Raw genomic sequence first — 57,671 nt, 5'->3', positions numbered from 1 at the left:
GTAAACTACATTAAGGTTCACCTTTTTTTTATCCATAGATTCGGCAATGGTTTCAAAGAGATAAAATAAAGTGTCTTTCGCAATTGTAACCACTTCTTCTTCATTAGTATCTGTGGTGAACGTTTTTGTGTCATTACTTTTTTTACAAGAAAAAACAATCCATATAAATACCGTTAAAAAAATAAATTTATGAGACATAAAACTGTAGTAGTGTTGATAGTTGTTTGCAAAAATAAGAAATACATTGAATAATTGTTGGTGTTCTAAAAACGATAAAACGTGTTTTTTATCGAGTATTGATGATTTAATTGAAACTATTTTTCATCTTTCAAAGCTGAAGATTCTAAATTCATTTGATATTTAATATTGATGTATTTAAAAAGTGGAGCGATGAATAAAGAATTAGATATTACAGAAATGAGATTAATCATTAGAAATTTAATCACATTTATAGTGGTTGAGGGAAAAGAATATGTAAGTGATCATCGTAAAAGAGAATATGTTACAGGATATGTACATCTATTAATTAAAGTAATGAATCTTATCGAAGAAGAAGAAGAATTTTCGCTTGTTGAAGACATTGCTAGTGATATTTCAACGTATTTGAAATAAAGAAGCATTTGTTGGATGCCTTTATGTTGTACGAAAGCTCATTTTATGCGTTATAATTTGGGCTTTCTTTTTTATGTCATAATAACTTTTATATCTTAAGCGTTTAAAATTCAAAACCCCTGGAACTGTGAATGAACAAGAATATATCGATAGGCTAAAGACCGAGAACAAAATTCTTCAGGATAAACTTGATAAAATTGACGACAAGAGAAAGAAAAAGAGAAAATTCAAATGGTGGTTATTAAAGAAATCTAGTGTACCCATTTTGGGATCAAGATTAAAACGAAGTATAAATGATGCAATACATGAGTATAAAGAGTACAAAACAGTGTCTGTAGATACGGTTTCTGATGTCTCATCTAGCATCATATGGAGAATTACTAGAATAGGGTTATTTGCATTTTTTTTCGCAGTTCTTCCTTCTACTATATTGGTTATACAAACACTTTTATTAAAAAATCAAAATGAGTTGGTACATAATCAAACCGATTTGGTTGAGTCTCAACGAAGATCATCTTTGGTGTTTGTAATGGATAATGTATTGAGCGATTTGAATGAAGAATTGAAGTATAAAGGTGTAAACTCTAAAAACAATATTAGTAATACCTTACAGGCAAGAATTGTAAGCTTATCGTTGGCAATGCAACCTTACAAATATAAAGAAGGGGAAAAGCTTATCGATAAGAAAATAAGTCCGGAGAGAGGTCAACTGCTCTACAGTCTTATAAAAAGTGATTTGGGACAACAATCGTTAAGTGATATATTTTACGCTGGTGATTTTGAATATAGTAGCTTGCGGGAAGTATCTCTTGGTAGGGGAGTATACCTAAAATATGCAAAATTGAATCATTCTAATCTTTATAAAGCCAATATGCCTGCTGCTAATCTTGCAAGTAGCGAATTGAAAGAAGTTGATATGAGTTATATAAATCTTTCTGATGCTAATTTGAGTAGGGCAAGACTTATTGAAGCTAATGTTAAAAATGCCGAAATGGCCGGAATTGATCTAACCAATGCAAATTTATCTGGTGCAGATTTTACAGGAGCAGACCTTTCTGAAGCTAAGTTATGGGGGGCAAAAATTGTTGATGCCAATTTTACTGATACCGTTCTAGATAATGTCATCGTTGATCGCCAAGATTGGATAGATTATATAAATGATACTTTGGATCTAAAAGGAGCTTCAGATATTAAAGACAAATACAGAGTGAAAAAGCAGGGAAAACAACAATTCGTTTTGGTTCCTAAAAAAGGGTAGTCTTAGTTTTTTCTAGGAAAAAGAAGTGTATGTACTTTTCCAACGAGCCAATTTCCGGCAGGGAAGTATAATGCAAAAAATAAAGCCATCCCCAAACTAAAGTTTTGCGGATTAAATAATTGGTCCAAAATATTGTTTGGGTACGCATATGAGGTTTTTAACCAATACCCTAAAAACTCTAATATTCCCATTGCAACCAAGCCATAGGCATACTGATCAAAAAAATGATATTTCTTCAGTATAATAGAAATAGGAACCATATATAAGATATAGCATGTAATGACTTGCCACCAATATGTAAATTTGGCAATTTCAACTTCTGCTCCAAAAACATTCATACCAAACCCCCATATAAAATAAATAATTATGTAGGTTATAATTAGAGTTTTTGGTGTTTGTTTAAGAGTAGTTAACCAGTCTGTCAATATGTTTTTCATTTGTAAAAATCTATAGTTACCAGCATCCTGAAAAAAGGTTTTTTTTCAATTTTAAACCGAGTAGCTTTACTGTTTTCTATGATGCTTTTAAGTTCTTTAATAGAAAATGCACGTTTAATCGCGATTAAGCCATCACTTTTTGCCATTTGTGAAATGGGAAGTAAAAATCGAATTGTTTTAAACAAAAAATAGGATGTTTTACTTCTATAAAGCTCACTAAAAATAATGTGTTTTATTTTGGTGGAGGATGTTTTTTTTAGAAAATTAATAAGTTGCTGATCATCAAAATGATATATAAAATGACTGCTTATCAGAATATCACATTCAGGCAATAAAAAGTCTTTCGCTAGTATATTTGCAACCATAAAATTTACTGGGGTATTTACTGAGGTATTTGATTGGGCAAATGAAATACTTTCTTTATTTCCATCTATACCGGTAAAGGTGGCTTTTATATTATGTCTTTCCAATGATTTTGAGAGGTGTTGGATGCAATCGCCCCCACCACAACCTAAATCTACAATATGCCAGTTTGTAGCTTGAGAATTCTTTTTACAATACCAAATAAGTGTTTTAGCAAGATATCGATGATTACCAAACCACCTGTTAATTAACTTAAGGCTGGACAGGGTTTCGGTTAATCTTTGACCCGACAGAGAAAGATCATCTAGTTGTTCCTGTTGAAGTAATCTGCGACTGGAATTCAAATTAGGTATATTTGTTAATCGATTGCTAGTAGCTTTAGTCTTTCGAATATTAATAACTTTACAAAAAGAAATTGTATGTCAAATATAGATGAAATAATTAGACAAAGAAGGTCTGTTTTTCCTCCTCAATACAATGATAAGCCAATAGCTAAAGAATTTATCATTAAATTGTTAGAAAATGCAAATTGGGCGCCTACACATAGATTAACAGAACCCTGGAGATTTAAGGTGCTACAAGGTAATGCAAAAGATAAATTGGGAAAGTTTTTATCTGATACCTATACAGATATTACTACTGATGAAGCGTTTTCTCCTTTCAAACACAAAAAAATAATAAATAACTGCAAATCGGCTCAGGTGATTATTGCCATTTGCATACAACGAGATCTAAAACAAAGAGTTCCTGAGTGGGAAGAAATTGCCTCAACGGCTATGGCTGTTCAGAACATGTGGCTTACTTGTGCGGCAAATGATGTTGGGTGTTATTGGAGCAGTCCAAAGTTAATTGAATATATGGGTGATTTTTTTGATTTTGAAGAAGGGGAGAGGTGCTTAGGCTTTTTCTATATGGGCTATTATGATAAAGAAGAAGACTTAGACTCGAAAAGAGGAGCAGCGATGGAAAAAGTAAAGTGGCTAGAATAAAATATAAAAGCCATCTCTGTTAAGAGATGGCTTTTGTCCTAATATCAATCTCAATTAGTTATCTTTCTTGAGAGCGTCCTTAACGGCATCAGATGCCTTTTCAGTACCCTCTTTTACTGCGTCTGTAGCAGCATCTGTAGCAGCATCTACTGCTTCACCAGCAGCGTCTTTTGCAGCGTCTACTGCTTCACCAGCAGCATCTTTTGCAGCGTCTACTGCTTCACCAGCAGCATCTTTTGCAGCCTCAGCAGCTTCACCAGCAGCGTCTTTTGCAGCTTCAGCAGCCTCGCCAGCGGCATCAACAACTTCAGTTGCAGCGTCTTTTGCAGCTTCTTCGGCTTCTTTAGCAGTTTCTCTACACGATGTTACTGATACAGCTAACATTAGAGCCATAGCTCCTAGAAAAATTTTTTTCATAATAAATAGATATAGTTAATTGGTTACTTAACGTCAAATGTAACACTTTATTTTGTTAGATAAAAAACATGCCTTGAGATGTGTAAAGTAGATACCAATGATTTTGTTACTCTCTAATGTTTTTTTCAGTTAAATATTTCCAATATCTCTTAGGGAGATGTTGTACATGTAATTTGGTGTTTTTTCGGGACTTTATGTTCACGCTGTTATAGTAAGTACTCCATAGTTTTTGAAAATCTACCTCCTGTTTTTTGTAGATGTTTTGAATTTGATTGGGTAGGATTTTTGCTGGCTCTTCCAAAGTTATTATTTCTACAGAGGTGAGATCATAGAAGATACCATATTTTCTGTTCGTATCATAGATGAGCCATTTCTGATCGGCATATCTATCTTTAAAATGTTTAACGATTAAAGGCAAAACATTAAAGTCTGGTGAAACCGTTGAGGTATAAATGTCATCTTTTGTCAATTGAAACCTTACAAAAGCTTCCACTCTATGTTTTTCTCGATCTACCATTTTAGCAACCTGTGTAATTTTGAGGATATCCTTATTTCCAAAATCAATATGTTGATTTATAGGATTACTAAAGATTGTTCTCATATAGCTAAAAAGAGTGTTTTCAACACCTTTTATTTCGCTTAGAAAAGCTTTGAAAAAACCTCTTTGTTCGTTGGGTTTAGTCCTAGACTTAAACCCTTCCCAAACTCTATTTGCCTTTTGACGGTTGGTAATAATGGTTTCGTTGATGGTAAACAACTGGTTGTTGGTTTGATATTCTTTTCTAATAATAGGAGAAGTAATTTTTTGATCATAGGCAACAAATACGCAACTTAAAAAACCGTCGAAACTCCCGTCATAAAGTAAAATGGTTTGTGCGTTCATAAGTTAAGATATTAGGAAAAAAGACTGAGTTGCCCGTTGATAAGTTTTTTGTATTTACTACTACTATTTTTTACAATTTTTTCTTTTAAAGAAATCGCAGAAAGTTCTTTTTTGTAAAAATCTTTAGAATCGCAAACGATAAAAAATTGAGCTCTGTTTAATGCGATTCCAATCGCTTTTAAATGAGACCAATTTAATTTTCTGAATTTTCTGGCTTGTAGTATTTTGTATACAGATTGCATCCCAATACCTGGTATTCGGGCAAGCATAGTTTTGTCTGCTTTATTAATATCTACGGGAAATAAGTTCAAATTTCGTAGCGCCCAACTTAATTTCGGATCAATATCTACATCAAGGTTTTTATGTGTGTCATTAAGTATCTCATTAACTGAGAAACCATAAAAACGAATAAGCCAATCTGTTTGATAAAGCCTGTTTTCACGAAGCATGGGCACTGCGGTACCAAGGGAGGGAAGGCGATTATCGGTTAAAACCGGAACATATCCCGAATAATACACTCTTCGCATATTGAACTTTTTGTAATAGTAATTGGCAGACCGCATAATATCCCAATCGCTTTCTCCAGTAGCTCCAATGATCATTTGTGTACTTTGCCCTGCTGGAGCATATCTAGGTGTACTTTTGATAATTTTCTTCTCTTCTTTGTATTGAATAATTTCGTTTTTAACCTTGGTCATTGGTTTAACAAAATCTTCATGCTTTTTATCTGGAGCAAGTAGTTTAAGTCCAGAAATGGTAGGAATTTCTATATTTACGCTTAAACGATCTGCATATAATCCAGCTTGTCGCATTAGTTCGTCGCTAGCACCTGGAATAGATTTGAGATGAATGTATCCGTTAAAATTTTCTTCTAGACGTAATTTTTTGGCTACTTGAATTAAACGTTCCATGGTATAATCGGCATTTTTAAAAATGCCAGAACTTAAAAAGAGGCCCTCAATATAGTTTCTTCTATAAAAATTAATAGTAAGGTCCACAACTTCTTGGATCTTAAAAGCTGCTCTTTTTATATCGTTACTTTTTCTTGTTATACAATAAGCACAGTCATAGATACAATGATTCGTAAGAAGTATTTTTAAGAGCGAAACACATCTGCCATCCTCTGTGTAACTATGGCAAATTCCCATTCCGGTATTGTTCCCTAATCCTTTATTGGTATTTGATCGTTTGCCTCCGCTACTAGCGCATGAAACATCATATTTGGCAGCATCAGCTAGGATAGATAATTTTTCTCTAATACGGTCAAACGACATAAGAATTGACCTTTGATTTTATCTGCGTATTAATGGCTCTGAAAATTTCACAAATATCTACGAGAATCTGATGATCTGTAAATCGCAATACTGTAATTCCTAATGAAGAAATAAACAGTTTTTTGGGCGCATCGAGATTGTGGATATCTGAAAATTCATGAGCATATCCATCTACCTCTATGGCAATTTTGAATTTCGGACAATAGAAATCAAAACGATATCTACCTATAATTTGATTACGTTTAAATTGATATCCCTTATCTATTAGTTTTATGTCAAGATGTTCTTTAACCTCAATGCTGTTGTTTAATGAGTGACGTATGATCTTTTCTGGAACTTTTTGATGTAAAGCGATAATTTGTGAAGACATAGTTGGATGTTTAGTAGTAATTTTTCCAAATTTATGGAAAATTTCCATAATAATTAAAATATATTTATGTTAAAATTGGAAATATTCCAAAATCTCGTATCTTTGTTAGAAATTATCCCAAATCATTAGTTTGCTTATGAGATAATAATAAAAATCCTAGTTTATGGATAACTTAACTGACCAAACCATTAAGCGATTTAAATCAATTCGCGAAGAGAATCATTATACCCAAGCCGATTTTGCAAAGATTTTGGATATTAAAAATTCCACTGCAGATATCGAAAGGGGTAAGACGAAAATTTCAGGGAAAGTAGTGGCTAAATTGCTACAAGAGTTTAATGTAAACCCGCTTTGGTTATTTGGGGAAAGTAATCAGAAAAAAATCCAGTTACAGGAAGGAGATGTTGCACCAAAGGTAATCACAGTAGATACACAGAATAATGAGAACATTGTTTTGGTAAATGTGAAAGCAGCCGCAGGTTATCCTCATAATGTACAGGATGTAGATTGGTATCAACAGTTACCTGCTTTTGATATCCCTTTGCCGGAATATCGTAATGCTACCTATAGAGGTTTTCAGGTTGAAGGGGATAGTATGATGCCCGTGCTGGAACCAAAAGAGTGGGTAATAGGAAAAGCTATTAATAGTCTTTCTGAAATTGGGTCAAATGCCATTTGTGTTGTAGTGTTGGAAGATAGCGTTGTGGTAAAAAAGGTGAGAAAAAATGAAGACGCTTCTACAATTACCTTAATTTCATTAAACCCGGAGTATCTACCTTACACTATTCAGGTACATCAAATTGTAGAACTGTGGGAAGTAAATAGTAAATTAAGTTTTAATATTGATGCTAACTCAGATTCGGCAAGTATTAAACAGTTACAGGAAGCGATGCTTGCACTTACTTCGGAAGTAAGAAGTCTGAAAAGCTAATCGATTAGGCCTATTTCCTTCGCATGATCAAGGGCTTCCCTTGAAGTGCGAACAAGTAAGGTGGGTGCAAGTTTGAAAGAATTTATAATTTTTTGAATACGTCTTTCCTTTTTACGATGGTCCACATTTCTTAGGTAGATTGCTAAAATTCTACCTTTAAATTCTTTTGCAATTTGTGTATAAATATCTGCGTCTTTTTCTCCACAATCTCCAATTAAAACAAATTTCATTTTGGGATACATCTTTAATAAATTGGTGATCTCAGATTGTTTATGCGGAATCTTGGGTTTAGGTGTTTTGTCAAAAGGAGTTCTGAAATCTCTCAATAAGATTGGCCCTTTGGGGAAATTATTCCTTTTAAAAAAAGCACTTAAATAATCATACAAATTCCAAGGGCTATTACTCACATAAAAAAAAGGATTTACAGGCTTGTTACTTTTTCCATACTGTAATTTTTTGTAAAAATTGACAGTCCCTTCGATAGCTTGTCGTTTGTCGAAATTTTTAAAAATCGTATTTGCAATAACCCTCCATTTAAAAAAAGAAGCTACTCCTGTATGAATAATGGTGTCATCTATATCGCTTATGATACCATATTCAGTTTCAGAAGAGGGAATAAGCATTTGACTTTGGAAAGTGTTGCCATCGCTTATTTTTTTTCTCATCAGTTCTTTTTTATAAGATACTGCGTAGTCTACCCAATAATTTTCAGTGTTTTGGGTATCTGGTATAGAAGTCTCTAACTCCACATGATAATATCCTTCATGATCAGTAGTTGTTTCAACAGTTTTTCCATTAGGGAGATGTATGTTGATAGGAATGTTTCTTACCTCGTCACTTTCAAATTGGCGATAAATATTTCTAAGGGTTTTAAAAATACTTTGGTTGTCACTAAAATCTACGTTTTCGTCTTCAAGGGCTCTACCAGTTGCACGAAAAAATGTCTTTGTGCCATATCCTTGATAGGTGTTGATACGTAACGTTTTCTTTTTAAACATGTAAAAAGTAGATTTTGATATAAAAATAAACAACCTCGTTCAAAGGAACGAGGTTGTTTAAAGATAATTTTATGTTTTTTATTTTGATACAGACTTTATGATCGCCACTTTATCTGTAGTTTCAGTAGTCGAAGATTTGTTTTCTTCTACCTTTATAACCTTAGCATCTTGATCGGCGACAGCTGTTTCTTCATGATGTCCGCCTAATATAGGAGCGATTACAAGCCCAACTAAACACGTAAGTTTAATCAAAATATTCATAGAAGGACCAGAAGTATCTTTAAAAGGATCTCCTACAGTATCTCCAGTAACGGCAGCTTTATGTGCGTCAGACCCTTTATAGGTCATTTCTCCATCAATTTCGACACCTGCTTCAAATGACTTTTTAGCATTATCCCAAGCACCTCCGGCGTTGTTTTGAAAGATTGCCCACATTACACCAGATACACAAACTCCAGCCATATAACCTCCTAAAGGTTCAGCACCAAATAGAAGTCCGATTATAATAGGAGTAATAATGGTAATTAAACCTGGTAATATCATTTCTTTTAAGGCAGCTTTTGTAGAAATGTCTACACATTTTGCGTATTCGGGAGTTCCTGTTCCTTCCATTATACCCGGAATCTCTTTAAATTGTCGACGCACTTCCTGAACCATTTCCATGGCGGCCTTACCTACCGATTTCATTGCTAAAGCTGAAAATATTACAGGAATCATTCCTCCTACGAATAACATAGCTAATACATCTGCTTTGAAAATGTTGATACCATCGATACCCGTAAAAGTTACATAGGCAGCAAATAATGCCAATGCGGTTAAGGCGGCAGATGCAATAGCAAAACCTTTACCAACCGCAGCAGTTGTATTACCTACCGAATCTAAGATATCTGTACGTTCACGTACATGATCTTCTAATTCACTCATTTCGGCAACACCTCCTGCGTTATCGGCTATAGGGCCAAAGGCATCAATAGCCAATTGCATAGCTGTAGTTGCCATCATAGCAGAAGCTGCAAGCGCAACACCATAAAAACCTGCAAGTTCATAAGAACCATAAATTGCGGCAGCAAAAAGAATAACAGACAAAAAAGTAGATTTCATTCCTACTGCTAGTCCAGCAATAATATTGGTTGCAGCACCTGTGGAACTATTTTGTACAATGTCTAGTACGGGTTTTTTTCCTAAACTAGTATAATATGCGGTTACAATAGATATTAGAGCTCCTACGGCTAGGCCAATAAGCGTAGAATAAAATACATTCATTGAAGATACGTCCTTAACTCCTTCTCCAAAGAAATTCATTTGCATGGTTGAAGGCAGCATATATTGAATTAAGAAATAACTTGCAACTACTGTTAAAATAATAGCTACCCAATTCCCTAGATCCAAAGCTTTTTGTACCTGAGCTTCTTTTGCTTCATTGTTTTTTACTCCTACTAAAAAAGTACCGATAATCGAAGCCAGAATCCCTACTCCAGCAATAACTATTGGTAGAAGAATTGGTCCCATGTTACCAAAAGCATCAGTAAACTGAGTCGTGTGAGACATGTCCCGAATCACGTAATTTCCTAGTACCATTGCAGCAAGAACGGTAGCTACATACGAACCAAAAAGGTCGGCACCCATTCCTGCAACATCTCCAACATTATCACCTACATTATCTGCTATGGTTGCAGGGTTTCGAGGATCATCTTCTGGGATACCAGCTTCAACCTTACCTACCAAATCAGCTCCAACATCTGCAGCTTTGGTGTAAATACCACCTCCAACTCGAGCAAATAGAGCGATTGACTCTGCTCCTAGAGAAAATCCTGCCAGAGCTTCGAGTACTATAGTCATATTGTTATAAAAAGATCCTTCGTTACCCATAAATTGCGAGCTAAAAAACAGGAAAAACAAACTTAACCCTAACACGGCCAGACCTGCAACTCCTAATCCCATGACAGTACCTCCTCCAAAAGAAACTTTTAATGCCTGAGGAAGACTAGTTTTGGCAGCTTCTGCGGTTCTTGCGTTAGCTTCTGTAGCAATACGCATACCTATGTTTCCTGCTAATGCAGAAAAAATAGCACCAAAAATAAAAGCCGGAACAATCATCCAACTTGTTGTGTCAACAATGGTTGAAATTCCAAATAGTGCTGCTGAAGCAATAACCACAAAAATTAATAGTAATCTATATTCTGCTGCAAGGAAAGCTAAAGCACCTTCTTTTATACTTTTAGAAATACCTTGCATTTTTTCGTTACCAGGGGCTTGTTTTTTGACCCAGGCCATTTTAATGAACATAAAAAGTAAGCCCAGAATTGCCAATGCAATTGGTACGAAGATCATATTTGATTCCATAAATATATTTTAAGTTAATTAGTGGCTAAAAGTAGTAAAAATACCCTAAATACAAAAAGCTCAATGTTTATTATAAATCATTGAGCTTTTTTAAATTTTTTTAACGAAAATTTAATGGATACTAAACAGACCCTTAGGTTTGTCTTCAAGATCCTCAAAACGCTTTACGCACGCCTTGATGATCGCTTTTGCATCATCTATATTTCCCCATCCGCCTACATCTACTTTTTTCTTCTCAAGATCTTTATATACTTGGAAGAAGTGTTCAATTTCACTAATCAAATGTGGATTCATTTCTTTTAGATCGGCAAGTTTGTTTGCAATTGGGTCAGAAACAGGTACGCAAATGATTTTTTCATCAGGACCTTTTTCATCTGTCATATGAAATACACCAATTGGTTTTACTTCCATAACGCAACCAGGAAAGGTAGGTTCTGTTACTAAAACTAGTACATCAAGAGGATCTCCATCTAATGCCATAGTCTCAGGTATAAAACCATAATCTGCCGGATACATCATCGAAGAAAATATCATTCGATCGTATCGAATTTTTTTAATATCAAAGTCGTATTCGTATTTATTTCTACTTCCCTTTGGGATTTCAATTAGTACATCGAAGCTTTCTTTGGTAGCTGCGCTCATAATTTTTGTTTTCATTTAATGGGCGGCAAAGATAGGTAATGCAAGGGTTTACTTAAAACTTATTGACAAAAAATATTGTGTTTTCACTTAAATTTTAACCTTAAGATAAACTATAACGTTTTCAAAATCGAAAATAGATTATTTTTTGGTTAAAAATGTATGCAAAGTAGATTTAGAAATAAAATCCGAAAGATCCGGTAACTCCAAATTTACGAGCGTCTGGATTATCAAAATAATTCCCTCTGAAATGAAAATCGATTCTGAAAATTTTAAATATGTTTCCAACTCCAACACTATACTCCCAGTAGATTTCATCATCTGGAGAGATCAATATTTCGTTTGAGGGTGCGCTAAGTAATAAATTTTCTTCAGAGAGCTCTCCCCATGCTCCTCGAATTCCGACTAGTTCTCTTAAGTTCAATTTACGTAGTAAAGGTATTCTCGAAAAAATTCTTCCGTTGAAATTATGTTCCAGATGTAAAGTAGCATATGTATCTGTTACAAATTCATAGAAGTTAAGAAGAGGAAAAGTGTTGTATATAGAAAGATAGGTCTGATTTCCAGGAATTACACTTAATAAGCCTAATGGAACGTCTCCGAACGTTTTTCCTACCTCAAGTGTACTGTTTAATCGGCCAAAACCACCAATATTCCAAGGCTGTTGGTATAAAAATTGAATTTTTTGATATTCAAAATCACTTTCTATAATATCTTTTAGTCCTACTGAATAGTTGAGAAATAGGGTTGCAAAATCCCCATCGTTTACCACCACTCTATCAACACCATATCCTGTAGTTTTTCTGCCGGGGAAATATGCAATAGACGTACCTATTTCGGTCTGGTTTATCTCTTGTCTTAATTCACCTGAATCCGGATCAACAAAATCTAGACTAAAGCGCGAACGATCAGCAGGTTTAAGGTTTCTAAAAGAGGTAGTTACTCCTAAAGTTAAGTTTTTCTTAGGCTCTAACTGCAAAGAAAAAGCCGATAGGTTTATAGAGGTCAATCTGTCATTATCACCAGTTGCAATAATAGAAGAGGAGGCTAAGCTTCTTCCTTCTACATCATTGGTATTGGTTAAACTCGCGCCCAACTGCTCCACATCACGACGATTACCTGCAGAAGCAATTAATCTGGATTTTCTGTCGATCAGATATTTACCAGAAATACCGTATTTAAATTTCTGATCTTTAAAACCATAAGCACCATATCCTTCAATTCTCCAACGATCATTTCTTGAGAAATAAGTTCGCCCTCCCGCTCGAAGTCTCCAACCTTCGATATCATTGAAACCGACTGTCGAGAATAGAGGTCCAAAATCGAAACCATCAAATTCTATATAACCTGTAGCGAGAATAGTACCAATATTATAAAGGCGTTTAAAAGCCTTAACGGTTCTTAAGGTATCTAGTAATTTATAGACCTTTTGCTCATCTTTATTCAATTCTTCCATCCGGGCATTTTGCCAGAAAGAGTCAGCGCGGTTATAAATATCTTGATCATAAGGATCTACCTGAGCTTGGTAAAACTTCTTATCTTTTTTGATGTCGAATTTATAGTTGTCGTAAAGAGTGGTTCTTTTTCCATATACACCTCTGGACTTTTCTTTCTTGCTGAACGAGAAGTCTGATTGAAAATAATCTTTGGTGATTAAGAATATGGAATCATTTAGAACATCAAATTCTTGTTCTATATAAAGATCTTTTACCCAGTTTATATTTGCACTTTTGGTAACTTCAAGATTGATGTCTTTGATAGCCCATGTGGTGTCATTCACCCAGAAATCTCCCTGGAAGGTAAGTTCGTTTTTTCTTCTAGGATAATACACAATATTGTAACACCATTTATTGTCTATATAAGCACTATCGGTAAGAACATAATTGTAGACATCGATACCTGTTCTCGAAAGAGGACTGGTGAAACTTTTGTCAAAGAATTTTAGATAATTATCATAAACATCATAGTCTGAATATAAATCCTTTACAAAGGCAATAAGTGTTTGGTTGTCACTAAATCCAGCATTTTTATTCCCGGTTAGTACCTCCTTAAAATCATTTGAGGTATTGTCACCATATACTTTAGAAATAGCTTCATTTAAGAATATAGGCAAGTAAGTTTTTCCTGTAATTCTAGAAGTGTCGACATCGTCAAATATGAACTCCATACCATTGAAAATTCGACTGTTTACCAAAGCACTGTCAATGGTATTAAGATCGAATTCCAATTTTTCATACTTGTCGTACTGATATTGTTTGAATTTCTTTACTCCATTTGCCCTTCGATTATCCCATATCTTTCTCAAAATGTCTATCGCAGGATTGTTCTTTTTGGATGTTTTTCCTTTATATATGACCACCTCATCTAGAGCGGCCGCTTCTTCTTCAAGGATAATCTCCATATTATAGGTAACCTTTTTGGTTAGCTCTATGTTTTTGGTTTTAAACCCTATAAAGGAAATTTTTATATTAGAATAATTCTCGTCAGACTCCATGTAGAACCTACCATTTTCATCGGTAATAGTTCCTACAGTAGAATTTACAAAAACCACATTTGCAAACGGAATAGGTTGTTTGTAATTGTCATAGACCTGGCCACCAACTTTTGTTTGTGCAAGAAGAAATGAGCAGCTAAAAAGTGTCAGAATTCCTCCTAAGATCAAATGTCTCATCCAAAGTTATTATAATTAATACTTGCAATAGTTAGTGGATCACATCAATTTTTAGGCCATTTTTGATGATTATCCAAAATTGTTGAAACGCAAAATAAAAGGTTTATTTTATTTATACATCACTTTTTTTACAGCTTTAACAACATCATTGCTATTTGGAAGCCATTCTTCTAACAATACGGGAGAATATGGAGTAGGAGTGTCTGCCGTATTAATTTTGATAATTGGGGCGTCCAGATAATCAAAAATATTCGATTGTACCTGATATGTGATTTCAGAAGCAATATTGGCAAGAGGCCACGCTTCTTCAAGTATAATTAAGCGATTTGTCTTCTTAACTGATGCAAAGATTGCTTCCAGATCAAGTGGGCGAACTGTTCTAAGATCAATAATTTCACAAGAGATATTTTCTTTGGCTAATTCGTCTGCAGCTTTGATAGCTTCTTTGATAATTTTACCGAAGGATACAATGGTAACATCATTTCCTTCTCTTTTTAATTCTGCTACGCCAAGTGGAATTGTATATTCTCCTTCTGGCACTTCTCCTTTATCACCATACATTTGTTCACTTTCCATAAAAATAACAGGATCATTATCTCTGATGGCAGATTTTAAAAGTCCTTTAGCGTCTTTAGGGTTTGAAGGAACAACCACTTTTAAACCAGGTGTGTTCGCAAACCAGTTTTCAAAAGCTTGTGAATGTGTGGCTCCAAGTTGACCTGCAGAGGCTGTTGGCCCTCTAAAAACAATAGGTACATTGAATTGTCCACCACTCATTTGGCGCATTTTTGCAGCGTTATTGATAATTTGGTCGATACCTACTAGAGAAAAGTTGAAGGTCATAAACTCTATAATAGGACGATTTCCATTCATAGCACTTCCTACACCTATTCCAGCAAAACCTAATTCAGAGATAGGAGTGTCTAAAACTCTGTCAGGGCCAAACTCATCTAACATGCCTTTACTAGCTTTATAAGCTCCATTGTATTCGGCTACTTCTTCACCCATTAGGTAAATAGATTCATCTCGGCGCATTTCTTCGCTCATTGCTTCGCAAATTGCTTCTCTGAATTGTATTGTTCTCATTGAAATATATGTTATTTTTGTGCTACACGAAAAGCAAAAGTAGCAATTAAAACCCTTTAATTATCCTTGAAAATTAAAAAATTTATTATGCATGCATAGTAAATTCGACATTTTATTTGTACATTCGCATTTATTATTAAATTCTCAAAAAATACCTATATAAAATGAAAATATTAGTATGTATTAGCCATGTGCCAGACACAACTTCCAAAATTAATTTTACGGATGGTGATACTAAGTTTGACACAAATGGGGTGCAATTTGTAATTAATCCTAATGATGAATTTGGATTAACACGTGCCATGTGGTTTAAAGAAAAGCAGGGAGCATCTGTAGATGTTGTTAATGTAGGAGGCGCAGAGACTGAACCAACATTACGTAAAGCTTTAGCTATTGGAGCAGATAATGCTATTCGAGTAAATGCAGAAGCTACCGATGGGTTTTATGTAGCAAAACAATTGGCAAAGGTTGCTCAAGATGGTGGTTATGATTTAGTGATTGCAGGAAGAGAGTCTATCGATTATAACGGTGGTATGGTGCCGGGAATGGTTGCAGGTTTGATTGGAGCTAATTTTGTAAATACATGTATTGGTTTGGAGATCGAAGGTGATACCGCTACCGCAATTCGCGAAATAGATGGAGGTAAAGAAACTTCAACTACCAAATTACCGTTGGTAGTAGGTGGGCAAAAAGGACTTGTAGAGGAGAGTGATCTTCGTATACCTAATATGAGAGGGATCATGATGGCTCGTAAAAAACCTCTTAATGTTGTAGAGCCAGTTGAAGCATCTGGAGAAACTAAAGCTGTTCAGTTTGAGAAGCCAGCTCCAAAAGGAGATGTGAAATTAGTGTCTCCTGATAACGTGCAGGAACTTATAGATTTATTACATAACGAAGCAAAAGCTATTTAAAAGAAAAAATATGTCAGTTTTAGTATATACAGAAAGCGAAGGAGGAAAATTCAAGAAAGCAGCTTTTGAGGTGGCTTCATATGCCAAAGAAGTAGCTAATATGTTAGGAACAACGGTAACTGCCGTTAGTATTAATGGGGGAGATAGTAGCGAGTTAGCAACTTATGGAGTAGATAAGGTTTTAGAAGTAAAAGACGATAAGTTATCTGGATTTACTGCAAAAGCATATGCAGATGTTCTTAAACAAGCTGCAGAAAAAGAAGGTGCTAAAGTGGTAGTGGTAAGTTCTTCTGCCGATAGTAAATTCTTAGCGCCATTATTGGCTGTAGGTTTAAATGCCGGTTATGCGTCTAATGTTGTAGCATTGCCAGAAAGTGCTTCTCCTTTTAAAGTGAAACGTACAGCTTTTACAAATAAGGCTTTCAATATTACGGAAATCTCTACTGATGTTAAAATCGTAGGATTATCGAATAACGCATTTGGATTAAAGGAAAGTTCTGCTGCTGCATCTGCAGAAGCGTTCTCGCCATCATTATCTGATGCAGATTTTGGAGTTAGTGTTACTTCGGTAGATAAAGCCGCAGACAAAGTGTCTATTGCTGATGCGGAAGTTGTAGTTTCTGGTGGTAGAGGTTTAAAAGGCCCTGAGAACTGGGGGTTAATCGAAGATCTTGCAGATGTATTAGGAGCGGCTACGGCTTGTTCAAAGCCTGTAAGTGATATGGGGTGGAGACCACATAGTGAGCATGTGGGGCAGACAGGAAAACCTGTGGCATCAAACCTATATATTGCAATTGGAGTTTCGGGAGCTATTCAGCACTTAGCAGGTATTAATGCAAGTAAGGTGAAGGTGGTAATCAATAATGATCCTGAGGCGCCTTTCTTCAAAGCTGCCGACTATGGAATTGTTGGAGATGCTTTTGAGGTTGTTCCAAAACTTATCGAAAAATTAAAAGAATTTAAGTCGAATAACGCATAATTTTCATAAATTGTGCCCAATTAAGGGCTGTTTGAACCTAGGTAAAAGTCCGTTTGTTCAAACAGCCTTTTTTTATTGAAAGAACATTATGAGTCTAGTTCGACTGAACATAAAAGGTATATCCTATAGTCAAACCCAAAATGGGGCTTATGCGCTTATTTTAAGCGAAGTTGATGGAGAAAGAAAATTACCTATAGTTATTGGTGCCTTCGAAGCGCAGTCTATTGCTATAGCATTAGAAAAGGAAATAAAACCCCCAAGACCATTAACCCATGATCTATTTAAAAACTTCGCTGATCGGTTTGATATTATAGTCAAACAAGTTATCATACATAAATTGGTCGATGGTGTTTTTTATTCTAGCATAATTTGTGAAAGAGATAAAATAGAGGAGATTATTGATGCTAGAACCAGTGATGCAATTGCGTTGGCACTTCGTTTTCAAGCTCCAATATTTACCTATAAAAATATTTTAGATCAAGCGGGTATTTACCTCAAAGTAAATCCTAAAAAAGATGATGAAACCGACCCAGATAGTTTGTTGGTAGACGAATTAGTGTCTGATGATGTTGAAATGGTAGGGAAAGAAACAAGTTATAAAGATTTGTCACTTGACGAACTAAATAAAATGCTTGAGCAGGCAGTCTCTAATGAAGATTATGAGTTAGCTGCAAGAATACGAGATGAAATTTCTAAACGAGGTTAAATTTCTCATCCGAAAGGGGTTAATTATTTTTTAAATGATGTCAATTTTTATGAAAAGAGGATTACTACTTACTTTTCTATTTTCGCTATTTATCTCTCTCTCTTTATTTTCGCAATCTATAGAAAAAGAATGGTCTCTTGATGCTATCAAAGATGTTTCTGGAGAAAAATTGAAAGTTTCTGACCAAGACCGTTTTCAGTTTGAAGATGGGAAGTTTGATTATTCGTTAAGTAATTTACAAGAAGAATTAAAAGGAGATTATCTAAAACAAAATAATGTACTGCTGTTATTTCCAGAAGCGACAGAAGATTCTTTAATTAAGTATCGCATTAATGTGTTAACTGATTCGACTCTGGTACTTTCAAAAAAAGGAATTACCTATGCTCTAGTGGTAAAAAAAGAAATTCCTCAGGTTGTAGAAAGTGCTGAAATTAAAGAGTTGGTTCCCAATCAAGGGTTTTCTTTAAATAGCATATGGAGAGGCGCTTTAGGAATGGTGGTTCTCTTGTTGATAGCATTTTTGTTTAGCAGCAATAGAAAGGCAATAAATTGGAAGACTGTTGCCTTAGGTTTGGGATTTCAGTTGATAATTGCCATTGGAGTTTTAAAGATTCCTTTAGTACAGACGATATTTGAGTGGGTTGGAGGCCTTTTTGTTAGTGTATTAGACTTTACGAGAGCAGGTAGTAAATTCTTATTCGAAGGATTGGTGGTAGATATGGATACTTTTGGTTTTATATTCGCTTTTCAGGTATTGCCAACTATCATCTTCTTCTCAGCTCTAACTTCGTTGTTGTTTTATTTAGGCGTCATTCAGAGAGTAGTGAAGGGTTTAGCTTGGTTACTAACAAAAACATTAAAGATATCTGGGGCAGAAAGTTTAAGCGTAGCGGGTAATATCTTTTTAGGACAAACAGAAGCTCCTTTGTTAATAAAGGCCTATTTAGAAAAGATGAATAGGTCAGAAATTTTGTTAGTTATGGTGGGAGGAATGGCAACCGTAGCAGGTGCAGTATTAGCTGCATATATTGGATTTTTAGGAGGAGATGACCCTGTTTTGAGGTTAGAGTTTGCAAAACACTTATTAGCAGCATCTGTGATGGCAGCTCCTGGAGCCATTATTATTTCTAAAATATTATTTCCTCAGACAGAAGAAATCAATACGGATGTATACGTTTCTTCCGAGAAAATAGGATCTAACATACTCGATGCTATAGCAAATGGTACTACAGAAGGTTTAAGACTCGCTGTAAATGTTGGAGCTATGTTACTGGTGTTTGTTGCGTTTATAGCTATGTTAAATGGTATTTTAGGTTGGGTAGGAGACATTACTTCTATAAATGCTTGGGTTGCTTCCAATACCGCCTATCCAAGCCTGTCTCTTGAGCTTATTTTAGGGTATCTTTTTGCGCCATTAATGTGGTTAATAGGAGTTGCAAAAGAAGATGTAATGCTTATGGGGCAGTTACTAGGTATTAAATTGGCTGCTAGTGAATTTGTAGGCTACATTCAATTGGCAGATCTCAAAAACCCATCAAATCCCTTGCACCTTACCTATAGTAAATCAGTAATTATGGCTACCTATATGTTGTGCGGTTTTGCTAATTTTGCTTCAATAGGAATACAGATAGGAGGGATTGGTTCTCTTGCTCCTGGACAGCGTAAAACGCTTTCGGAATTTGGTCTCAAAGCACTTCTGGGAGGTACTATTGCTTCATTATTATCGGCTACAATTGCTGGAATGATAATAGGATAACTTTTTATTAAAGATCTCGTAATTTTAATAAGCAGTTTATAACTATTTTATAATCTTTTGGTTCTCATATCTCTCGAGACCTATTTTTCGTATATTTGGTGAGCACTTAAAACTTTAGAGATTAACGTAAACAAATAGTAAGGAAGAATATGAGGCAATATCTTGATCTTGTGCGTCATGTAATTGAAAATGGGAATGCCAAAGAAGACAGAACAGGAACCGGTACTCGTAGCGTTTTTGGATATCAAATGCGCTTTGATCTGAGTGAAGGTTTTCCGATGGTAACCACCAAAAAACTACATCTCAAATCGATTATTTATGAATTGTTATGGTTCCTGAATGGAGACACCAATGTGGGATATCTGCAAGAAAATGGAGTTCGTATTTGGAATGAGTGGGCAGATGAAAATGGAGATTTGGGGCCGGTTTATGGACATCAATGGAGAAACTGGAATGGCGATGAAATAGATCAAATTAAAGATGTTGTAGAAGCTCTTAAAAAAAATCCTGATAGCAGACGTATGTTGGTTTCTGCATGGAACCCTAGCGTTATGCCAGATACATCTAAATCTTTTTCAGAAAATGTGGCCAATGGTAAAGCTGCGTTACCTCCTTGTCATGCGTTTTTTCAGTTTTATGTTGCCGATGGAAAATTATCGTGTCAGCTCTACCAAAGAAGTGCAGATATATTCTTAGGAGTTCCATTTAACATTGCTTCGTATGCTTTGTTTACGATGATGATGGCACAAGTGTGCGGTTATGAACCAGGAGAATTTATACATACTTTTGGTGATGCCCATATTTATAATAATCACATGGAACAGTTGGAGCTTCAGCTATCTAGAACACCCCGTAAATTACCTACAATAATCATTAATCCAGAGGTTAAAGATATTTTTGGCTTCGTTTTTGATGATTTCACACTAGTAGACTATGATCCGCATCCTCATATTAAAGGAGCGGTTGCAGTTTAGCCCTAAATTTTAAACTTATACTATGAGAACACTACTACTTATTTTTACAATTCTAATCTCGGGGTTTTCCTTTGCCCAAGATGATGGATTGATCCTGTCTCAGGAAAATGCTAATGAAAAAGGAATCACTCCCATGTGGCCAAGGTGTGATAGATCAAGACAGACACCGGTTAATTGTTTTGACAACAAATTAAGAGACCATATTTTAAGAAATTTTGAATATCCTGAAATTGCAATTAATGAAGGATTGAGCGGTACTGTAACCGTAGAATTTATCATTAATAAAAAAGGGAAGGTAGAAATTTTAGAAGTTACAGGTGCTCATAGATACTTGCAAAGAGAAGCGATTAGAATAATTCGTGCTATTCCAAAAATGGAACCAGGAAGATGGGGGAATAAGCCCATTGCTATAGCATATTCTGTACCGATTACTTTTAGAAGATCTCAGTAATAGCTAGTTTTTTAACATGGGATTAACCTTGTTAAAGATACAATCCAATTAAAAATATGTAAATTTGAGTGTATTCGTAAATCGTATACGCTCCCTTTTATGATTGTAATTGATAGCTTACTTACCTCATTTTTAAAAACAAGATCAGATACCGAAGAAATTTGTGCTCCACTCCAGATAGAGGATTATGTAGTGCAACCTATTGTGGATGTTTCTCCTCCAAAATGGCATTTAGGACATACCACTTGGTTCTTTGAAGAATTTATTCTGTCTAAATATGTGAAGGGTTATGAGCGCTTTCATCCAGAGTACGCTTTTGTGTTTAATAGTTATTATGAAAGTGTTGGTAAACGTGTGATAAGAACAAACAGAGGAAATCTTTCGCGCCCTACGGTAAGTGAAGTGTATGAGTACAGAGATCATGTTACTGCCCATTTACAGAGTTTTCTTGAAGAAAACGACGATCCTCAAATTCATGAATTGGTCGAGATAGGAATCCATCATGAGAAACAGCATCAAGAATTATTATTAACCGATATTAAATTTATTTTGGGTAATAATCCATTACTGCCAAAATATAATGATACATTTTCTGAGAACCCAGTTGTAGAAGAACCACAGGATTTTATAACTATTAAAGAAGGAGTTTATAATATTGGATTTGATGGCACAGGGTTTTGTTATGATAATGAATTGGGAAGGCATAAAGTTTTACTTCAGGAATATGAAATAAGTAATCAACTTGTTTTAAACAAAGATTACCTCGAATTTATAAATGATGGTGGTTATAGAAATTCACTCTTCTGGCATGCTGAAGGATGGGATTGGATACAAAACGAACACATAGAAACCCCGTTGTATTGGCATGAAATTGATGGTAAGTTACAACAATATACGTTACGTGGTCTGAAGGATATTATACCTAATGCGCCAGTTACGCATATCTCCTATTTTGAAGCATTTGCTTTTTCGCAGTGGAAGGGACTTCGTTTGCCCACAGAATTTGAATGGGAAGTTGCTCAGTCAAAATTTAAATGGGGTTCAAGATGGGAGTGGACTGAAAGTTCATATCTGCCATACCCAAACTATTCGAAAGCTCCAGGAGCATTAGGAGAGTATAATGGTAAGTTTATGGTAAATCAAAAAGTACTTAGAGGTGGTTCTGTAGCTACTTCTCAAAACCATACCCGATCAACATATCGCAATTTTTTTCACCCTCACCTTAGATGGCAGTTCACTGGTTTCAGATTAGTGAGAAATAAATAACCCTATTCTTTATGAATTCTAAAGATCAAAAAGTAATAATTTCTACTTTCGAAAAGGAAGTATGTGAAGGATTAACTGCATTTCCGAAATACTTATCGTCAAAATATTTTTATGATGAGGCTGGAGATAAGTTATTTCAACAAATTATGGCACTGCCAGAGTATTATCTTACCCGAGCTGAATTTGAGATTTTTCAAACCCATAAATTGGATATTGCTCATAGTTTTGATAATGATAAAGAAGGTTTCGACCTTATTGAGTTGGGTGCTGGAGATGGTAAAAAAACTAAAATCTTGTTGAAAGAATTAGGAGACCATAATTATGATTTTACTTATGTACCTATAGACATTAGTCAAAATGCAGTAGAAGGTCTTGTAAATGATCTTAGTGTCGAAATGCCTGATGTAAGTGTTAATGGTCAAATAGGAGAGTATTTTGAGGTTTTAGATAGGTTGAAACACATAAGTGATCGTAAAAAAGTAGTTATGGTTTTAGGCTCTAATATTGGGAATTTACTGCACCCAAGAGCTATTCAATTTATGCAAAAATTGTGTCATGCTATGAATCCTGGAGATCTAATTTTTATGGGATTTGATCAAAAAAAACATCCTCAGAAAGTTTTGGATGCTTATAACGACCAAACAGGAGTAACAGCGGCTTTTAATAAAAACGTTCTTGCGAGAATTAATAGAGAGCTTGATGGGAATTTTGATCTTGATAAATTTCTACATTGGGAAACCTATGATCCTGAAAGTGGAACAGCAAAAAGCTATTTGGTAAGTAAAGAAAAGCATACTGTAGATATTGATGCATTATCGTTACAAGTTCATTTTGAAGCCTGGGAAAGTATACATACAGAGATCTCTCAAAAGTATGATGACGATACTGTAAAATGGTTGGCAGAAGAATCGGGGCTCAGGATAGTGCAGTCTTTTACAGATAAAGATGAATATTATAAAGATTATTTACTTACCGTTGTTTGATTACACATAACTGAATTACAACATAAAATCAACTAAAAATGAAAGCAATTTGGAATGGTACTGTAATAGCAGATAGTAATGACACTAAAGTTGTAGAGAACAATCATTATTTTCCTCCTGAAACTATCAAAAAGGAATTTTTTAAAACTAGTGAAACGCACACTAACTGTCCGTGGAAGGGTGTTGCTTCTTATTATACTATTGAAGTAGATGGACAACAAAACCAAGATGCGGCCTGGTACTATCCCGAGACGAGTGATCTGGCGAAACAAATTAAAGGTTATGTAGCCTTTTGGAAAGGTGTTGAGGTTGTTGAGTAACTCCCAACACCTTTTTTTATTTATAAAACTATTACGCTATTTTCACTAGAAGCAAAATCATTCCAATGATACGCGTCTGCTTCTGTTTCATTAGTCCACTCACCATCAACAACATATCTAAATTCGAATTTGTTATCTTTTGGTAGGTCTATGGTGCCCTTGAAATTACCATTTTTTAATTTTTTCAAGATGGTAGCTTCGGTATTCCAATTGTTAAATTCTCCGGCTACACTTACGTTTGAAGCTTCTTTTGCAGGCACAACAAAAGTAACTTTGCAAATTGGTTTAGTCTTTAAATATTGCTTGGTAATTGCCATAATTCTGTTTTAAGATTTATATTCTGGTTAATAATATTGCTAACTAAGTTACAGAAAATGTAAATAGGTTAAAGGAGGAAAACCTCAGATTTTCAACAATTTATTAACGATAACGATATAGTGCGCTCAGTAATTTGTCAATGTCTTCAGCGGTATTGTAAAAATGCATACTGATCCGAATACCTCCTCCGCGTAACGAAACAATAATGTTTTCTTTTTTTAGGTGGTCAAATAGATTTTGATCTCCTTTTAGATTGAAAATAGAACTATGTGTAGTACGTTTTGTAATGCTTTCTTCTAGTAGATTAAGCTTATTTAATTCTGTCTTAGTATGATTGCTTAAATCTTGAATGGTTTTTTCAATGGTATCAATTCCAATCTTAGATATGTATTTTAGTGATAGTTGTAAGCTTCCAAAGTTAAAAGTATCGAGATGGCCACATTCAAACCTTGCTTTTAGATTAGTATAAGATTCATCATAGTTAACCTTTTTGCTAATCTCTTTGTATAATTTTGGAGTTATCTTATCAAGTATATCTTTTTTAAAAAGTAAAAACCCGTTTCCGTATCCACCTAATAGCCATTTATACCCACTACATCCAAAAATATCTATACCAGATTCTTCAAAATTAAAATTAGCGGTTCCACAAAATTGTGTTCCATCAGCAATAATTAATAATTCTGGATATTTGGTTTTTAATTCCTTAATAAAGTCCAGATCAATGATTATTCCTGAAAGGTATTGCACAATGCTAAAAATAAAAACATCTGGTTTATGTAGCTCTAAGGCTTCTTTTATATTGTGTTCTAATTGCTCATCTATATGAGCATAGCAAATTTCAAAACCTTTGTTTTGTACCGTAAAATTGATAGATGGATAGTCGTTATCCAGTAAAAGAACTTTTTTGTTTTTGTCTAAGCCGTTAAGAAGGATGTTTAGACCCAGTGAGAAATTAGGCACTAAAATCGTGTCTCCTGAGGTGCAGTTAAAAAAATCGGCAATTGTATTGCGAACAGAATCTAAGAATTGTTGTTGAGAGTCTCTAAACCGGCTTCCGCCGATTAAGAAATCTAAATCATGCTCATGTCTAAATTCTAAAAGTGAATCATGAAGTAAACCAGAAGATGCAGTGTTAAGGTAGGTATTTTGGGATAAAATGGGGAATTCATTTCTTAAATTCTTCATAAGTATTTTCAAGCTTTTTTAGTAAAAACTATATCTTTACTTGCCGATACTAAGTTAGTATAATATGTTTTCAAAAAAGAAAGAAAATCCACAAATAGATCCTCAGCAAAGAGAATTGTATGAGCATGCTAGAAAAAGAATTATTCAGAAAAAAAGACTATTTCAACATTTTGTAGTTTTTGTTGTAGGTGCTGTTTTTTTTGCTGTGCTGAATTTGGCGTTTGGATATGGGAAAGAGCTTACATTTTTTGGAGTAGATTGGTGTATAATAGCGATTATATGTTGGGCATTTCTATTTGTATTACATTTTTGCAATGTATGGCTGTTTAGCAAGTTTATGGGGCAAGAATGGACAGACAGGCAAATGGAGCGATTAGTTGCTAAACAAAAAGAAGAAATTGCGCTGATGCAAAAAGACGTAGATCTTATGTATCCTAAAGAAGAATTAATTAAAAAGAAAGAAGAATTCATCAAAGGCAATCAATTAAAAAAAGTAGACGAGCCCAAAAAAAGTAACAAAATGATAACAATGATTGCAGCCGCAGGAGAAAATGACGCATTAGGAAAAGACAATGACTTGGTGTGGCATTTACCCGATGATTTTAAACGGTTTAAAGCGTTGACCACGGGTCATCATATTATAATGGGGCGCAAAACATTTGAGTCTTTCCCGAAATTATTGCCAAACAGAGTGCATATCATTATTTCGAGAAATAAGAATTATCAAGCAGATGGTGCTTTTGTAGTGCAGACTATGGAGGAAGCTTTAGAAATGGCAAAAAACGACGATAAACCTTTTATTATTGGAGGAGGAGAAATTTATAATTTAGGATTAAATTACGCTACTCATATCGAATTAACCCGTGTGCATGCAGATTTTGAAGCTGATGCCTTTTTTCCAAAGATTGATACAAGTGTTTGGGAATTGGTAAAAGAAGAATTTCACGATGTAGATGAAAAACATAAGTTTTCTTTTACGTATTTGACTTATCAAAAGAAATAATGCTCTCCTCAGAGTTGATACAAAATTTTGAGGCACTTCTTTCAGCAAGAATTACTTCTGCTAAACCCCTTGCTGGAGGAGATATCAATCATGTATATTTATTAGGTACTGAAAAAAACAAATTTGTTGTTAAGCTTAATGATGCTATTAGGTTTCCTTGCATGTTCGAGGCTGAAGTAAATGGATTGGAGTCCCTTCGAAGCTCAAATAGTTTCACTATTCCTCAAGTTATGAAGTGGGGTGAGCATAACAAAGATGCTTTTTTAATACTGGAATATGTTGATGCTAGGGTGCAGGATAACAATTTTTGGGAGCAGTTTGGAGAAAAACTAGCGCTTTTGCATCAAAAATCTGAAGCTTATTATGGTTTTCAGATTAACAACTATATCGGAAGTTTGCCTCAATATAACGATCACTGTAATAGTGCGGTAGATTTTTATAGACGTCAACGATTAGCGCCTCAATTTGATCTCGCAATCGAAAGAGGATTTTCTTTTTCGATAGATCTGTTATACAAGAATATTGAAGATATTATCCCCGAAGAACCATCAAGTTTAATTCACGGTGATTTGTGGGGAGGGAATTATATTGTCGATGGTAATGGAATGCCTTGTCTTATAGATCCAGCGGTAGCTTATGCGCCAAGAGAAATGGATATCGCCATGATGCAGTTGTTTGGAGGTTTTGATGCTAGAGTTTTTGATGCCTATAATGAAGTTTTTTCTCTAGAAAAAGGATGGAAAGATAGAGTAAAACTTTTTCAATTGTATTATCTCTTAGTACACTTAAATTTATTCGGAAGCTCCTATTTTAGGTCGGTTCAAGATATTATTAACCTGTATTCGTAACCCTTAAATTCTTAAAATGTAAGGTAGTTGTGCTTTGCAACTTATAATCATTACTTTTGTCAAAATTTTTAAACACATATAATCGTATGAATGCATATGTATTTCCAGGTCAAGGCGCGCAGTTTTCAGGTATGGGACTTGATTTGTATGAAAATTCAGAAATAGCAAAAGAACTTTTTCATAAAGCGAATGATATTTTAGGTTTCGAAATTACCAAAGTTATGTTCGAAGGTTCTGTAGACGAGCTAAAACAAACTAAAGTAACTCAACCTGCTGTCTTCTTGCACTCTGTAATACTAAGTAAAGTTCTTGGAGATAGTTTTACGCCAGATATGGTTGCAGGACATTCTCTTGGTGAGCTTTCGGCATTGGTAGCCAACGGAACTTTGAATTTTGAAGATGGTCTAAACCTAGTTTCTAAACGAGCTATGGCTATGCAAAAAGCATGTGAATTAAAACCATCGACCATGGCTGCCGTATTAGGTTTAGAAGATGAAGTGGTAGAAGAAGGTTGTAATGCTACAGAGGGTATTGTAGTTGCTGCAAATTACAATTGCCCTGGACAGTTAGTGATTTCAGGTGAAGTAGAGGCTATTGAAAGAGCTTGTGAATGGATGAAGGAAAAAGGTGCGCGAAGAGCATTAATATTACCTGTTGGAGGAGCTTTTCACTCTCCATTAATGGAACCTGCAAGAGAAGAATTGGCAGCTGCTATTGAAAGTACGGTTTTTAGTGCTCCAATATGTCCAATATACCAAAATGTAACCACTACTGCGGTTACAAATTCTGACGATATTAAAAAGAATTTAATGGCGCAATTAACTGCGCCGGTAAAATGGACGCAAAGTGTTCAAAATATGATCAAAGATGGTGCTACTTCTTTTACTGAAGTGGGGCCTGGTAAAGTTTTGTCTGGTTTGATTAAAAAAGCAGATCGATCTATGGAGACTATTGCTGCTTCAATTTAAAAGCAATTAATTATATACTTTGTTAAAAACCTAACGTCTATTATTGGCTTTAGGTTTTTTTTATAGTAGCTAGCTATTTTTTTATACGTAATTCATCTTTCATGAATTTCGAAATATATGCAGCAATTTCTTCTCCTTTTTCTTCCTGAAGAAAATGCCCTGCATTTTTAATAATTATTTTTTGTTGATCATTTGCTGTAGGGATGAGTTTATAAAAGAATTTTTCTAACCCGGCTAAAACCTTGTCTTTATCAGAAAACATAACCAATGCAGGTTTGTTCCATGAAGATAGTGTATTTCTTGCCTTTTGCATAGGTTTAACTGCCGGGTCATTTGGATGTGCAGGTACCAGTAGAGGGAACGCTACAGCTCCTGATTTATGTTTTTTGTTCGGAAATGGTGCATTATAAGCATCAATCACTTCTTTTGGTAATTTGTTATGAGAAGCGTATTGTATAATACCTCCAACAGGTAATGAAGGGTGAAGCTTTGCGAATAATCTCCATATTTTAAAAGGTAAAGACATTTTTTTGCCTTGAGGCAAGAAAGTGTTTAAAATAACTACTCGTTTGAATCGCTCAGGATATTCCCCAAGTAAAGAAAGCCCTAGCAACCCGCCCCAGTCTTGAACAATTAGGGTGATGTCCTCTAGATTTAATTCGTCAATAAAATGCTTTAATGATCTGAAATGAAGGTCGAAAGAATAATTTTTTCTTCCAACGATTTTGTCAGACTTGCCAAAACCTATAAAATCAGGAGCAATGAATCGGTAATCCTTTAAAAAAGGAATAAACTTTCGGTATAAATAGGACCAAGTGGGTTCTCCATGAAGTGCCAAAATAATTTCTCCCTCTCCTTCATCTATATAATGCATTTGAAGATTTTCGAAGGTTATAAAGTTTTCCTGATATGGAAAATCGGTAATATTTTCAAAACGTTTAAAATCTGGACGAATAGATTTCATAAATTTTCTTTGAGAATTACTGTTTTTAACACAATTTCAAAATACTTAGTGTTGTAGGGTATTTTTTATAAACTTAGTTAATTTATACTGTGAAAAGAAGAAGAAATGCAATAAAAAGCTTTTAACGGTAAATTATATACATGTTAAGTTTTGGCAGGTGTTAAATTATTGGTATTATCCCCATATTTATGTGCGATGTTTTAGGGTGGCGATAAAATAATTTCAAATAATTTTAGTTTATTTGAATTGTTAAAGTTATGAGATATAAAGGCTTAATACTTGGGTGTTGTTTGGGGATGTTATTGCTTCTTCCCTTATCGCTTATTGGGCAGAGTTTAAAAACATACTCAGGGCCACTACAACTCAAAAAATATAAAGGAGAAGCAAATTATTCTTACAGCATAGTTGATAAGGATACTATTTTGGATGGTGCTTTTAAGTTTAGTAGATCTAATCTTAAAGCCTTGCTCGATAAGGAGGATGTTTCCTTTTTAATACAAGGTCAATTTCAAAACAACTATCCTAATGGGAATTGGTCATTTCGATTCAACGAATTTCAGTCTAATGATAATAATGAGGTCGAAGATTACCGATATGTCGTTAATGTAGATGGAATACAAAAAGTTGCATTTGGTGATATAGTGCAAGGTCGCCCTAATGGGACTTGGACCTTTAAAATTCAACAAATAAGAGATTCTGAAGTTAAGGACGTAGATTTTAGTAGTGTTATTGAGTTTGAAAATGGTATTCCTCAGCGTAGTTTCAGAATTGAAGATGACCAGCAGGAATTGGTGGGAAGGTTTTTAAGAAATGGTCTAGCACATGATAAATGGACTTTGTTTTCGGATAGGGAGTTAGACGAAATTGAGTCCTGGAATTTCAATGAAGGTGTGCTGCAAAGTATAGAATTGAATTCTAGAAGCTCTAGTAAGCGTATAGAAGTTTATAAAAACTCACAAACACAGTATAAGACTATTTCTTTGGGAGAAAAATACCTAGAGATTTTAGAATTTTATTTACCAGAAGATAACCTGAGAAGTATCAAAGAAAGTGGGGTTAGAGCTTTGCTTTCTGCCAACGAGGCTCACTATCAAAATGTAGATAGTATTTTATCACAACTTGGTTCATCTTCATTTTCTCCAGAATTTAAGGTAATGGTACCACATTACCCATTGAACTCAAAAGAAGAAAGTTTGATGGATTCTATCGTGGTCTATTATAAGAAATCAAGAACAATCAGCGATTTTTTGATTAATGATTCACAACTCAGTATTCGCAAGCTATCAGATAAAGATGTTCGTTCTTTGGAGGAAGTGGTAGAGGCTATTTCTGAAGAAATATTAAACCCAGTCGGGGAGGTGTCAGGATATTATGAGAATAAGATTTTTAGATACCTCGATAGAAATAATCTCATTTCAAAATTATGGACCAATGGTGTTCCTCAAATTGAAGGGTTTGAAAAATATGATATATCGTTGAAGCAACATATTACAGAAGGTGATACTGGATTACAGGTTATAAAAACATTGGCAGAACAAACTTTTTATCGCTTAGACGCTATTCAAACTATTCTTAAAAACAAGATAGATAAACAAGTAAAACAGCAAGAAGCGATTGCATTGGAGAAGGAACTAATTTCTAGACATAACTATTTGAAAGAATTAAGTACACCTAATCCCGCAGATTCAATTCCTGAAATGTTTTACAATGTTTTAAGCCAATTAAAGAACAATGCAGAAAGCAAATTGGAGACATATTCTGGAATAAAAAATATTGAAAAGAAGCTGAACTATGGACAAGAATTGGTAGACTGCTTTGGTGATTTTAGGAAAGTTGGTGAAACCGTTTTGAATATTCCGAAGCAACAGAAGACGATACAGGAAAAATACATGGATGCCGTTTGGAACCCTTTTATAGCAACAGTAATGGATGAAATGGTAAAAAAACGAATTGTTTCCTCCTTTGACAATATACTAGTGCCTTATTTTCTTGAACAGATCGAGGTTGGATTAGCTTGTGATAAGACCCAAGACTGGATAGATACTGTTAACACTACATATCAACGAATCTTAGTTTTAAGAGATGAGGATACCCGAAAAATGGAGCGTAAGTTAAAAAAAGAAAAAGATCCGCTGGTTATACTACAACGTTTCGAAGTCCCAATTCAAACAAATGAGGAACAGTAGATGATTGAAAAAAAATGCACATATCTGTTTTTAATATTTTTCTGCTTGTTTAGTGCTCTTGGTGTTGAAGCGCAAGATGAACCGACAGAATCAAAATTTAAGGAACCTGTTACCAAATTATGGGTAAATACCTATGGTAATATTAGAATTTCTAAACGTTTGTTTTGGGTAGCCCAAACCCATTTTAGGTTTGAAGAAACAGAAGATACTCCTTTTGTGGGGCAAATAGGTCAGGTGTATAATAGACATGCTATAGGATATATTTATTCAAAATATTTTAATGTTAGCTTGGGAGGAGTATTGAGGCTTAACTTTAATACCGATCCAGAATCGGTCGATCGAAATCTTGTTCCAGAATGGCGTATCTGGCATCAATATATGTTTGCAATGCCTCTTTCGTCTATGATGTTTTATCACCGTATTCGAATAGAGCATAGATGGACCCAGGGCTTTGCCGAGGATAGTGAATATATTTTCAGAAATCGTTGGAGGTATATGTTTAAAGCCAAAATTCCAATAAATTCAGATAAATTTAAACCTAAAACATTTTATATTTCTCCCGAGGCAGAGTTAATTATGCAGAGTGGAAAGGCAGTGGTGGGAAGTCCAATGGAAGATCTACGATTGCATGCTTCTTTTGGATATATTTTGAATCCTAGAGTAACTTTAGCAACAGGAATTATGTATTCTCAAGGGCAAACGTTAAGTGATGGTGATGTTTTTAAACAGAATTGGACAATGCGATTTCATGTGTATTTTTCGCCAGATTTCAGAAAAGTTAAAAATAAATTGCCAGCTATTCATTTAGATGATTAATATTGCAAATGTTTGATGCAAGTTTATAACCAATGAAAACTACTAAAACCAACCTTGTATTGTATGGCATATTTGCTCTGGCAGTTTTTGCTTCAATTTACAGCACGATTCGGGCAAAGAAATTTCAAAACAAACTTCAATATCTAGAGGAAAAAAAAGAAAAAGCCAAACAAGATTCTATATTAGAAAGCAGCCTACTTCATATTGATTCGATACTTATAAAAGGAGAATATCAATCTGCTTTAAACGCATATAAAGAAAAATTTAGTACAGTCGTTAATGACGGTGAAGAAAAAGGAAGTGTAAAATTTCGTATAGAGGTTGCAGAGCAATTTATGAATTTACGCAAAGAGATATATGAAGATATTGCCGTGTCTGATTCTGTTGAAGAGTTAGATACAATTAATATGAGCCCTAATGCTACATCGCTACAATTTCGAGCTTATGATTCGCTGAGTTTTGCTCTTGAAAAAACAAAAGTGCAACTTAACAGAATAAAAAAACAACTCAAGAAACGATCTTACGGAGAGTATTTAACTTTTCGTAACCCAAAGAAACATGTACTCCATTATGTTGGGCAGGTCAATAATGCCAAGGCCAATGGTTTTGGTATTGCACTCTTCGATACCGGGAGTAGGTACGAAGGAGAGTGGAAAAACAATCTACGTCATGGTGAAGGAGCTTTTTACTGGCCAGATGGTGAGCGCTATCAAGGTGAATATGTAGACGATTTGCGAAATGGGATTGGAACATATTCCTGGCCAAACGGAGAAAAATATATTGGCAATTGGAAAAATGATCAACGTGATGGTGAAGGGGTCTTTTATGGTAAGGACGGTGAAGTAGTTACTAGTGGTGTTTGGAAAAAAGATAAACTAGTAGAAGAACATAAGGATAAAAAATAATCTTCAATTTGAGGCTACAAACTTGGTTTCCAAATATACTTGTTTCCATGTACCGTTTTCATAGTTCCCCACTTTAAAAACATAAGTGTTTTCATCTACAAACTCCCACATATCTGTAACAGTTGAGGTTCCGTAAGTGTAAGTGTATACTATATTCTTACCTTCATTTATTACAGTTCCAGTGGTTACTCCTCCAAAAATATCGAACTCCCAAAATTCGATGATTTTTTTGTCATTGTTGTAATTGCGTACCCCATGATTTCGGGGTCCATATGTGGTCTGCTCTTTGTTAGTATATCCTTTGGAAGAGGCAATGACAATAGTGTTGTTAAGATCAAATTTAAACTCAATTTCTTGTTTAAACTTGCTTCCATCTCCCCAATTACCATCTGCTTTCCAGACTTTTCCGGTAAGAGGTTCAAAAATAGAAAGATTAGATGTTTGAGCCCAGGATATGTTAGCGGTCAAGAGAAGTAATATTGATATTTTAAAAGCATTCATGTGTTTAGTTTTAAGTTCTTATTTGGTTATCAAAAATAGTCATGATAAAATAGCAAAAAGAATTGCCATAATTATTCCAATCGCAACACCTAAAAATAGGAAAAGCACAAAACCAATAATGTATATGAGAAAGCCTAAAAAGAAGCCTTTTATATAATTAATGTTAAACATATGATGAAAGATTTGGCTATATACCAAAGCTGCAATTAAAAACCCTATTAAGGGCATAAAAGATAGGAGATCGGGAATAAAATAAATTAGAATCAAATTAAGTATACCATACAATGTGGCTTGCCCTAACAAAAATGTATTCATGATAAAATGTTCGGCATAGAACAATTTATGTTTCCTTAAAAATAACATAGATACCAAAGAGATAAATGGAACCATTAAAAATGGCAGCACATTCATGAACTTCGTAAAGAACTGCATTTGATCTCGCATAGTGGCCTCTTTTTCTGCCGAGCTTATAATTCCCAATTCCCTATAGGTTTCTATAGTAGCATCTACTTGTAACTCCCAGATACCTAAACTTAATACAAAAAATATATTAATGGCAATTCCAATTAGTGTATATCTAAATGGATTTGAATAGTTTACAGTATTTCCGTTTAAGAAATTTTGGACTACCTCTCCTGGGTTGGTAAGAAGTTTTCGAAATGTATAAAAATATCCTTTTTCAAAATTAAAAATCGCTGCTGCAGCTTGGTTCGTCAATTTTTTAAGTGTCCAACGCTCTTCTATTCTTTTTTGCCCACAGTGACTACAGAAGTAACCCTCATAGCTATGATTGCAATTTTTGCATTGATGTTTTTCCCCCGTCATTATTATTCCAATTTAAGGTCTTTTTGTTTACTATTTTGCTTTGTGAACTTGATACTAGCTCTTGTTTATTGTTTGTACACCTTACCCTCTTTCATTACGAACACCACATTTTCCATGGTCTCAATCTTTTTTCTGGGATCTTCATTAACTGCTACTATATCGGCTATAAACCCTGCAGTAATCTGCCCTAGTTGATCTTCCATTTGTAAGATTTTGGCATTTGTTACCGTAGCACTTTGAATTACCTCAATGGCAGGCATTCCTGCTTCTACCATATATCTGAATTCTTTTCCGTTTTTCCCATGTTCAAAAACGCCGGCATCTGTCCCAAAAGCAATTCCCACCCCCTTTTTATATGCTTGACCAAAAGTATCCTGAATTTTGGGACCAATATTTAAGGCTTTGGGTACTATAATAGATGGGTAATACCCTTCAATTTTGGCTTTATCGGTCACCTCTTTTCCTGCCGTAATGGTGGGCACCAAATACGCATTGTGTTGTTTCATAAGATCCATGGTTTTCTCACTCATAAGAGTACCATGTTCTATGGTTTTAACACCACCAAGAATAGCGCGTTGCATTCCTTCATCGCCGTGAGCATGTGCCGCAACATGATAACCATAATCTTTGGCAGTTTCGCAAATAGCTTTAATTTCTTCAACGGTAAATTGGGGGTTAGAACCACTTTTGGCAACACTTAAAACTCCGCCAGTAGCAGTTATTTTAATTAAGTCAGCACCATTTTTATACCGTTGACGCACTGCTTTTCTGGCATCTTCAATGCTATTTACGACGCCATCTTTTGGTCCAGGGTCACCTACCAGTGATCTTTTGCTTCCGTTGGTGGGATCTCCATGACCCCCCGTAGTAGATAATATTTTTCCAGCAGTGAAAACCCTGGGGCCTTCAATTTTCCCTTGGGCAATGGCTTTTTTAATAGAAATATTTACTCCGCTTCCCCCCAAATCTCTTACTGTGGTGAAACCAGCCATTAAAGTTTTTTTAGCAAACCCTACAGCATCAAATGCTAAATCTGCTTCATTGTCGGTATATCTTTTTAAATATGCTTTAGGATTGGTTTCGCTCTCAATATGAATATGCATATCTATAAGGCCAGGCATGACTGTTTTGTTTTTAAGATCGATAACGACATCACCTTTTTTACCATTGATATAACCATTTTCAATTTTTACAATTTTTTTTCCAGAAATAACTATAGTTTTTTCTGTGATTACTTCGCCAGTTTTGGTGTTAATTAACTTTCCACATTGAAGATAAGTGTCCTGAGCCATTAATTGTATGCTTATAATGAAGAAAAGAAGTGTATAGATATTTCTCATTTTTGATGATTTGTTTGGATGTTAACGCCTAAATATATAAGAATTAAAGGAGTTGGCAAAACATGGGGTTTCTGAAAAATGTCTCTAAAGAGATAGGATAGAAATTTGAAAATGAAAACCACTTCAGAGGGTAATTTAAATGAAATCAAACAAATAAAAAGAATCAAAAGATATTAAAGTAATAGTAATTGAGTAAATTAGGGGAGGGGTATCTCTTTCAATTTGGCTTGAATTTTGATTTTCTAAGAACTGTAATAAAAGTAATTTACCATGGTGAAAAAAATACTTGTTTTATTTTATTGTTTTTTGTCGGTAAGTGTTTTGGGTCAAATTGCGCCTGAAGATCTTATTAATTTTGATGAGAAGTCTACCAGGAGTTATTTGAAAAAGCATAGAGTATTGTCTGCAAAATTAGATTCGGTTTTTAATTTTGGAGCTATCGAAAGAGGTCCTAATACTGTGTGGCTCAAAGAGGTAAAGGCAAATTTCACAACGCTCGTTCCGTATAGTGGATTATCTCTGGTCTATAAAGAACAATCCTGGATGCATGCATGGCTTCAAGAGCATAAAAATTTAAGGGTGTATTTTTGGATGAATGACCAAACTGGTACTCCTGAATTTATCGGATATAGTAAAGATTTTATAGAGTTTCCTAAAATTAGAAAGAAACTGGTTGATAAAGAACAAGAAGGGTTTATCGATTTTTCTGAAGTTGATCGTTCAAATTTTTCGGGAACCTATATAAGAGGTAGATTAGATGGGTCTCAACGAATGACTGTTTTTACTCTACTATTTAAAAAGAAATTGTTGTTAATATATCCAGAACATCTCTGGGGAGAGCCTAAATTATTAACCTTTGCAGGAAGGTATAAATTAACAAAGCGAATATCTGTGGGGTTATTAGAAAAAATAGTACAAGAAGATATCTTTTTGGTACTCAAAAAAGTGGAACAGCAATATGAAATTTGTGGATTTGTTACACCAGATGATAAGTAGCCTAAATTTTTATTACTATTCCTTCTTAGGGTAGAATGTCATATTTATTTTAATAATTCTTCAAGATCGCTTTCGATATACTCTGGGAGTGTGTTAACGTCTATTATATCATCAGATAGAGTTTTCTTCTGCTCTTGTAGCAACATAATTTTTTCTTCTATAGTATTTTTCGAAATAAATCGAGTTACTATTACATTATGAACTTGTCCTATTCGGTGAGCTCTGGCAATAGCTTGTTTTTCTATAAAAGGATTCCACCAGGGATCTAATAATACAACATAGGTCGCTTTGGTTAAGTTAAGCCCTACACCACCCGCTTTTAAAGAAATGAAAAATAATTGAATGGTTTCGTCTTCCTGGAAACGATTTACGATAGTCTCTCTTTCTTTGGTGTCGGTTTTTCCTGATAGAGAAAGAAAAGAAATCCCTTTTTCTCTACACCACTTTTCATAAAGTGCAAGATGTGAGACAAAAGAGCTAAAGACTAGTACTTTTTTTCGTGCCTTGATGAGCGTTTGTAAATGTTGCGTTACGTCTTCAAATTTACCCGAAGTATGTTCGGTTTCTGGGGTTACTAATTGAGGGTGATTAGCAAGTTGTCGTAATTTGGTTAAGGTATTAATTATATGAATTTTGTTGGTCGAAGAGTGATCCAGTCCCAAGAGCAAATTTCGGGCTGCAGATTTTTGAGATTCATACATTCTCTTTTGCTCTGGATACAATTCGGTATATTGTATGTGTTCGGTTAATTCAGGTAAATCTTTTGCAACCTGCTCTTTGGTTCTTCTAAGTATAAAAGGATCGATTAAGGATTTTAGCTCTGCTATCTTTTCTTCATCCTGACGTTGTTCTATTGGGATTTTGAAATGATCCTTGAAAAAAGAGAAGCTACCCAATATACCTGGATTAATAAATTGCATTTGCGACCAAAGATCAGATAGAGAATTCTCAATTGGTGTTCCGCTAAGAGAAATTTTATGAGCTGTATTTATTTTGCTGATAGCCAGAAAAATTTTGGAGTCCCTGTTTTTTATTTGTTGACTTTCGTCAATAATTAAGTAATTGAAATCTAGTTTCTGTAGTGATTCATAGTCTCTTGAGAGTATACTGTAAGTAGTCAAAACTACATCATATGATTCTAGATATGGAGCATTTTTTTTACGATCGTTACCTACATATTTTAGGATATTAAGGTGAGGAGCGAATTTGATAATTTCCTGAGCCCAGTTAAAAACCAATGAAGAGGGGAGTACGATCATAGCTTTTAGGAACGTTCTTTTCTCTAAAGGAGTGCTAAAAAGATCAAATTGTATTTCGCTTGGACTACCTTCGTTGGGTTGCAACTGTTCTTTTGCATATACCAGTGTGGCAATGGTTTGTAGTGTTTTACCTAAACCCATATCATCGGCAAGACAGGCACCTAGCCCATTGTTATAGTGTTTTGTCAACCATTGTACTCCTTCTAGCTGATACGGCCTTAGCTTGGCCTTCAAATGTTTTGAGGGTTGATAAGGTGCTATTGATTCATTTTCGGTATGAAGTTGTAGTTCCTCATTAGGCAGGATAGTCTTAAGAACCGTATAATTACTTTTAGCTAATGTTATTTTATCCTCTTTTGTCGAACCAAAGTTTGCAAGTTGTTTGTACCTGGTCATCCATTCTAAAGGAATAATAAAAACCTGATCGTTTTCTAGAGGAAAATACCTGTCGTTTTTTCGGATGTATTTTATGAATTTTGAAAATGGAATTTCATGTTCACCAATGGTGACCAAACCCTTAATGTCAAACCAGTCATTATGTTGTTTTTGTTGTATCGATAATTTGTAACCTTTAGTAGATATTTGTCGATCCAACAATTGAGGAAGTTTAAGCATAAAACCATTTTCATGTAGTGCTTTTTTATGATTGGTGATCCAGGTGAAGATAGCGTGAGAATCTTCAGAATCATAAACTTCAAATAACAAGTTTTGATTCATCACAAGCCCTATAGATTTAAGCTTTTCTACTATTTTTGTTTCTGCTTTCGGATTTCTTTTGGTTTGAATAATAGTAATTTGATCTTCGTCATATAGAATTTCTGAAGTCGTATTTTTCGATTCATGAAAATCGAAGGTATAATGTTCATATTCAAAAACTATTTTGGCAATATATAAGTCTTGAATAAAATCCTGGATTACCTCTATGGAATAGCCCAGAATTTCTTGTCGTGTAATAATTTCGAAACCTTCAGCTTGAACCTCAATGTTTTTTGAGATGGGAACAATTATTTTTTCTAAATAGGTTTTGACATGTTTTTGGGCAATGGTAATTTTTTCTTTTTGTAAAAATGGTTTTAGTTTGTTCGCATTCAGATTTTTAATATGAAACAGCTTTTTGTTCAATAATATCCATGAAGGGTCGTTTAATAAGATAACAATGGCTTCATTTTTTGGGATAAATGTAAACTCCTGATCTTGCAGAGAAAAAGCGTATTCAATTCCTTCTAGTGTTTTGGTGAATCTTAATACAGGTTCTAAGGGTTGTTTTCCGATATCTTGTAAACGAGAGGCAATGGGTTCTTCTCTTTTTGCCTGATAAGATAAGTGGTAGAGGTTTTGAGAAATAAGTTGATAAAAAGTACTTAGTTTTCTATTGATAAAGCTTTCAATGAGATCTTTAGTCTTTTTATCTTGTAATAATTGTGATAGACTCTGATGTTTTCGAATTCTTTTAGGTTTAAAACGTTGCTCCAAGGAAGCTGGTTTTAGTACTGCACAGATTTCTATGAGATGTTCATGGGGCGTGCCTTTGTATTCAATATTGAATCCAGGTATAATTTCTGGGGTTGCTTGCTTTTCTATATATTCTAATTGATCGCCTTTTTTAGAAACAATATTGGCCTCGGGCAGAGGGGGAACTCCAGCAAAATTATAGTCAATAATATTATAACAGATACAACATGAATCCATTGAGGTGGTAGATATAGATTTAGGGAATAGTTTTGGGTGCTAGAAGTTAACGCGATTTTGCATTAACTTCTAGTATAGGAGGTGGATTATTGAGTTACAAAATCAATAACTGTTTTTGTGATAAAGTCAATTTGCTCATCATCAAGTTCGGTATGCATTGGTAAAGAAATAACTTCTTTTACCAGTTGATTGGTAACTGGGAAATCGGCTTCATTATATCTTGTATCCTGATATGCTTTTTGACTATGTAAAGGAATAGGGTAATATACACCACATGGTATACCATTATCATTAAGGTGTTTTACCAATGCGTCACGATCTGTGTTTACTACACGAAGTGTATACTGATGAAAAACATGGCAATCGCAACTATCGCAAACTGTATTTTCGTTTGTATTACATCCATTTCCTTTTACTCTTGGTGTTATAATATTTTCGATACCAGCAAATGCTTTGTTGTATTTTATAGCGGCAGTTCTTCTTGCCGTATTATATCCATCAAGTTTAGGTAGCTTTGTCCTTAAAATTGTAGCCTGAATAGAATCTAGTCTAGAATTTACACCCACTACATCATGATGATATCTTTTATACATTCCATGGTTTACAACACCGCGAATGGTGTGAGCCAAGTCATCATCATTGGTGAAAATTGCACCACCATCTCCATAGCATCCAAGATTTTTGGAAGGGAAAAAAGAGGTAGAAGCAACATGACCTATCGCTCCTGTTTTGGCAACTTGCCCGTTTGCAAATTTATAATTGGCACCAATACCCTGTGCATTGTCTTCTATCACATAGAGATTATGCTCTTTGGCAATTTGCATGATCACATCCATATTGGCGCTTTGTCCAAACAAATGAACGGGTACAATCGCCTTGGTTTTAGAGGTAATAGCCTTTTTTATAGCTTCTGGATCAATATTAAACGAGTTTGGTTCTACATCTACCAACACGGGTGTTAATTTTAATAATGCAATAACTTCTACAGTAGCGGCAAAAGTAAAGTCTGCGGTAATCACTTCGTCTCCAGGTTCAAGACCCAACCCCATCATAGCGATTTGTAGGGCGTCTGTTCCATTTGCGCAAGGGATCACATGCTTAACTTGTAAGTAATCCTCTAATTCTTTTTGAAAACTATGAACCTCAGGTCCATTTATAAAGGCTGTTGAATTTATAACGTTGAGTACAGATGAGTCTACTTGTTCCTTAATTTCTTCATATTGACCCTTTAAGTCAACCATTTGTATTTTCTTCATGTAAGTGTGTATTGTAACCTCACGAAAGTACAAAATAAAGATACTATAGCCAATGTTAAATTAAGTTTTGAACCATATTTACGGTTTCTAATAAAAAAAGAGCAAAGCACTTCAATTGATAGTACCTCGCTCTTACCTAAAAAACAATTTTTATACTATTCTTTTACAAATTTTATTGTGCTTTGATGGTTGACATTAAGTAGATAAATACCTGGAATTAAAGATTGCACATGTTCTGAAATATCATAAGCATTATCAGCGGTATCTAGTGATATAGTCTTTACGCTTCTTCCGGTAATGTCATAAATAGTCGCCTTAATATGTTTAGAAGCCAATTCAGTATTAATGCTAAGTACTGCATTGTTTTTAACTGAATTCGGAATGATTCTTATACTTTCTTTGATGGGTTTTAAGCTACCATTATTGCTATTCAATGCGAAGGCCTCTTGAATGTCTCCCACTACAAAACCAGAAATTATACTCCTTCTAAATGCAGTGTTATTTTCTGAATTTATAAATGCACTATATACACCATGTTCAAGATTTTTGGTGTCGTAGTAGAAGCTACTACCATTTCTTTTGAAAAGAACCACTTTAGATTCATTTTGAGTCGGAGTTCCATCTATTTCTGAAGTTTTAGTAAGTATAGCACGTACTTCTGTGTTTTTTATGGGCTGTATGTCTTTTTGATTGGAGTAAATATCTACTTTGAGAATTGTGTTATTTTTGTTAGAAATTCTCTCTAGTGACATCCTAATGCCATTATCTTGTTTTATAAATGCTACAAATTTTGAATTACTCTTTAAAGAAACTTGATCTTCAGAAAAGGGAATAACCGTTTTATGATTTTGAGTATGGTAATTTTTATGAATTACTTTTTTTCCGTTTTTATCAATGCTATTAAAAATAGCTTCAGAGTCTTCATGAAGTATCTCGGCTACTGCAAATTTTGAACCTTTGTCCAAATTGATTTTGTCATATTCATTTTCTGAATGAATAATGTAATAGTTACTTTCTATTCTAGTAGGATGTTTTTCGTTTATGTTGGAAACAATACTTTTATGATTTTTATTTTCGATATAAGATTTAACATATGGCCAACTAAATTGCCCGAGTCCAACATCTAGATGATCAAAAATTGCTCTTGAATCATTTTTACTAAATACATACTCTGCTCCTGGACGCAAAGTGCTGTTATATGGAGCGACACCGTCATTCGCACCCTGTACTGGGAGTAGAATGCCTCCTGTAAGCAAAAATGCAGGTGCAGCAATAGTAGATCCTTTATAAAAACCAGAAGCTCCTAACACAACAAACTTACCTGGTTCATTATCGGGATGATTATCTAGTATGGGTCTTACTACATCTCTGCAATAATATGTGGTTGAGGTTCGCGCTCCTTCGTTCAATCCGGTAAGTCTCCAAGCCCAATTTAACCAAGGCATTTGAGAAATGTCTGCCAGATATGTACCCCAAAACGGTGTGCCTAATGCAAAAGCTCTGGTTACCTTGTCTTTTTTGCCAAATTGAAACATAGCAGCTTCAGAAGCTTTACCACCATTACTATGTCCCACAAGATAGACTTGAGCCACATTGTATTTTTGGGTAACAATATCTATAGCTTCTGCAAGTAACTCTCCATTAATCCATATTCCTTTTCCGCGGGTAGTAGCTACAAAAATAGCTTGGTATCCTTCATTATATGTGTCCTGGTAAAATGAATTGTCAAACAAAAATTGACCTTGGTTGAGGTCGATATACCCATGATTAAATATAATTACCTTGCCATTGTAATTAGGAGGAGTTACCCCATAATGAATGGTAGACTTAACTAGAGGGCCAATGAACAATGGACTTAATTTATCTGGAGTTGGAAGTTGAACTTCGGCAAAGTTTTGAGAAAATAAAAGTGCACAAGAAAATAGTGCAATTAAAGTAGTTTTTAATTTCATAGTTGATGAGTTTGTGGGTTTTAAATTATTAAATTAATAATTTTTTAATAATTATTGTGTAAATAGTATAAATAATAAATTAAAATATTAGATAATTGTCATTTTTGTCGTACAGGGCAGTTTTGTTATTTTAAGTAGTGTTTTATGGGAAAGAGCTGTATTTTAGCACTTCTTTAAAAACATAATTCTTGGGAATAGTATATAATTTCTTGATATCAGTGTTCAATGGGTTACTTCCGGTAGTAGGTTTATTTAGTAATAAGCTCAAATTATTTGCTCGTGGAAGAAAAGAGACGTTTTCAAAATTGAAAAGTAAGGTATCTGAAAATGAACAGGTTATATGGTTTCATTGTGCTTCGTTGGGAGAATACGAGCAGGGAGTTCCCGTTATGGAGGAGTTAAAGAAAAAATATCCAGAATATAAGTTGTTAGTCACTTTCTTCTCGCCATCTGGATATGAGATTAAAAAAAACAGTACACTGGCAGATGTTATCGTGTACTTGCCAATAGATACACCTGCCAATGCAAAAAGATTTATTCAACATGTACAACCCAAATTAGCAGTATTTGTAAAGTATGAATTTTGGCCGAACTTTTTAAAGGTCTTAAAATCGAATAAAATTCCTATTGTGTTTATCTCAACAACTTTTAGAGAAGATCAGGCTTTTTTTAAATGGTATGGAGGTTTTATGAGAAGAGCTTTAAAAAATATTGATCACTTTTTTGTGCAGGATAATGTGTCTAAGACTTTGATCGAAAAACGAGGTTTTACCAATGTATCTTTAAGTGGAGATACTAGGTTTGATAGGGTTAGTCATCAGATCGAGATGGATAATCATGTAGATTTTATTTCCGAATTTATAAATAATAGATTGTGTATTGTTATAGGAAGTTCTTGGCCAGAAGACGAAGAGGTATTTATAGATTACATTAATAATGCTCCCGAAGAGGTTTGTTTTATTGTGGCTCCTCACGAAATTAAAGATAATCGTGTAAATACTTTAAAAAATAAAATCAATAAAAACACAGTACTTTATTCAAAAAAGAAAGGAGTAAAGCTCAAAGAACAACAAGTTTTTGTTATGAATACTATTGGGTATTTGTCCAGAGTATATAGTTATGCAGATATTGCTTATGTTGGAGGAGCAATGGGATCTACAGGATTGCATAATATTCTTGAGCCGGCAACCTTTGGTATTCCCATTGTGATCGGTAAGAATTTTGATAAGTTTAGAGAAGCGAAGCAACTTCAAAAATTAGCTGGGTTATATGCTATTTCTTCCAAAGATGAGTTTTCTATAATTATGAAAAAGCTTGTGAATGATAAAAGGTTTAGAGAGAAGACAGGAATGATAGCAGGACATTTTATAAATAGCAATACTGGAGCTACCAATATGATTGTGGCGTATTTAGAAACCAAAATGGCAAAAAAATAAACCTCGTTCTCCTTCTTTAGTAGTGTTTTTAGACGGTTACGGCTTGTCGCAAATACCTTCTAAAAGGGAGCATTTCCTTATATACTTCAATAATTTTATCGGTAAAGTCGTTTTCAAGAATTTCTTCCTGAGTTAACTCATGTATAACAGCAAAAGTCTTGTGTTTTAGTAAATCTATATGTTCATGATCGGCACTAAAACCTTTAGGAGCCGACTTGAGTTTATTGCCATCTGCGTATAAACTCCCAAATGTGTTTTTGAAACTTTTTTTGTTGATGATCTTAACAAGCTTTTCTCCATCATAATCGATAGCATCTCGAATACTATGTAATACCTTATTATCAGGTCTCCAATATCCTCCTGCAAGTACACCTTTTGAGATACCTATTTCAATATAAAAATCTCCTTGCTTTGTTTTTTGGTCTAACCCCGCTCCAAAATGATCTTTATACACGGGTTTGTTAGGATGAAAAAGGAGATTGTTGTTGATACGATTTATGCCTTTTTTACCAGGAGTCGAATAATACTCTGGATCAATTTTGGCTAATCTGTTATCGAGACCATCTAGCCAGGTAATAAAATCATTTCTTAAGGTTTGATAGTGCTTTCTGTTTGCATCCATCCACTCCTTATGATTATTACTTTGTAATTCTTCCAGAAATTTAAATAAAACCCGAAAATCCATAGTGTAGTAAGAGATTTGTATTAAAACAAACCGTTAAGCTCTGCATCAATTCGATTTATAATATTACCTAGATCTTCCGGATTGTCAACGAAATTAAGGTGATCTACGTCGACAATTAATAGGTTTCCTTTGTCATAATCATGCGCCCAAGCTTCATAACGTTCGTTAAGTCTACTTAAATAATCAATACTAATTGTATTTTCATATTCTCGACCACGTTTGTGTATTTGAGCTACTAGATTAGGAATACTGCTGCGCAGATAAATTAATAAATCAGGACCCTCTACAACACCTTCCATGAGATCAAATAATGATTTGTAATTTTCAAAATCACGGTTGGTCATTAATCCCATGGCATGTAAGTTAGGAGCAAAGATATACGCATCTTCATAGATAGTTCTATCCTGAATAATATCTTTACCACTTTCACGAATATCTACTATCTGCCTAAATCTACTGTTAAGAAAGTAAATCTGAAGGTTAAAAGACCAACGTTCCATTTTGTTGTAAAAGTCCTCCAAATATGGGTTTTCTAATACATCTTCAAAATGAGCTTCCCATTTGTAATGTTTAGCAAGTAATCGAGTTAATGTTGTTTTTCCGGCACCAATGTTTCCAGCTATTGCTACATGCATGTTAGATGATTTTTGTTGGGGAAACGGTTAATCTTTGTTATGGCGTAAATATAATAGATTTTATAAGTAAGATAAAAGCGATGTAATAAAGAATTTATTGTGAAGACGGTTTTTTAAAAATAATCTGGTTGCATTTTATTTAAAATATGAACCTTTGAAAACAAAATCTCTTATCACCTTTATCAAAGGATTAACAATCTGTTATTCGATTTCTGTTATCTTTAGATAAAAGACATTTTGTTATGAGATATCAATTCACCCATTATCTATTGTTACTTTTTATATGTGTTGCATGTAATCAAGCGATTGATCAAACGTCTAAAGAGCAACAAACAACAATAGAAAAAAACATGGAACTAAAAACATTAGAAGGGATTATTACCAAAAAAAGTAACAAAAGCTTCGATGAAACTTATGCCTCTTTAATTGAAATCATTACTAATAACCCGAATTTAAAGATTATTGCAGAATTGGATCATCAGAATAATGCATCTTCGGTAGATTTAAAACTACACCCTACACGTATTGTATTGTTTGGAAATCCCAAATTAGGTACTCCATTGATGCAAAATGCGCAAACTACAGGATTAGATCTTCCTCAGAAAATTTTGGTATGGCAAGGAGAAGATAAAGCAGTAAATGTTTCTTATAATGATCCCGAGTATTTAAAGCAACGACATGGTATTACGGCTAATGATGAAGTGCTACAAAAGATTACGGGTGCCTTGCATAAAATTACCAATGCAGCGGCTGGGTTAAACGACTAGTTTGTATCCGTACCCTCGCACATTAATAATCTGGATAGATTCATCTTTCTTTAGTTTTTTACGGAGTTTGGTAATAAAAACATCCATGCTCCTTCCGTTAAAAAAATCATCATCACCCCATAGCTTTTTAAGGATTAAGGATCGATCTAATACCTGATTTTTATTTTTAACAAGATGAAAAAGAAGATGAGCTTCTCTGTGTGTTAGCAGGGTAGACTCTTCTTCTTTAAATTGTAGTAATTGTTTAGGGAAATTAAAAGTATAAGCTCCAATTGGAATTATTTCAGCCTTTTTCTGAATTTGGGTTCTATCAAGTAGATTATTAATTCTTACAATTAGTTCTTCCATGCTAAAAGGTTTTTTTAGGTAGTCGTTACCGCCAATCGAAAAACCTTCTACGACATCTTGAGTTTGTGATTTTGCTGTTAAAAATATGATAGGAACTGTGTCATCTTCTAATCTTATTTCTTTGGCTAATGTAAATCCATCTTTTTTAGGCATCATAACATCCAGAACCAAAAGTTTAGGAGTGATACTTTGATATAGTTTAAAAGCTTCTTCTCCATCCTTTGCCAAATGAACCCTGAAGTTTCTGGTTTCTAAACTCTCCTTAATAATTACACCTAGAGCAGGCTCATCTTCAGCCAATATAATGTCTATTGTTTCAGTCATTTGGTAAGTTTACTTTAAAATTGGTAGAACTATTATCTAGTATTAGTGCAATAGTACCTCCATGTTTTTCAATGATGGTTTTAGTATAAAATAATCCTATTCCAAAACCTTTTATATCGTGCGTGTTTCCTTTGGGAACTCGATAAAATTTATCGAAAATCTTCTCTTTATGTGTTTTGGTAAGTGAAGTGCCATCGTCTTTGATCTCTATCGAAATCTCAGCTTTGTTTTGATGTAATGAAATCTGTATATTATCTCCACCATATTTAATAGCATTGTCTAGTATGTTATTAATAGCATTTTCGAAATGAAAAAGATCCAACTCCTTGTAAATATTTTGAATGCTGGTCTCGAGAGTAATGTTTTTTTTGTCAGGAATCGTAGTCATACACTTTTCTAAAGAAGTTTTAAGAATTTGTACCACATCTATTTTCTCTTTTTTTAGCTGTAGTTCTTCTCCATCTAACGTTGCAGTTTCCAATATTTTTTCAACCATCGTATTTAGCCTATTGAGTTGATGGGATGACATCTCAATATATTTTTGAGTTTTTTCTGGGTCGTTATTAGCATTAAAACTTTGTATTCCTTCCAATGCGGCACTAATAGTAGCGATGGGGGTTTTAAACTCGTGTGTGATGTTGCTTATTAGGTCATTTTTGAGTTCGGCAAGTTGTTTTTGTTGATTAATGATGTTCAATAAAAATAGAAGACACCCAATTACCGCGCCAACCAGAAGAAATGACAATACAATACCTAATAAGTTCTTTTTTAAAATCGTAAGGGTAGTATTCGAAAAAAACAACTCTATTTGACTTCCTGGAGGCAGATAAGATGATTTTGAAATAGTGCTTAATGACGAGGTGTTAATCAAAGAAGTATTTAATGTTTTGATTCGAGAAGTGATAGAATCATGAATATGATGATGTCTCTCTTCGTTTAAACATTGAAAATGTGTTGTACATTCTTTGAATTTTATACCATAACGAATAGCTACGTTTTTTCGGGTAAGTTCTTGATGTAATAAACTGTCTATTTTTTCTAAGTTTAATTGATTTTGATTAATCGAAACAATCACTTTGGAAGTAAGTTGCTCAAACGGAGTTCTGTTTATGCGAATTTGTAAGGAGTCTCTGTTTAATACATGTATTTGTGTATTAGTAGAGTCCGAAGTTTTTATAAATTCTGAATATGCAAGAAAAGAATCTTTGTTCTTTTTGGTTAGTAGCCTAATATCTATGGGGGTATCACTAGTATCAATCTGAGTAAAAAACTCTTTAAATACAGAACTGCCGGGGACAAACTTAATATCCTTAGTTCGAGAAGCAAACCTAATAGTTTGGTTTTTTGCTAGCTCCTCGTAGTATTGGTCTATGGCGTTATCCAGACTTATTTGCACTTCATTTATAAGTTGTTGTTTGCCCGTCTGATAGTTTTTGAAATTCCAATATACCTGAATCATCAGTGTAATTGCGATTACAGCAGTAATAAAGTACAATATATTTTTATAGCGGTTCTTTTGCATATATCAAATGTACTATATGTAAATGATATAAAAACAACCGGTTAACACTCGTTAACACTGGTTAACGGTAATGTTGGTTTTAGGTTGGCATCTTTGTGATGTACAAAAAACAAATACCGTAATCTTATAAAATAAATTAATCATGACACGAATTATAGTACTAATCATGTTGCTAGCAGCTCAACTACTATCAGCTCAGAATTTCAATGGGGTTGTAACCTATAAAACTGATAGAAAAATGGATTTTAGAATGGATAGTACCAAAGTGAGTTCTGAAATGCAAAAACAGTTGCATGAAATGATGCGAAAACAATTTCAGAAAGAATTTACCTTGCGTTTTAATACCTCAGAATCTATCTATAAGGAAGAAGCTAGTTTAAAAGCTCCACAACCTGCTGGAATGCAGGTGATCATGTTGGGAGGTGGTGAAGCTGATGAATTGTATAAAAATATTAAAGAGGAAAGATTTTCTAGTAAGAGAGATATGATGGGAAAAACTTTTTTGGTAAAAGATCAATTAAATAAGTTTGATTGGGAATTGATAAATGAAACTAAGAAAATCGGAAATTATGTCTGCTTTAAAGCCGAAGCGAAAAGAACAGTAAGAGATTTCGCCCCTTTAAACGAAGAAACGACAGAAGAAGAACCTGAAGAACGAGAGATTACGATTACTGCATGGTACACTCTGGAGATACCTATTGGTAATGGACCAGAAAATTATTGGGGTTTACCTGGACTAATATTAGAAACAAACGACGGCTCGCAGCGTATACTTTGCAGTAAGATAGTGCTTAACCCAAAGAAAAAAATAGAAATTACAGAACCTGTAAAGGGTAAAATTGTAAATGAGGAAAAATATGAAGAAATTATGCAAAAGAAAGTAAAAGAGATGAGAGATAGAATGCCTAGAAGAGATGAGAATAGCTTTCAGATAAGAGTTCGAGGATAATCATCAAAATCAATCAAAAAATGAACAAGTTATTAGTTTTGATAATGATAAGTCTTAGTACTTATCTGCATGCTCAAGTGGCTACAATACCTTTTGAAGAAAACGAGCTGGTTTTTATCAAAGTTAAGGTAAATGATGTAAAAGAATCGCTACATTTTGTTTTCGATACCGGTGCATCAACAGCAGTTTTGGATAGTAATATTGCAAAAAAGTTAGGGATACAATCAAACTATAGCCAGAGTACAAGGGGAGCAAATGGATCTGAAGTATATGAAATAGCAACCAATCAAACGTTGAGTATCGAAAATATCAAGTTTCAAAATATAAACTTGGTTTTAGTAGACTTGAAAGAGCTTTCGCAAAGATCAGGCACAAGACTTGATGGAATTATTGGGTATGATGTTCTAAGGAAATTTATCACACAATTTAATTTTAAGACAAAGACCATTTCTTTGCATCAAACAAATCAGGGAATAGAAGATCTTAACACGTATTCTCAATTACCATTACAATTCAAAGGAGGGCCAATTCCTCAGGTAGATGTGAGTTTTGTTCTTAATGATGGTTCCAAAGAAAAAGGGAGTTTTTTATTTGATAGTGGGGCAAACCTTACTATAGCTTTTAATACGCCATTTGCAAAACATAAAAAGTTGAAAAGTAGGACAGGTAAAACTATTACAGCCAAAGCCAGAGGGCTTACCAAAACATCATCTTTTACCAAAGGATCGGCTCAAAAATTGAGCGTAAAGAATTTCAACTTTTTTGATTTACCTATCGATATTTCTGAAACGAAAACAGGAGTTTCTGGATCAAGTGCATATGATGGAATTTTAGGTGCAAAAATTATCAATCGTTTTGATATGGTATTAGATTATCAGAACAAGATCTGGTATTTCAAACCCAATGCTACTTTTAAGGATTCTTTCGATTTTCCAATGAGCGGGTTAAGTATAAAGCTAGTTGGGCAAAGAGTAATGGTTAGCCATGTGATAGAAAATAGTGAAGCGTTTGAAAAAGGGATAAGAGAAGGAGATGAGTTGCTATCTGTTAATAATTATGACGGAAAAGAACTCAATGTTTGGAGGAACCACCTTAGAAAAGATCAGCAAAAAGTATCCTTGAAAATAAAAAAGAAAGCTACAGAAAAGGAGAAAGAAATCGTGATTCTCTTGAAGCGTTTGTTGTAATCCTAAGTTTTATGAATTAATTAACCTTTTTTGGTTAAACCTAGATAGATTTTGAAAGTCCTAGTGATTTAAAATCTACTCACAATGAAAAAACGTATCGTTTATTTATGTGTGTTGTTAACTGGTTTTGTCACTACAGCACAGCAATTTCAAGGAAAGGCCAATTATTTCAGTAAAACTCAGATAGATGCAAATTTTGGTAATCGGGAGTTGTCTGAAGATCAAAAGAGAATGATTACAGAAAGGATGAAATCAGCTTCAGAACGTTCATTTACACTTACTTTTAGTAAAAATGTTTCCCTTTATACAGAGGAAGCTAAGTTAGAAACCAACTCAGATCCGAGAGGTGGTCGATGGCGTGCGATGATATCTGGGTTTAATTCTAATAATTACTATAAAGATAATGTCGAGAAAGTGTATTATGATCAACGAGAATTCTATGGTAAAAATTTTCTGATTGTAGATGCTCTGCCAGAAATAAATTGGGAACTCCAAAATGAAACTAAGAAAATAGGTAATTACACTTGTTTTAAAGCGGTAACTACAATGAAAGTTGATGAGGTTATGGATTTACGGAGCATGAGAAGAAAAGCTAGGCAAATGCGAGAAAAAAATGCTTCTGGTCAAGAGGTAGAAACCATACAAAAACCTTTAGATGAACTGCCTAAAGAAATTCAAGTGGTAGCTTGGTATACTCCAGAAATACCTGTGAGTACAGGTCCAAGTCGTTATTGGGGTTTGCCAGGATTAATATTAGAGGTGCAGGAGGGAAGAACCGTTATTTTGTGCAATAAAATTACTCTAAATAATAATGATTCTCAATCTATAAGGAAACCTAAAAAAGGAAAGGAACTTTCTCAAGCAGAATACAACGCTATTACTCAAAAGAAAATTGCGGAAATGATAAACCAATTCAGTTCTCAAAGAGGAGGCGGTTTTGGAAGAAGAGGAAGAAACTAAAGTATTTATTTCTTAAAAAAAAGAAAATCTAACATGTTTAAAAATATAGTTATTATGCTATTCTTAATTGGAGTAGCACTGGAAGCTAATGCTCAAAAAGTACAAATCTCAGGGGTAGTAAAAGATTCAATTGGAAGTCCTTTAGAAATGGCAAATGTTATTGCGTATAAAAAAAATACAGATGCGATGATTGCTTATGGGATTACCAATAATCAAGGTAGATATAAAATTAATATACCTCAAAATGATACATATGTTTTACGTGTTAGTTTTATTGGTTTTTCCTCTAAGGCAAAATCTATTGAAATCGAGACACAAGATGTGACTGTTGATTTTGAAATGAAACCTGATGAAAATAGCTTAGATGAAGTAGAGTTGGTATATGAAATGCCAGTAGTTGTAAAAGGGGATACCTTGGTGTATAATACAGATTCTTTTACTTCAGGTACAGAGAAGAAGTTAGGAGATGTACTTGAGAAACTTCCAGGAGTAGAAGTGAATGAAGACGGAGAGATTGAAGTAGAGGGTAAAACGGTTTCTAAAGTCATGGTAGAGGGTAAGGATTTTTTTGATGGAGACTCTAAGCTTGCAACCAAAAATATACCTGCCGATGCTCTCGATAAGGTTGAAGTATTGAGGAACTACGACGATGTTGACCAAATGAGAGGATTGAGAAATTCAGATGATCAGGTTGCGATTAATATTAAGTTGAAAGAAGGGAAAAAGGATTTTTGGTTTGGAGATGTTCTTGCGGGCGCAGGAGTAGGAGAAACAGAACGCTACATTGTAAAACCGAAGTTGTTCTATTATAGCCCAAAATATAGTCTAAATATAATTACAGATTTTAATGATATAGGAGAAGTGCCTTTTACCAGAAGAGATTATTTCAACTTTACAGGAGGTTTCAGAAATTTAGGAAGAGGAGGCACTACCTTTAATGTTTCTTCTGATGATCTAGCTTTTGCTACTTTACAGAATAATAGAGCAAATGAGATTAATACTAAGTTTGGTGCGGTAAACTTTAATCTTACCGCAAGCAAAACTTTGGATATAAGTGGCTACGGTATTATAAGTGATACCAAAACTGATTTTGTTACCAATACCAGAAGGACGTACATAGATGATACGCCTGATCCTACAGATAATGTGGTTGAAGAAACATCGGATGTTACAGAGCAGAAAAGTACATTGGGATTATTAAAATTAAGCGGTACCTACAAGCCCAATAGCAACTTCAGAATAGATTATGACGTATTTGGGAAATTGTCAGATCAGCGTGAAGCAGGCAATTTTTTATCAGTAAGACCAGATGTCTCAGAAAATATTGAAGAACGATTAGAAAACACTCCTTTTTCTGTGCAACAGAATGTGAATGCATATTATACCTTGAATACAAAAAATATATTTTCATTAGAAGTGCAGCACTTGTATCAAAATGAGGATCCTTTTTATAATGCAATTAGGGATGAAATTCCTTTTAGAGGGGTGTTTACGCAAATTAATGACCCTAATGATGCTGCTTCAGATACTTTTGAACCCTTACAAGAAGCAGACCGTTACAGTATTAATCAAGATAAGCAGGTAAAGACAAATAAAATAGATGCTAAACTAGATTATTACTATGTGCTGAATAAAAAAAGTAATCTCAATTTTACGGTAGGTTCTATATTGAGTACTCAAAATTTTGATTCAGAAATATTTCAAGTTTTAGAGAATGATGATACTGTAAGTTTTGATGATGAAGACTTTAATAATGATGTGACTTACAATTTTAGAGATGTTTTTGCAAGTGTTCATTATAAATTTATTACCGGGATTTTTACTTTTAATCCCGGAGTAAGTATCCATAATTACGATCTAAGAGATGAGCAATTAGGAACTACATTAACACAGAATGAGTGGCAAGTATTGCCAGACTTTTTTGCCTTGCTTCAATTTAAAAAGAGCGAAAGTCTACGTTTTAATTATTCTATTTCTGCAGAATATACAGATGTAAATAGGTTAGCACAAGGATATGTGTTTAATAATTACAATTCACTTTTCAGAGGAAATAGAAACCTCGACAATGCCCTGTATGATAATTATTCCTTAAACTATTTTAGTTTTAATATGTTTAATTACACCAATATTTTTGCCAATGTAAGTTATAGTAATAGGCGTAATCCAATAAAAAATAATAGTGTGTTCTCAGGTATTAATAGAGTAGAGACTCCTGTTAATTCTGATCTTGCAGATCAAATTTTTAGTGGTTTTGGTAGTTTTAGCAGAAGTTTTGGAAAAATTAAAGCAAGTTTAAATGCTAACATTAGCTGGTCTAGTTTTAATAATATTGTAAATACGTTGCCAAGTGAAAGTGTAAGTTTTTCTCAGATATATAGTACCGAGTGGTCAACAAATTTTAAGAAAGGACCTAATTTTGATTTAGGGTATAGTATTACCATCAATGATTATGACAATAATGGGGCAGAAACTACTTTTTATACTAGTAGGCCATTTGCACGATTAGATTGGTCTTTTGCCAAAGGTTTTCTGCTTAAATCATCATATAGTTATTACAACTATCGAGATACAGAAACTACCTTGAATGAATATAGTTTTTGGGATGCTGATTTGTTTTACCAGAAGCCAGATAGCAAGTGGGAATATAAAATTTCGGTAACAAATCTTTTAGATACCAAAAGTATAAATAGAGATAGTTTTAATGAGTTGTCTAGTAGTACTTCGAGTTATATGGTACAACCACGATACTGGATATTGAGTATAAAATACAATTTGTAACTGCTTTGGTTTCATGCATATTAAAGCCAGAAAATTCTTTCGGCTTTAAACTTGTGAATTATTAAATGCTTAGTAATCAGTATTAAAACCAATAAAAATGACTAGATTTGCGCTTTTTTTAAGCAATATTACGCCTTAAAACTCGTTTTGAGGCAAAACAAACTAACCAAAGACCTCAACCATGACTAAATCGACAAATCGATTGCATTTTCTCGATGCTATTCGTGCATTTGCTATTATTATGATGCTACAAGGGCATTTTGTACATGCTCTTTTAGGAGACGAATTCAGAGATCGAAGTAATTTAGCTTTTAGCTGCTGGGAGTATTTCAGAGGAATGACTGCTCCTACTTTCTTTACAATTACCGGTTTCATTTTTACCTTTTTGTTACTGAAACAAAAAGTTAGTGGTATAGAAAACCCAAGAGTTTTAAAGGGGATTAAAAGAGCGGTTAAAGTAATTTTTTGGGGTTACCTTCTGCGAATTAGCTTTTTTGCTGTTTTTAGAGGTACTTTGAATACATCTTTTTTCTACGTAGATGTATTGCAATGCATAGGAACTTCTTTGTTGTTGCTTATAGGTTTGTATTTGATTTCATATAGCTATAGTAAAAAACTGTTTCAATACCTTACTTTGTCTTTTGGTGTAGTTATTTTTCTTCTACAACCTATTTACAATGATCTTGCGTTAGAATTTTTACCCCAAACTATATCAAATTATTTTACCAATCGAAATGGATCAATTTTTACATTGTTTCCTTGGTTTGGATATGTTTGTTTTGGAAGTTTTATGGCTACTGTTTTCCTAAAATATGGGAAATATAAATCGTTTTATGATTTTGCTATAATAGCTTTCTTAAGTATTGGATTACTTCTAATATTCTATTCTTCTAGTTTTTTGATGTTTCTATATGGGTCTACAGGAATTGAAGTTTTTAAATCTGTAGCGTACAATAACTTTTTATTTATAAGATTAGGTAATGTATTTGTACTGTTCTCGATTTTTATCTTACTTAAAAATTACCTCAATCATTCTATGATTACAAAGATCGGAGGAAAAACACTTTCTATATATATTATTCATTTCTTTATTCTTTATGGAAGCTGGTTTGGTTTAGGTCTCTCCAGGTTTTTTTATCATGATTTATCACCCATCGAAGTAATTATTGGCGCAGTATTATTTGTGATCGGTATTTGCGCTTTGGTTTTGAACTATTTCAAACATGAAGATTACCTAAAACTGAGGTTAAATGTTATGTTCGAGAACAGTAGTAAAGCAATTAATATTAATTTTCAGGAACTTTTTTCGGCTCTTAAAAATAGCATTGTTCAAAAATATAGGCTTATTAAATTTATAAAACGGTAATTGTAAAGACTTATTAATTACATGGCTTAATATGCTTTTTTCTTTTTTATTGATCTAAAAATCAGTATCTTATATTGGTCTAATCAATATATTTTTTGTCATGATAACCATAAAATCTTTAAACAAATGGGCAAATGCGCATTCGTATTATCCAATAGACCTTATAAGAATCGCTCTGGGAGTATTTTTGTTTATAAAAGGCATAAATTTTATAAGTAATACTCAGATTCTAGTAGACTTAATCAAGCCCGTGCAAAATCTTGCCGGAGCCATGGTTGTAGTACATTATGTAGCTCCAGCTCATCTTATAGGAGGAGTGCTAATAGCATTTGGATTATTAACTAGATGGTCGATTATGGCTCAGTTGCCTTTATTAATAGGAGCTGTAGCAATTAATTTTATAGGTGAGATGAATGTTGCAAACCTAATTACCGCTAGTGTAATACTGTTAATTTGTATTTTCTTTTTGTTTTATGGTTCGGGAAAACACTCAACAGATTACTATCTAAAAATGCAACAGTAGTGTATCGCGTATTGTTTTAAATACAAAAACCCCATTTATTTGGAATAAATGGGGTTTTTGTAAGTATTAGTCTTTTATCTATTACCAATCAGATCCTGATAGTCTCGATTGTTTTGATTCTTTTGTATTAGTAGGAACATCTAAATAAATAGTGTCAACTACTTTATAAGAATGGATACTGTTAGCTTCACTTAAAATTCTTTTCTTATTTTTTTGAAGTTGTTTCTTAATTTTTCTCCATTCCTTTCTACTAAAGAATTGTTTATCACTTTTTGAAATATTCTCAATAGGAGCAGTTATCAATAACCTGTCTGCTACAGGTACTTCTGAACTATAAGATTCATCTTGAATTTGATTATCTATGGTTTCTACAGAAGATAAGTTGGTTTTGTATGTTTGTCCATATGAGGTTCCAAACGCACCTAACGCAATAATTGCTATAATAAGCTTTAATTTCATTTCCCTAAATTTTAAATTTTAGTATCAAATCAAATTAGTGTGTTGTATATATTAATTTTTGTCTTATGTAGTGAATGCTACGACACAAAAATTATAATAACCAATTCAAAAATTTTCCCCAGAAATGATACTTTAATATCACTACGCAAAAATAGGTATATTCCTTGAGTTCTGAATACGGAAAAACCTCATTTTTTCTAGGAAAAAGGTTAAATTCGATAAAGGGCTATTATTATAGATGAAACTATATATTGAAAGCTGCTTTTACGGCATCTACATAGTCTAGTTTTTCCCATGTGAATAACTCAACTTCTTTTTCGATATTGCCAGAATAAGGGCTGTTAAAGACCTTTTTAACGATCTTAGGTTCTTTACCCATGTGGCCGTAAGCAGCAGTTTCTTGATAAATAGGATTTCTTAATTTAAGGCGGTCCTCAATAGCGGCAGGGCGCATATCAAAAATTTGCCCAACTTTTTCAGCGATTTCACCATCAGTTAACCCTAATTTGCTACTTCCGTAGGTATCTACAAAAATAGATGTAGGTTCCACCACTCCAATAGCATATGACACCTGTACTAGTACTTCGTTTGCAATTCCTGCGGCAACAAGGTTTTTGGCAATATGTCTAGAAGCGTACGCCGCAGATCGATCTACTTTACTTGGATCTTTTCCAGAAAAAGCACCACCTCCATGAGCTCCTTTTCCACCATAGGTGTCAACGATAATTTTTCTTCCAGTAAGTCCAGTATCTCCATGCGGTCCACCAATTACAAATTTACCGGTTGGATTGATATGATAAGTGATTTTATCATTAAACAATTTCTGAACATAATCTGGTAATTGAGCAATAACTCTTGGCATCAAGATAGAAATAATATCACTCTTGATTTTGGCCAACATGGTATCGTCATTTGCATCAAAATCATCATGTTGGGTAGAAACCACAATAGCAACAATGCGTTGCGGTATATTATCGTCGCTATATTCTATAGTAACCTGGCTTTTAGAATCTGGACGAAGATATGGAATTTCTTTTCCTTCTCGTCTTAGTTTCGCAAGCTCTATTAATATTTTATGGGATATATCTAGAGCTAGAGGCATGT

The 57,671-nt window shown here is 34.0% G+C and carries 55 protein-coding genes (2 of these 55 only partly in view); 28 read left to right on the top strand and 27 right to left on the bottom strand.

Annotated elements, in window-relative coordinates; translation table 11 throughout:
- Nucleotides 1–198: the start of a hypothetical protein gene (locus tag M0D21_RS12260; protein ID WP_248329878.1), read on the bottom strand. Its footprint begins 252 nt before the window's first position; only the first 198 of its 450 coding nucleotides appear in the window; its start codon is at nt 196–198; its stop codon lies beyond the left edge, outside the window.
- Between the two features lie 171 nt (nt 199–369).
- On the opposite strand from M0D21_RS12260, the gene M0D21_RS12255 reads away from it, so the two are divergent.
- Together M0D21_RS12255 and M0D21_RS23065 are read left to right on the top strand one after the other, a co-directional pair.
- Nucleotides 370–612, top strand: coding sequence for a hypothetical protein (locus tag M0D21_RS12255; protein WP_248329876.1), 243 nt, complete (start codon nt 370–372; stop codon nt 610–612).
- 127 nt (nt 613–739) lie between these two features.
- Nucleotides 740–1,870, top strand: a complete 1,131-nt coding sequence (locus tag M0D21_RS23065; RefSeq protein WP_248329874.1) for a pentapeptide repeat-containing protein — start codon at nt 740–742, stop codon at nt 1,868–1,870.
- A 2-nt stretch (nt 1,871–1,872) separates the two neighbouring features.
- Here M0D21_RS23065 and M0D21_RS12245 read toward each other — a convergent pair whose 3' ends face one another.
- Together M0D21_RS12245 and M0D21_RS12240 are read right to left on the bottom strand one after the other, a co-directional pair.
- On the bottom strand, nt 1,873–2,307 hold the full coding sequence (locus M0D21_RS12245) for a hypothetical protein (RefSeq protein ID WP_248329872.1): 435 nt from the start codon (nt 2,305–2,307) through the stop codon (nt 1,873–1,875).
- Nucleotides 2,304–3,014: a methyltransferase domain-containing protein gene (locus M0D21_RS12240; RefSeq protein WP_248329870.1), complete on the bottom strand. Its 711-nt coding sequence runs from the start codon at nt 3,012–3,014 to the stop codon at nt 2,304–2,306. Before M0D21_RS12240 ends, M0D21_RS12245 begins: the two co-directional genes overlap by 4 nt.
- A gap of 75 nt (nt 3,015–3,089) precedes the next feature.
- Between M0D21_RS12240 and M0D21_RS12235 the strand changes: the two genes are divergently transcribed.
- A complete protein-coding gene (locus M0D21_RS12235) occupies nt 3,090–3,659 on the top strand; it encodes a nitroreductase family protein (protein WP_248329868.1) in 570 nt (189 codons plus the stop codon).
- A gap of 54 nt (nt 3,660–3,713) precedes the next feature.
- Here M0D21_RS12235 and M0D21_RS12230 read toward each other — a convergent pair whose 3' ends face one another.
- The 4 genes from M0D21_RS12230 to M0D21_RS12215 form a co-directional block, all read right to left on the bottom strand.
- Complete coding sequence (locus tag M0D21_RS12230; protein ID WP_248329866.1) at nt 3,714–4,076, bottom strand: hypothetical protein; 363 nt, start codon at nt 4,074–4,076, stop codon at nt 3,714–3,716.
- A 106-nt stretch (nt 4,077–4,182) separates the two neighbouring features.
- Nucleotides 4,183–4,959 carry a TIGR03915 family putative DNA repair protein gene (locus M0D21_RS12225; RefSeq protein ID WP_248329864.1) on the bottom strand — a complete coding sequence of 259 codons (777 nt, stop codon included), beginning with the start codon at nt 4,957–4,959 and terminating at the stop codon, nt 4,183–4,185.
- Between the two features lie 11 nt (nt 4,960–4,970).
- Complete coding sequence (locus tag M0D21_RS12220; RefSeq protein ID WP_248329862.1) at nt 4,971–6,233, bottom strand: putative DNA modification/repair radical SAM protein; 1,263 nt, start codon at nt 6,231–6,233, stop codon at nt 4,971–4,973.
- Nucleotides 6,223–6,603, bottom strand: coding sequence for an endonuclease domain-containing protein (locus tag M0D21_RS12215; RefSeq protein ID WP_248329860.1), 381 nt, complete (start codon nt 6,601–6,603; stop codon nt 6,223–6,225). Before M0D21_RS12215 ends, M0D21_RS12220 begins: the two co-directional genes overlap by 11 nt.
- 163 nt (nt 6,604–6,766) lie before the next feature.
- Here M0D21_RS12215 and M0D21_RS12210 point away from each other — a divergent pair, with 163 nt between their 5' ends.
- The gene (locus M0D21_RS12210) at nt 6,767–7,534 is read left to right on the top strand and encodes an XRE family transcriptional regulator (protein WP_248329858.1); all 768 of its coding nucleotides are present in this window, start codon (nt 6,767–6,769) and stop codon (nt 7,532–7,534) included.
- On the opposite strand, the gene M0D21_RS12205 is transcribed toward M0D21_RS12210, so the two are convergent.
- The 5 genes from M0D21_RS12205 to M0D21_RS12185 form a co-directional block, all read right to left on the bottom strand.
- Nucleotides 7,531–8,532 (bottom strand): App1 family protein, encoded by a 1,002-nt coding sequence (locus M0D21_RS12205; RefSeq protein ID WP_248329856.1) that lies wholly within the window; start codon nt 8,530–8,532, stop codon nt 7,531–7,533. The genes M0D21_RS12210 and M0D21_RS12205 overlap by 4 nt on opposite strands.
- Before the next feature lie 78 nt (nt 8,533–8,610).
- Nucleotides 8,611–10,875, bottom strand: a complete 2,265-nt coding sequence (locus M0D21_RS12200; protein ID WP_248329855.1) for a sodium-translocating pyrophosphatase — start codon at nt 10,873–10,875, stop codon at nt 8,611–8,613.
- A 111-nt stretch (nt 10,876–10,986) separates the two neighbouring features.
- The gene (locus M0D21_RS12195; protein WP_248330444.1) at nt 10,987–11,517 is read right to left on the bottom strand and encodes an inorganic diphosphatase; all 531 of its coding nucleotides are present in this window, start codon (nt 11,515–11,517) and stop codon (nt 10,987–10,989) included.
- A gap of 172 nt (nt 11,518–11,689) precedes the next feature.
- A complete protein-coding gene (locus M0D21_RS12190; protein ID WP_248329854.1) occupies nt 11,690–14,185 on the bottom strand; it encodes a DUF5686 and carboxypeptidase-like regulatory domain-containing protein in 2,496 nt (831 codons plus the stop codon).
- Nucleotides 14,186–14,293: 108 nt separating this feature from the next.
- Nucleotides 14,294–15,271, bottom strand: a complete 978-nt coding sequence (locus M0D21_RS12185) for a pyruvate dehydrogenase complex E1 component subunit beta (RefSeq protein ID WP_248329853.1) — start codon at nt 15,269–15,271, stop codon at nt 14,294–14,296.
- Nucleotides 15,272–15,435: 164 nt separating this feature from the next.
- Between M0D21_RS12185 and M0D21_RS12180 the strand changes: the two genes are divergently transcribed.
- The 9 genes from M0D21_RS12180 to M0D21_RS12140 all read left to right on the top strand — a co-directional run bounded on the left by M0D21_RS12180 (nt 15,436) and on the right by M0D21_RS12140 (nt 23,617).
- Nucleotides 15,436–16,182 (top strand): electron transfer flavoprotein subunit beta/FixA family protein, encoded by a 747-nt coding sequence (locus M0D21_RS12180; RefSeq protein ID WP_248329852.1) that lies wholly within the window; start codon nt 15,436–15,438, stop codon nt 16,180–16,182.
- A 10-nt stretch (nt 16,183–16,192) separates the two neighbouring features.
- Entirely contained in the window at nt 16,193–17,161 is a 969-nt protein-coding gene (locus tag M0D21_RS12175) for an electron transfer flavoprotein subunit alpha/FixB family protein (protein ID WP_248329851.1), read from the top strand.
- Nucleotides 17,162–17,249: 88 nt separating this feature from the next.
- Nucleotides 17,250–17,867, top strand: a complete 618-nt coding sequence (locus M0D21_RS12170; RefSeq protein WP_248329850.1) for a bifunctional nuclease family protein — start codon at nt 17,250–17,252, stop codon at nt 17,865–17,867.
- A gap of 49 nt (nt 17,868–17,916) precedes the next feature.
- Nucleotides 17,917–19,623, top strand: a complete 1,707-nt coding sequence (locus tag M0D21_RS12165; RefSeq protein ID WP_248329849.1) for a NupC/NupG family nucleoside CNT transporter — start codon at nt 17,917–17,919, stop codon at nt 19,621–19,623.
- A gap of 149 nt (nt 19,624–19,772) precedes the next feature.
- On the top strand, nt 19,773–20,597 hold the full coding sequence (locus M0D21_RS12160) for a thymidylate synthase (RefSeq protein WP_248329848.1): 825 nt from the start codon (nt 19,773–19,775) through the stop codon (nt 20,595–20,597).
- A gap of 22 nt (nt 20,598–20,619) precedes the next feature.
- Complete coding sequence (locus M0D21_RS12155; protein WP_248329847.1) at nt 20,620–21,048, top strand: energy transducer TonB; 429 nt, start codon at nt 20,620–20,622, stop codon at nt 21,046–21,048.
- Nucleotides 21,049–21,147: 99 nt separating this feature from the next.
- On the top strand, nt 21,148–22,314 hold the full coding sequence (gene egtB, locus M0D21_RS12150; RefSeq protein WP_248329846.1) for an ergothioneine biosynthesis protein EgtB: 1,167 nt from the start codon (nt 21,148–21,150) through the stop codon (nt 22,312–22,314).
- A gap of 11 nt (nt 22,315–22,325) precedes the next feature.
- Nucleotides 22,326–23,297 (top strand): L-histidine N(alpha)-methyltransferase, encoded by a 972-nt coding sequence (gene egtD, locus M0D21_RS12145; RefSeq protein ID WP_248329845.1) that lies wholly within the window; start codon nt 22,326–22,328, stop codon nt 23,295–23,297.
- Nucleotides 23,298–23,335: 38 nt separating this feature from the next.
- Nucleotides 23,336–23,617: a DUF427 domain-containing protein gene (locus M0D21_RS12140; protein ID WP_248329843.1), complete on the top strand. Its 282-nt coding sequence runs from the start codon at nt 23,336–23,338 to the stop codon at nt 23,615–23,617.
- A 20-nt stretch (nt 23,618–23,637) separates the two neighbouring features.
- Here M0D21_RS12140 and M0D21_RS12135 read toward each other — a convergent pair whose 3' ends face one another.
- Nucleotides 23,638–23,934, bottom strand: a complete 297-nt coding sequence (locus tag M0D21_RS12135; protein WP_248329841.1) for an isoamylase early set domain-containing protein — start codon at nt 23,932–23,934, stop codon at nt 23,638–23,640.
- A gap of 103 nt (nt 23,935–24,037) precedes the next feature.
- A complete protein-coding gene (locus tag M0D21_RS12130) occupies nt 24,038–25,120 on the bottom strand; it encodes an aminotransferase class V-fold PLP-dependent enzyme (RefSeq protein ID WP_248329839.1) in 1,083 nt (360 codons plus the stop codon).
- A 64-nt stretch (nt 25,121–25,184) separates the two neighbouring features.
- On the opposite strand from M0D21_RS12130, the gene M0D21_RS12125 reads away from it, so the two are divergent.
- From M0D21_RS12125 to fabD, 3 genes are all read left to right on the top strand, one after another.
- A complete protein-coding gene (locus M0D21_RS12125) occupies nt 25,185–26,123 on the top strand; it encodes a dihydrofolate reductase (protein WP_248329837.1) in 939 nt (312 codons plus the stop codon).
- Nucleotides 26,123–26,971, top strand: a complete 849-nt coding sequence (locus M0D21_RS12120) for a fructosamine kinase family protein (protein ID WP_248329834.1) — start codon at nt 26,123–26,125, stop codon at nt 26,969–26,971. The genes M0D21_RS12125 and M0D21_RS12120 overlap by 1 nt, the downstream gene beginning before the upstream one ends.
- Nucleotides 26,972–27,057: 86 nt before the next feature.
- Nucleotides 27,058–27,939, top strand: coding sequence for an ACP S-malonyltransferase (fabD, locus tag M0D21_RS12115; protein ID WP_248329832.1), 882 nt, complete (start codon nt 27,058–27,060; stop codon nt 27,937–27,939).
- 73 nt (nt 27,940–28,012) lie between these two features.
- Here fabD and M0D21_RS12110 read toward each other — a convergent pair whose 3' ends face one another.
- Nucleotides 28,013–28,903, bottom strand: coding sequence for a haloalkane dehalogenase (locus M0D21_RS12110; protein WP_248329830.1), 891 nt, complete (start codon nt 28,901–28,903; stop codon nt 28,013–28,015).
- A gap of 257 nt (nt 28,904–29,160) precedes the next feature.
- Between M0D21_RS12110 and M0D21_RS12105 the strand changes: the two genes are divergently transcribed.
- The 3 genes from M0D21_RS12105 to M0D21_RS12095 are packed head-to-tail and all read left to right on the top strand — an operon-like array spanning nt 29,161 to nt 32,810.
- A complete protein-coding gene (locus M0D21_RS12105; protein ID WP_248329828.1) occupies nt 29,161–31,089 on the top strand; it encodes a hypothetical protein in 1,929 nt (642 codons plus the stop codon).
- On the top strand, nt 31,090–31,905 hold the full coding sequence (locus M0D21_RS12100; RefSeq protein WP_248329826.1) for a DUF2490 domain-containing protein: 816 nt from the start codon (nt 31,090–31,092) through the stop codon (nt 31,903–31,905).
- A gap of 32 nt (nt 31,906–31,937) precedes the next feature.
- Nucleotides 31,938–32,810 (top strand): MORN repeat-containing protein, encoded by an 873-nt coding sequence (locus M0D21_RS12095; protein ID WP_248329824.1) that lies wholly within the window; start codon nt 31,938–31,940, stop codon nt 32,808–32,810.
- 3 nt (nt 32,811–32,813) lie between these two features.
- On the opposite strand, the gene M0D21_RS12090 is transcribed toward M0D21_RS12095, so the two are convergent.
- From M0D21_RS12090 to M0D21_RS12080, 3 genes are all read right to left on the bottom strand, one after another.
- Complete coding sequence (locus M0D21_RS12090; RefSeq protein ID WP_248329822.1) at nt 32,814–33,311, bottom strand: hypothetical protein; 498 nt, start codon at nt 33,309–33,311, stop codon at nt 32,814–32,816.
- A gap of 39 nt (nt 33,312–33,350) precedes the next feature.
- Nucleotides 33,351–34,136: a DUF3667 domain-containing protein gene (locus tag M0D21_RS12085; RefSeq protein ID WP_248329820.1), complete on the bottom strand. Its 786-nt coding sequence runs from the start codon at nt 34,134–34,136 to the stop codon at nt 33,351–33,353.
- Nucleotides 34,137–34,201: 65 nt separating this feature from the next.
- Nucleotides 34,202–35,476 carry a metal-dependent hydrolase family protein gene (locus M0D21_RS12080; RefSeq protein ID WP_248329818.1) on the bottom strand — a complete coding sequence of 425 codons (1,275 nt, stop codon included), beginning with the start codon at nt 35,474–35,476 and terminating at the stop codon, nt 34,202–34,204.
- Between the two features lie 270 nt (nt 35,477–35,746).
- On the opposite strand from M0D21_RS12080, the gene M0D21_RS12075 reads away from it, so the two are divergent.
- Complete coding sequence (locus M0D21_RS12075; RefSeq protein ID WP_248329816.1) at nt 35,747–36,472, top strand: hypothetical protein; 726 nt, start codon at nt 35,747–35,749, stop codon at nt 36,470–36,472.
- A 44-nt stretch (nt 36,473–36,516) separates the two neighbouring features.
- On the opposite strand, the gene M0D21_RS12070 is transcribed toward M0D21_RS12075, so the two are convergent.
- The 3 genes from M0D21_RS12070 to M0D21_RS12060 all read right to left on the bottom strand — a co-directional run bounded on the left by M0D21_RS12070 (nt 36,517) and on the right by M0D21_RS12060 (nt 42,628).
- On the bottom strand, nt 36,517–39,420 hold the full coding sequence (locus tag M0D21_RS12070; protein ID WP_248329814.1) for a DEAD/DEAH box helicase: 2,904 nt from the start codon (nt 39,418–39,420) through the stop codon (nt 36,517–36,519).
- Between the two features lie 86 nt (nt 39,421–39,506).
- Nucleotides 39,507–40,676 (bottom strand): DegT/DnrJ/EryC1/StrS family aminotransferase, encoded by a 1,170-nt coding sequence (locus M0D21_RS12065; RefSeq protein ID WP_248329812.1) that lies wholly within the window; start codon nt 40,674–40,676, stop codon nt 39,507–39,509.
- Nucleotides 40,677–40,831: 155 nt separating this feature from the next.
- Entirely contained in the window at nt 40,832–42,628 is a 1,797-nt protein-coding gene (locus M0D21_RS12060; protein WP_248329810.1) for a T9SS type A sorting domain-containing protein, read from the bottom strand.
- A gap of 188 nt (nt 42,629–42,816) precedes the next feature.
- On the opposite strand from M0D21_RS12060, the gene M0D21_RS12055 reads away from it, so the two are divergent.
- Nucleotides 42,817–44,064, top strand: coding sequence for a 3-deoxy-D-manno-octulosonic acid transferase (locus tag M0D21_RS12055; protein ID WP_248329808.1), 1,248 nt, complete (start codon nt 42,817–42,819; stop codon nt 44,062–44,064).
- A gap of 28 nt (nt 44,065–44,092) precedes the next feature.
- Here M0D21_RS12055 and M0D21_RS12050 read toward each other — a convergent pair whose 3' ends face one another.
- Together M0D21_RS12050 and M0D21_RS12045 are read right to left on the bottom strand one after the other, a co-directional pair.
- Nucleotides 44,093–44,749, bottom strand: a complete 657-nt coding sequence (locus tag M0D21_RS12050) for a DUF2461 domain-containing protein (protein WP_248329806.1) — start codon at nt 44,747–44,749, stop codon at nt 44,093–44,095.
- A 20-nt stretch (nt 44,750–44,769) separates the two neighbouring features.
- Entirely contained in the window at nt 44,770–45,384 is a 615-nt protein-coding gene (locus M0D21_RS12045) for a deoxynucleoside kinase (RefSeq protein WP_248329805.1), read from the bottom strand.
- 242 nt (nt 45,385–45,626) lie between these two features.
- On the opposite strand from M0D21_RS12045, the gene M0D21_RS12040 reads away from it, so the two are divergent.
- On the top strand, nt 45,627–46,151 hold the full coding sequence (locus M0D21_RS12040; RefSeq protein ID WP_248329802.1) for a DUF302 domain-containing protein: 525 nt from the start codon (nt 45,627–45,629) through the stop codon (nt 46,149–46,151).
- On the opposite strand, the gene M0D21_RS12035 is transcribed toward M0D21_RS12040, so the two are convergent.
- Nucleotides 46,140–46,823 (bottom strand): response regulator transcription factor, encoded by a 684-nt coding sequence (locus tag M0D21_RS12035; RefSeq protein WP_248329800.1) that lies wholly within the window; start codon nt 46,821–46,823, stop codon nt 46,140–46,142. The genes M0D21_RS12040 and M0D21_RS12035 overlap by 12 nt on opposite strands.
- The gene (locus tag M0D21_RS12030) at nt 46,816–48,345 is read right to left on the bottom strand and encodes a sensor histidine kinase (RefSeq protein ID WP_248329798.1); all 1,530 of its coding nucleotides are present in this window, start codon (nt 48,343–48,345) and stop codon (nt 46,816–46,818) included. Before M0D21_RS12030 ends, M0D21_RS12035 begins: the two co-directional genes overlap by 8 nt.
- 142 nt (nt 48,346–48,487) lie before the next feature.
- On the opposite strand from M0D21_RS12030, the gene M0D21_RS12025 reads away from it, so the two are divergent.
- The 6 genes from M0D21_RS12025 (at nt 48,488) to M0D21_RS12000 (ending at nt 56,108) form a co-directional block, all read left to right on the top strand.
- Complete coding sequence (locus M0D21_RS12025) at nt 48,488–49,294, top strand: GLPGLI family protein (protein WP_248329797.1); 807 nt, start codon at nt 48,488–48,490, stop codon at nt 49,292–49,294.
- Between the two features lie 20 nt (nt 49,295–49,314).
- Nucleotides 49,315–50,481: an aspartyl protease family protein gene (locus M0D21_RS12020; protein WP_248329795.1), complete on the top strand. Its 1,167-nt coding sequence runs from the start codon at nt 49,315–49,317 to the stop codon at nt 50,479–50,481.
- A gap of 84 nt (nt 50,482–50,565) precedes the next feature.
- On the top strand, nt 50,566–51,441 hold the full coding sequence (locus M0D21_RS12015; protein WP_248329793.1) for a GLPGLI family protein: 876 nt from the start codon (nt 50,566–50,568) through the stop codon (nt 51,439–51,441).
- A 54-nt stretch (nt 51,442–51,495) separates the two neighbouring features.
- Nucleotides 51,496–54,219, top strand: coding sequence for a TonB-dependent receptor (locus M0D21_RS12010; RefSeq protein WP_248329791.1), 2,724 nt, complete (start codon nt 51,496–51,498; stop codon nt 54,217–54,219).
- A 181-nt stretch (nt 54,220–54,400) separates the two neighbouring features.
- On the top strand, nt 54,401–55,585 hold the full coding sequence (locus M0D21_RS12005) for a heparan-alpha-glucosaminide N-acetyltransferase domain-containing protein (protein ID WP_248329788.1): 1,185 nt from the start codon (nt 54,401–54,403) through the stop codon (nt 55,583–55,585).
- A gap of 100 nt (nt 55,586–55,685) precedes the next feature.
- A complete protein-coding gene (locus M0D21_RS12000; RefSeq protein WP_248329786.1) occupies nt 55,686–56,108 on the top strand; it encodes a DoxX family protein in 423 nt (140 codons plus the stop codon).
- An 81-nt stretch (nt 56,109–56,189) separates the two neighbouring features.
- Here the strand turns inward: M0D21_RS12000 and M0D21_RS11995 are convergent, their stop codons facing one another.
- Together M0D21_RS11995 and metK are read right to left on the bottom strand one after the other, a co-directional pair.
- Complete coding sequence (locus M0D21_RS11995) at nt 56,190–56,567, bottom strand: hypothetical protein (protein WP_248329784.1); 378 nt, start codon at nt 56,565–56,567, stop codon at nt 56,190–56,192.
- 244 nt (nt 56,568–56,811) lie between these two features.
- Nucleotides 56,812–57,671, bottom strand: partial view of a methionine adenosyltransferase gene (gene metK / locus M0D21_RS11990; protein ID WP_248329782.1) — the 3' portion only. 397 nt of this gene lie beyond the right edge of the window; the window shows 860 of its 1,257 coding nt (coding positions 398–1,257); the start codon falls outside the window, past its right edge; the stop codon is at nt 56,812–56,814.

The organism is Aquimarina acroporae (assembly GCF_023195925.1).
GTDB lineage: Bacteria > Bacteroidota > Bacteroidia > Flavobacteriales > Flavobacteriaceae > Aquimarina > Aquimarina acroporae.
This window is presented reverse-complemented; position numbering and strand designations above follow the sequence as displayed.

What these genes read in the sequence shown, in the direction of transcription:
- M0D21_RS12255 (WP_248329876.1), top strand. Translation starts at nt 370, where the DNA reads ATGTATTTAAAAAGTGGAGCGATGAATAAAGAATTAGATATTACAGAA.
- M0D21_RS12245 (WP_248329872.1), bottom strand. Translation starts at nt 2,307, where the DNA reads ATGAAAAACATATTGACAGACTGGTTAACTACTCTTAAACAAACACCA.
- M0D21_RS12235 (WP_248329868.1), top strand. Translation starts at nt 3,090, where the DNA reads ATGTCAAATATAGATGAAATAATTAGACAAAGAAGGTCTGTTTTTCCT.
- M0D21_RS12230 (WP_248329866.1), bottom strand. Translation starts at nt 4,076, where the DNA reads ATGAAAAAAATTTTTCTAGGAGCTATGGCTCTAATGTTAGCTGTATCA.
- M0D21_RS12225 (WP_248329864.1), bottom strand. Translation starts at nt 4,959, where the DNA reads ATGAACGCACAAACCATTTTACTTTATGACGGGAGTTTCGACGGTTTT.
- M0D21_RS12220 (WP_248329862.1), bottom strand. Translation starts at nt 6,233, where the DNA reads ATGTCGTTTGACCGTATTAGAGAAAAATTATCTATCCTAGCTGATGCT.
- M0D21_RS12215 (WP_248329860.1), bottom strand. Translation starts at nt 6,603, where the DNA reads ATGTCTTCACAAATTATCGCTTTACATCAAAAAGTTCCAGAAAAGATC.
- M0D21_RS12210 (WP_248329858.1), top strand. Translation starts at nt 6,767, where the DNA reads ATGGATAACTTAACTGACCAAACCATTAAGCGATTTAAATCAATTCGC.
- M0D21_RS12205 (WP_248329856.1), bottom strand. Translation starts at nt 8,532, where the DNA reads ATGTTTAAAAAGAAAACGTTACGTATCAACACCTATCAAGGATATGGC.
- M0D21_RS12200 (WP_248329855.1), bottom strand. Translation starts at nt 10,875, where the DNA reads ATGGAATCAAATATGATCTTCGTACCAATTGCATTGGCAATTCTGGGC.
- M0D21_RS12195 (WP_248330444.1), bottom strand. Translation starts at nt 11,517, where the DNA reads ATGAGCGCAGCTACCAAAGAAAGCTTCGATGTACTAATTGAAATCCCA.
- M0D21_RS12190 (WP_248329854.1), bottom strand. Translation starts at nt 14,185, where the DNA reads ATGAGACATTTGATCTTAGGAGGAATTCTGACACTTTTTAGCTGCTCA.
- M0D21_RS12185 (WP_248329853.1), bottom strand. Translation starts at nt 15,271, where the DNA reads ATGAGAACAATACAATTCAGAGAAGCAATTTGCGAAGCAATGAGCGAA.
- M0D21_RS12180 (WP_248329852.1), top strand. Translation starts at nt 15,436, where the DNA reads ATGAAAATATTAGTATGTATTAGCCATGTGCCAGACACAACTTCCAAA.
- M0D21_RS12175 (WP_248329851.1), top strand. Translation starts at nt 16,193, where the DNA reads ATGTCAGTTTTAGTATATACAGAAAGCGAAGGAGGAAAATTCAAGAAA.
- M0D21_RS12170 (WP_248329850.1), top strand. Translation starts at nt 17,250, where the DNA reads ATGAGTCTAGTTCGACTGAACATAAAAGGTATATCCTATAGTCAAACC.
- M0D21_RS12165 (WP_248329849.1), top strand. Translation starts at nt 17,917, where the DNA reads ATGAAAAGAGGATTACTACTTACTTTTCTATTTTCGCTATTTATCTCT.
- M0D21_RS12160 (WP_248329848.1), top strand. Translation starts at nt 19,773, where the DNA reads ATGAGGCAATATCTTGATCTTGTGCGTCATGTAATTGAAAATGGGAAT.
- M0D21_RS12155 (WP_248329847.1), top strand. Translation starts at nt 20,620, where the DNA reads ATGAGAACACTACTACTTATTTTTACAATTCTAATCTCGGGGTTTTCC.
- egtB (WP_248329846.1), top strand. Translation starts at nt 21,148, where the DNA reads ATGATTGTAATTGATAGCTTACTTACCTCATTTTTAAAAACAAGATCA.
- egtD (WP_248329845.1), top strand. Translation starts at nt 22,326, where the DNA reads ATGAATTCTAAAGATCAAAAAGTAATAATTTCTACTTTCGAAAAGGAA.
- M0D21_RS12140 (WP_248329843.1), top strand. Translation starts at nt 23,336, where the DNA reads ATGAAAGCAATTTGGAATGGTACTGTAATAGCAGATAGTAATGACACT.
- M0D21_RS12135 (WP_248329841.1), bottom strand. Translation starts at nt 23,934, where the DNA reads ATGGCAATTACCAAGCAATATTTAAAGACTAAACCAATTTGCAAAGTT.
- M0D21_RS12130 (WP_248329839.1), bottom strand. Translation starts at nt 25,120, where the DNA reads ATGAAGAATTTAAGAAATGAATTCCCCATTTTATCCCAAAATACCTAC.
- M0D21_RS12125 (WP_248329837.1), top strand. Translation starts at nt 25,185, where the DNA reads ATGTTTTCAAAAAAGAAAGAAAATCCACAAATAGATCCTCAGCAAAGA.
- M0D21_RS12120 (WP_248329834.1), top strand. Translation starts at nt 26,123, where the DNA reads ATGCTCTCCTCAGAGTTGATACAAAATTTTGAGGCACTTCTTTCAGCA.
- fabD (WP_248329832.1), top strand. Translation starts at nt 27,058, where the DNA reads ATGAATGCATATGTATTTCCAGGTCAAGGCGCGCAGTTTTCAGGTATG.
- M0D21_RS12110 (WP_248329830.1), bottom strand. Translation starts at nt 28,903, where the DNA reads ATGAAATCTATTCGTCCAGATTTTAAACGTTTTGAAAATATTACCGAT.
- M0D21_RS12105 (WP_248329828.1), top strand. Translation starts at nt 29,161, where the DNA reads ATGAGATATAAAGGCTTAATACTTGGGTGTTGTTTGGGGATGTTATTG.
- M0D21_RS12100 (WP_248329826.1), top strand. Translation starts at nt 31,090, where the DNA reads ATGATTGAAAAAAAATGCACATATCTGTTTTTAATATTTTTCTGCTTG.
- M0D21_RS12095 (WP_248329824.1), top strand. Translation starts at nt 31,938, where the DNA reads ATGAAAACTACTAAAACCAACCTTGTATTGTATGGCATATTTGCTCTG.
- M0D21_RS12090 (WP_248329822.1), bottom strand. Translation starts at nt 33,311, where the DNA reads ATGAATGCTTTTAAAATATCAATATTACTTCTCTTGACCGCTAACATA.
- M0D21_RS12085 (WP_248329820.1), bottom strand. Translation starts at nt 34,136, where the DNA reads ATGACGGGGGAAAAACATCAATGCAAAAATTGCAATCATAGCTATGAG.
- M0D21_RS12080 (WP_248329818.1), bottom strand. Translation starts at nt 35,476, where the DNA reads ATGAGAAATATCTATACACTTCTTTTCTTCATTATAAGCATACAATTA.
- M0D21_RS12075 (WP_248329816.1), top strand. Translation starts at nt 35,747, where the DNA reads ATGGTGAAAAAAATACTTGTTTTATTTTATTGTTTTTTGTCGGTAAGT.
- M0D21_RS12070 (WP_248329814.1), bottom strand. Translation starts at nt 39,420, where the DNA reads ATGGATTCATGTTGTATCTGTTATAATATTATTGACTATAATTTTGCT.
- M0D21_RS12065 (WP_248329812.1), bottom strand. Translation starts at nt 40,676, where the DNA reads ATGAAGAAAATACAAATGGTTGACTTAAAGGGTCAATATGAAGAAATT.
- M0D21_RS12060 (WP_248329810.1), bottom strand. Translation starts at nt 42,628, where the DNA reads ATGAAATTAAAAACTACTTTAATTGCACTATTTTCTTGTGCACTTTTA.
- M0D21_RS12050 (WP_248329806.1), bottom strand. Translation starts at nt 44,749, where the DNA reads ATGGATTTTCGGGTTTTATTTAAATTTCTGGAAGAATTACAAAGTAAT.
- M0D21_RS12045 (WP_248329805.1), bottom strand. Translation starts at nt 45,384, where the DNA reads ATGCATGTAGCAATAGCTGGAAACATTGGTGCCGGAAAAACAACATTA.
- M0D21_RS12040 (WP_248329802.1), top strand. Translation starts at nt 45,627, where the DNA reads ATGAGATATCAATTCACCCATTATCTATTGTTACTTTTTATATGTGTT.
- M0D21_RS12035 (WP_248329800.1), bottom strand. Translation starts at nt 46,823, where the DNA reads ATGACTGAAACAATAGACATTATATTGGCTGAAGATGAGCCTGCTCTA.
- M0D21_RS12030 (WP_248329798.1), bottom strand. Translation starts at nt 48,345, where the DNA reads ATGCAAAAGAACCGCTATAAAAATATATTGTACTTTATTACTGCTGTA.
- M0D21_RS12025 (WP_248329797.1), top strand. Translation starts at nt 48,488, where the DNA reads ATGACACGAATTATAGTACTAATCATGTTGCTAGCAGCTCAACTACTA.
- M0D21_RS12020 (WP_248329795.1), top strand. Translation starts at nt 49,315, where the DNA reads ATGAACAAGTTATTAGTTTTGATAATGATAAGTCTTAGTACTTATCTG.
- M0D21_RS12015 (WP_248329793.1), top strand. Translation starts at nt 50,566, where the DNA reads ATGAAAAAACGTATCGTTTATTTATGTGTGTTGTTAACTGGTTTTGTC.
- M0D21_RS12010 (WP_248329791.1), top strand. Translation starts at nt 51,496, where the DNA reads ATGCTATTCTTAATTGGAGTAGCACTGGAAGCTAATGCTCAAAAAGTA.
- M0D21_RS12005 (WP_248329788.1), top strand. Translation starts at nt 54,401, where the DNA reads ATGACTAAATCGACAAATCGATTGCATTTTCTCGATGCTATTCGTGCA.
- M0D21_RS12000 (WP_248329786.1), top strand. Translation starts at nt 55,686, where the DNA reads ATGATAACCATAAAATCTTTAAACAAATGGGCAAATGCGCATTCGTAT.
- M0D21_RS11995 (WP_248329784.1), bottom strand. Translation starts at nt 56,567, where the DNA reads ATGAAATTAAAGCTTATTATAGCAATTATTGCGTTAGGTGCGTTTGGA.